The sequence below is a fragment of the Prosthecobacter sp. genome, from assembly GCF_044226605.1.
In the GTDB taxonomy this organism is placed as follows: domain Bacteria; phylum Verrucomicrobiota; class Verrucomicrobiia; order Verrucomicrobiales; family Verrucomicrobiaceae; genus Prosthecobacter.
In genome coordinates this window covers 1-57,671 of record NZ_JBGAGS010000003.1, presented here as the reverse complement: position 1 = coordinate 57,671, position 57,671 = coordinate 1, and the positions used below count along the sequence as shown (strand labels likewise).

General features: G+C 60.3%; 40 protein-coding genes and 1 tRNA gene (1 of these 41 running past the window's edge). 17 read left to right on the top strand and 24 right to left on the bottom strand.

Features of this window, described 5'->3' with window-relative positions; genetic code table 11:
- Positions 1-373: the 5' portion of a response regulator transcription factor gene (locus ACILSO_RS04595; protein WP_395736193.1), read on the bottom strand. It extends 326 nt beyond the left edge of the window; only the first 373 of its 699 coding nucleotides appear in the window; its start codon is at positions 371-373; its stop codon lies off the left edge, out of view.
- A gap of 382 nt (positions 374-755) precedes the next feature.
- Between ACILSO_RS04595 and ACILSO_RS04590 the strand changes: the two genes are divergently transcribed.
- The 3 genes from ACILSO_RS04590 (at position 756) to ACILSO_RS04580 (ending at position 2,193) form a co-directional block, all read left to right on the top strand.
- Positions 756-1,001 (top strand): hypothetical protein, encoded by a 246-nt coding sequence (locus ACILSO_RS04590; protein WP_395736192.1) that lies wholly within the window; start codon positions 756-758, stop codon positions 999-1,001.
- 171 nt (positions 1,002-1,172) lie between these two features.
- On the top strand, positions 1,173-2,030 hold the full coding sequence (locus ACILSO_RS04585) for a UDP-2,3-diacylglucosamine diphosphatase (RefSeq protein ID WP_395736191.1): 858 nt from the start codon (positions 1,173-1,175) through the stop codon (positions 2,028-2,030).
- Between the two features lie 7 nt (positions 2,031-2,037).
- Entirely contained in the window at positions 2,038-2,193 is a 156-nt protein-coding gene (locus tag ACILSO_RS04580) for a hypothetical protein (protein WP_395736190.1), read from the top strand.
- 158 nt (positions 2,194-2,351) lie between these two features.
- On the opposite strand, the gene ACILSO_RS04575 is transcribed toward ACILSO_RS04580, so the two are convergent.
- Complete coding sequence (locus ACILSO_RS04575) at positions 2,352-3,395, bottom strand: helix-turn-helix transcriptional regulator (RefSeq protein ID WP_395736189.1); 1,044 nt, start codon at positions 3,393-3,395, stop codon at positions 2,352-2,354.
- Here ACILSO_RS04575 and ACILSO_RS04570 point away from each other — a divergent pair.
- Complete coding sequence (locus ACILSO_RS04570) at positions 3,361-3,885, top strand: hypothetical protein (RefSeq protein WP_395736188.1); 525 nt, start codon at positions 3,361-3,363, stop codon at positions 3,883-3,885. The two genes, ACILSO_RS04575 and ACILSO_RS04570, sit on opposite strands and share 35 nt — an antisense overlap.
- A 196-nt stretch (positions 3,886-4,081) precedes the next feature.
- Complete coding sequence (locus ACILSO_RS04565; protein WP_395736187.1) at positions 4,082-4,411, top strand: hypothetical protein; 330 nt, start codon at positions 4,082-4,084, stop codon at positions 4,409-4,411.
- A gap of 170 nt (positions 4,412-4,581) precedes the next feature.
- On the opposite strand, the gene ACILSO_RS04560 is transcribed toward ACILSO_RS04565, so the two are convergent.
- Positions 4,582-5,232, bottom strand: a complete 651-nt coding sequence (locus tag ACILSO_RS04560; protein WP_395736186.1) for an RNA polymerase sigma factor — start codon at positions 5,230-5,232, stop codon at positions 4,582-4,584.
- A 546-nt stretch (positions 5,233-5,778) separates the two neighbouring features.
- Here ACILSO_RS04560 and ACILSO_RS04555 point away from each other — a divergent pair.
- Positions 5,779-5,851 (top strand) — tRNA-Ala (locus ACILSO_RS04555).
- Positions 5,852-6,123: 272 nt separating this feature from the next.
- Here ACILSO_RS04555 and ACILSO_RS04550 read toward each other — a convergent pair.
- Entirely contained in the window at positions 6,124-6,306 is a 183-nt protein-coding gene (locus ACILSO_RS04550) for a hypothetical protein (RefSeq protein ID WP_395736185.1), read from the bottom strand.
- Between the two features lie 150 nt (positions 6,307-6,456).
- Between ACILSO_RS04550 and ACILSO_RS04545 the strand changes: the two genes are divergently transcribed.
- A complete protein-coding gene (locus ACILSO_RS04545; protein WP_395736184.1) occupies positions 6,457-8,964 on the top strand; it encodes a hypothetical protein in 2,508 nt (835 codons plus the stop codon).
- Between the two features lie 113 nt (positions 8,965-9,077).
- Here the strand turns inward: ACILSO_RS04545 and ACILSO_RS04540 are convergent, their stop codons facing one another.
- Entirely contained in the window at positions 9,078-9,956 is an 879-nt protein-coding gene (locus ACILSO_RS04540) for a PRC-barrel domain-containing protein (RefSeq protein ID WP_395736183.1), read from the bottom strand.
- Positions 9,957-10,452: 496 nt separating this feature from the next.
- On the opposite strand from ACILSO_RS04540, the gene ACILSO_RS04535 reads away from it, so the two are divergent.
- A complete protein-coding gene (locus tag ACILSO_RS04535) occupies positions 10,453-12,300 on the top strand; it encodes a DUF1592 domain-containing protein (RefSeq protein WP_395736182.1) in 1,848 nt (615 codons plus the stop codon).
- A 50-nt stretch (positions 12,301-12,350) separates the two neighbouring features.
- Here the strand turns inward: ACILSO_RS04535 and ACILSO_RS04530 are convergent, their stop codons facing one another.
- Positions 12,351-12,815 (bottom strand): hypothetical protein, encoded by a 465-nt coding sequence (locus ACILSO_RS04530; protein ID WP_395736181.1) that lies wholly within the window; start codon positions 12,813-12,815, stop codon positions 12,351-12,353.
- Between the two features lie 136 nt (positions 12,816-12,951).
- Between ACILSO_RS04530 and ACILSO_RS04525 the strand changes: the two genes are divergently transcribed.
- Positions 12,952-14,364: a DUF1552 domain-containing protein gene (locus tag ACILSO_RS04525; protein WP_395736180.1), complete on the top strand. Its 1,413-nt coding sequence runs from the start codon at positions 12,952-12,954 to the stop codon at positions 14,362-14,364.
- 131 nt (positions 14,365-14,495) lie between these two features.
- Complete coding sequence (locus ACILSO_RS04520; RefSeq protein ID WP_395736179.1) at positions 14,496-14,942, top strand: hypothetical protein; 447 nt, start codon at positions 14,496-14,498, stop codon at positions 14,940-14,942.
- Between the two features lie 65 nt (positions 14,943-15,007).
- Here ACILSO_RS04520 and ACILSO_RS04515 read toward each other — a convergent pair whose 3' ends face one another.
- Positions 15,008-28,885, bottom strand: coding sequence for a beta strand repeat-containing protein (locus ACILSO_RS04515; protein WP_395736178.1), 13,878 nt, complete (start codon positions 28,883-28,885; stop codon positions 15,008-15,010).
- A 675-nt stretch (positions 28,886-29,560) separates the two neighbouring features.
- Between ACILSO_RS04515 and ACILSO_RS04510 the strand changes: the two genes are divergently transcribed.
- Both ACILSO_RS04510 and ACILSO_RS04505 read left to right on the top strand, forming a co-directional pair.
- On the top strand, positions 29,561-30,232 hold the full coding sequence (locus tag ACILSO_RS04510; protein WP_395736177.1) for a response regulator: 672 nt from the start codon (positions 29,561-29,563) through the stop codon (positions 30,230-30,232).
- A 169-nt stretch (positions 30,233-30,401) separates the two neighbouring features.
- Positions 30,402-30,827: a hypothetical protein gene (locus ACILSO_RS04505; protein ID WP_395736176.1), complete on the top strand. Its 426-nt coding sequence runs from the start codon at positions 30,402-30,404 to the stop codon at positions 30,825-30,827.
- Between the two features lie 50 nt (positions 30,828-30,877).
- On the opposite strand, the gene ACILSO_RS04500 is transcribed toward ACILSO_RS04505, so the two are convergent.
- Positions 30,878-32,914 carry a transglycosylase domain-containing protein gene (locus ACILSO_RS04500; RefSeq protein ID WP_395736175.1) on the bottom strand — a complete coding sequence of 679 codons (2,037 nt, stop codon included), beginning with the start codon at positions 32,912-32,914 and terminating at the stop codon, positions 30,878-30,880.
- Between the two features lie 24 nt (positions 32,915-32,938).
- Positions 32,939-34,810: a peptidoglycan D,D-transpeptidase FtsI family protein gene (locus tag ACILSO_RS04495; RefSeq protein WP_395736174.1), complete on the bottom strand. Its 1,872-nt coding sequence runs from the start codon at positions 34,808-34,810 to the stop codon at positions 32,939-32,941.
- Between the two features lie 369 nt (positions 34,811-35,179).
- On the opposite strand from ACILSO_RS04495, the gene ACILSO_RS04490 reads away from it, so the two are divergent.
- On the top strand, positions 35,180-36,049 hold the full coding sequence (locus tag ACILSO_RS04490; RefSeq protein WP_395736173.1) for an SDR family oxidoreductase: 870 nt from the start codon (positions 35,180-35,182) through the stop codon (positions 36,047-36,049).
- A 28-nt stretch (positions 36,050-36,077) separates the two neighbouring features.
- Here ACILSO_RS04490 and ACILSO_RS04485 read toward each other — a convergent pair whose 3' ends face one another.
- From ACILSO_RS04485 to ACILSO_RS04450, 8 genes are all read right to left on the bottom strand, one after another.
- Positions 36,078-37,286, bottom strand: coding sequence for an aminotransferase class I/II-fold pyridoxal phosphate-dependent enzyme (locus ACILSO_RS04485; RefSeq protein WP_395736172.1), 1,209 nt, complete (start codon positions 37,284-37,286; stop codon positions 36,078-36,080).
- Between the two features lie 122 nt (positions 37,287-37,408).
- Entirely contained in the window at positions 37,409-38,953 is a 1,545-nt protein-coding gene (locus ACILSO_RS04480; RefSeq protein ID WP_395736171.1) for a hypothetical protein, read from the bottom strand.
- 6 nt (positions 38,954-38,959) lie between these two features.
- Positions 38,960-39,979 carry a hypothetical protein gene (locus ACILSO_RS04475; RefSeq protein ID WP_395736170.1) on the bottom strand — a complete coding sequence of 340 codons (1,020 nt, stop codon included), beginning with the start codon at positions 39,977-39,979 and terminating at the stop codon, positions 38,960-38,962.
- A 33-nt stretch (positions 39,980-40,012) separates the two neighbouring features.
- The gene (locus ACILSO_RS04470) at positions 40,013-41,431 is read right to left on the bottom strand and encodes a MotA/TolQ/ExbB proton channel family protein (protein WP_395736169.1); all 1,419 of its coding nucleotides are present in this window, start codon (positions 41,429-41,431) and stop codon (positions 40,013-40,015) included.
- 180 nt (positions 41,432-41,611) lie between these two features.
- Positions 41,612-42,457, bottom strand: a complete 846-nt coding sequence (gene ftsY / locus ACILSO_RS04465; RefSeq protein WP_395736168.1) for a signal recognition particle-docking protein FtsY — start codon at positions 42,455-42,457, stop codon at positions 41,612-41,614.
- 7 nt (positions 42,458-42,464) lie between these two features.
- On the bottom strand, positions 42,465-42,905 hold the full coding sequence (nusB, locus tag ACILSO_RS04460; RefSeq protein WP_395736167.1) for a transcription antitermination factor NusB: 441 nt from the start codon (positions 42,903-42,905) through the stop codon (positions 42,465-42,467).
- A gap of 4 nt (positions 42,906-42,909) precedes the next feature.
- A complete protein-coding gene (gene ribH / locus ACILSO_RS04455) occupies positions 42,910-43,413 on the bottom strand; it encodes a 6,7-dimethyl-8-ribityllumazine synthase (protein WP_395736166.1) in 504 nt (167 codons plus the stop codon).
- Positions 43,414-43,415: 2 nt separating this feature from the next.
- Positions 43,416-44,630: a bifunctional 3,4-dihydroxy-2-butanone-4-phosphate synthase/GTP cyclohydrolase II gene (locus ACILSO_RS04450; RefSeq protein ID WP_395736165.1), complete on the bottom strand. Its 1,215-nt coding sequence runs from the start codon at positions 44,628-44,630 to the stop codon at positions 43,416-43,418.
- A 133-nt stretch (positions 44,631-44,763) separates the two neighbouring features.
- Here ACILSO_RS04450 and hprK point away from each other — a divergent pair, with 133 nt between their 5' ends.
- Both hprK and ACILSO_RS04440 read left to right on the top strand, forming a co-directional pair.
- Positions 44,764-45,732 carry an HPr(Ser) kinase/phosphatase gene (gene hprK / locus ACILSO_RS04445; protein ID WP_395736164.1) on the top strand — a complete coding sequence of 323 codons (969 nt, stop codon included), beginning with the start codon at positions 44,764-44,766 and terminating at the stop codon, positions 45,730-45,732.
- Positions 45,733-45,756: 24 nt separating this feature from the next.
- Positions 45,757-46,029, top strand: coding sequence for an HPr family phosphocarrier protein (locus ACILSO_RS04440; RefSeq protein WP_395734000.1), 273 nt, complete (start codon positions 45,757-45,759; stop codon positions 46,027-46,029).
- Between the two features lie 91 nt (positions 46,030-46,120).
- Here ACILSO_RS04440 and ACILSO_RS04435 read toward each other — a convergent pair whose 3' ends face one another.
- The 7 genes from ACILSO_RS04435 to ACILSO_RS04405 all read right to left on the bottom strand — a co-directional run bounded on the left by ACILSO_RS04435 (position 46,121) and on the right by ACILSO_RS04405 (position 55,337).
- Entirely contained in the window at positions 46,121-46,399 is a 279-nt protein-coding gene (locus tag ACILSO_RS04435) for a hypothetical protein (protein ID WP_395736163.1), read from the bottom strand.
- Positions 46,400-46,495: 96 nt separating this feature from the next.
- Positions 46,496-46,888: a 30S ribosomal protein S9 gene (gene rpsI, locus ACILSO_RS04430; protein ID WP_395736162.1), complete on the bottom strand. Its 393-nt coding sequence runs from the start codon at positions 46,886-46,888 to the stop codon at positions 46,496-46,498.
- A 24-nt stretch (positions 46,889-46,912) separates the two neighbouring features.
- Positions 46,913-47,344, bottom strand: a complete 432-nt coding sequence (rplM, locus tag ACILSO_RS04425) for a 50S ribosomal protein L13 (RefSeq protein WP_395736161.1) — start codon at positions 47,342-47,344, stop codon at positions 46,913-46,915.
- A gap of 123 nt (positions 47,345-47,467) precedes the next feature.
- Positions 47,468-48,472 (bottom strand): HEAT repeat domain-containing protein, encoded by a 1,005-nt coding sequence (locus ACILSO_RS04420; RefSeq protein ID WP_395736160.1) that lies wholly within the window; start codon positions 48,470-48,472, stop codon positions 47,468-47,470.
- Positions 48,473-48,507: 35 nt separating this feature from the next.
- The gene (locus ACILSO_RS04415; protein WP_395736159.1) at positions 48,508-50,892 is read right to left on the bottom strand and encodes a choice-of-anchor D domain-containing protein; all 2,385 of its coding nucleotides are present in this window, start codon (positions 50,890-50,892) and stop codon (positions 48,508-48,510) included.
- A gap of 114 nt (positions 50,893-51,006) precedes the next feature.
- On the bottom strand, positions 51,007-51,867 hold the full coding sequence (locus tag ACILSO_RS04410) for an alpha/beta hydrolase (RefSeq protein ID WP_395736158.1): 861 nt from the start codon (positions 51,865-51,867) through the stop codon (positions 51,007-51,009).
- Between the two features lie 305 nt (positions 51,868-52,172).
- Entirely contained in the window at positions 52,173-55,337 is a 3,165-nt protein-coding gene (locus ACILSO_RS04405) for an SNF2-related protein (RefSeq protein WP_395736157.1), read from the bottom strand.
- 52 nt (positions 55,338-55,389) lie between these two features.
- Here ACILSO_RS04405 and ACILSO_RS04400 point away from each other — a divergent pair, with 52 nt between their 5' ends.
- Entirely contained in the window at positions 55,390-56,214 is an 825-nt protein-coding gene (locus ACILSO_RS04400; protein ID WP_395736156.1) for a ParA family protein, read from the top strand.
- A gap of 108 nt (positions 56,215-56,322) precedes the next feature.
- The gene (locus tag ACILSO_RS04395; RefSeq protein ID WP_395736155.1) at positions 56,323-57,366 is read left to right on the top strand and encodes a PA0069 family radical SAM protein; all 1,044 of its coding nucleotides are present in this window, start codon (positions 56,323-56,325) and stop codon (positions 57,364-57,366) included.
- Positions 57,367-57,671 lie beyond the last annotated feature (305 nt).

Sequence of the window (57,671 nt, the reverse complement as noted above, 5' to 3'; positions counted from 1 at the left end):
CCTTCTGGGATCGGCGCAGAACGGCACCAATACGGAGCATGAGCTCGCGCGGACTGAAGGGCTTGGTGAGATAGTCGTCCGCCCCGCTCTCCAGACCGGCGATGCGGTCATTCGTCTGCGCACGCGCGGTGAGCATGATGACGGGAATGTGGCGCGTGCGCGTGTCCGCGCGCAGCCGGCGGTGCACCTGCACGCCGTCGATTCCCGGCAGCATGATGTCCAGCACGATGAGATCCGGAGCTCCCTTCACGGCCATGGGCAGCACCTCAAGGCCATTGCCTGCGGACTCGACTTCGTGGCCTTCGCGTTGCAGATGAAGGCTCACAAGATCGACAATGTCCTTCTCGTCATCGACAACTAGGATTTTGCTCATGTGTGGGTGACGGGATTGTGACGACAGGAATGAAGCGCTGCCAAAGACAAGCGTGTTACGATCTCGTCGCACAGCATGTGGCGGATGAGCATGTGACGATTTTGTTGCTGTCCTGGTGCAAGAGATCCTACCGGAACAGCGGCGTAAGCCGGTCGTGTAATCCCGAGGGCGGTAAAACTCTGCATCACTGTCGTTTAAGACACTACAAGACAGGCAGCCGGCTTGTTGCAGAATCGAAAGGACTGAAGTGAACCGAAGAAGCGCAGGTGACGGGGATGCCGCAAAGGCTAAATCAAAACGCAGACCGAGTGAATTCAGGCGCAACAGTATTGTGACGACTTCCCGTTTGTTTGCCCCTGCTTCATCATCTCAAAATGAGATCATGTTCAGGTCCCGAAAAAAGCACGACGAACTCCGCAGCTATCTGGAATGGCAGAGGCAGACGCGTTTCATCCGGAGGCACGGGGGACCGATTGTAGCGCTGGCGCTGTTTGCGACGTGCCTGTGGTTTGTGTGGCGTGCGTGCCACAGTCGTGAAGCGGCACCAGAGCGCAGCAGCCGCGTCGAAGAAAACCAGGCACATGACATCGACCGCTACCTGCAGGCGACCAAAATGCCAAAGTGGTAGGAGCAGTGCGGCAGAAATGGATTTCTCCACGGATGCCCCCCAGTGACGAAAAGGTTTCACTCGTCGCCTTTCATCCATCAGGCACCAAGGCGATGCCTGTGACAGGGCCGTTACTATTCACAGCCACTTTCGTTTTGATGGCTGTGAGAACCCCTCGTCGCTCCCACTCCTATGAAAACCAAACTACGCATTAAGACCTTGTTCATGTCCGATGTCCACCTCGGCATGGCGGATTCGAAGGCCGTGCAGGCGGCGCATCTGATCCGCCACTGCAAGTGTGAGAAATTGGTGCTGAACGGCGACATCATCGATGTATGGGCGCTGAGAGGCTCCGGACGCTGGACGCAGGAGCATACGCACTTTGTGCGAACCGTGCTGAAGAAGATGGAAAAGGAAGGCACGGAGGTGATCTACCTGAGGGGCAACCATGACGACATTCTTGAAAAGATTCTGCCGTTCAAGCTGGCGGGCCTTTCGCTGGTGGACGAGCACATCCATGAGTCTCCGCATGGGCGCTACCTGGTGGTGCATGGGGACGGCTTTGACCATGTGACGACAAACCACGTGTGGCTGGCAAAGGTGGGAGCGGTGGGCTACGAGGTGCTGCTGCGCCTGAACCGTGCATACAACGCCTATCTGCGCTGGCGAAACAAGGAGGCGTTTTCCCTCAGCCGCTGGGTGAAGATGAAGGTGAAAAACGTGGTGAGCTTTGTAGGCCGCTATGAGGAGCAGCTGCAAAAGCTGGCGAAGTGGAAAAACTGCCACGGCATCATCTGCGGGCACATCCATACGCCGGCGGACAAGATGATTGAGAACGTGCACTACCTCAATTCCGGCGACTGGGTGGAAAGCATGACAGTCATCGTGGAACACCTCGACCGCACCTTTGAAGTCCTCACCTACCACGACTTCTGCCGCCTGACGGGACGCAAGCCGAAGGGCGATGCGCCAAGCATGAACATGAGCGAAGTCAGTGAGGCGCAGCCCTTGGCCCTCCCTGCGCAACGGAAGGAATTGGTGGAGATGTGAGGGGCTGATGTATCAAGACCCTGCACGGTTATGGCTGACTGCTTTCAACTACCCGCCGGGTATCATCGTCCACAGCGTCATCAATGCCTTCATCTCCGGCAGTCTCATCAGCATCATTGAGGCGCCGGAAATGCAGGCGAGATTCGCTGTGCTGGCGGTCTAAAGCAGAGAATGAACCTTTATCCGCTTCCAACGCAGGAGGCCCGGAGGGTTTGGTGGTGTAGAGCGACGTTTTCATGAGCCAAGAAATACTCGCTGACGACGCCAGACAACCTGATCTGGTCCTAGGTTCAGAGGTCAGGGAATGCCGGAGGGCGAATTTTACTCCACCATTCCAGCCACTTCCTGCTGCACTCGTCTTTTCAGTTCCTGCGGGCCCAGAACCCGAGCCTTGCTGCCCCAGCTCAGAATCCAACGTGTGATTTCTTCAAGGCCGGAGAGAGTGGCTTGGAATTCGATGAGACTGCCGTCCGCCTTGAGCTTCTCAATGGTCTGGGAGGGGTGCCACTGACGCTCTGCGACGACACGGGCGGCGTAGCCTTCAAAGCGAATACACACATCGTGGCTGCGAGCCGCACCCTCTGCATAACTCCAGACGCCAAAGCCGCCACCGAGATGGTCGTGGGCGTTGAAGGCGGGATTGCGTGTGAATTTGGACTTGAGCATCTCCAGCCGGGAGATGCGCTGCAAGGCGAAAGTGCGCATGGCCTGGCGCGCGGGATCGTGGGCGATCAAATACCAGCCGTGCTCGATCTGGCCGACGTGGTAGGGCTGCACCGTGCGGGTTTCGGGCTGTGAGCCGGTAAGCTTGTGATAATCAAAGGAGACTTCGCGAGTGGCGCGGATGGAATCCAGCAAATCTCCAAACAGCGTGACGTCAGCAGCGAGCACGCCGGCGGCTTTGACGGAGAAGGCGTCATCGAGTTCATGCCACTGGATGGACACCTCGCCGGGGCAGGCCTCGGCGATCTTGCTGAAGCTGTCGGAGAGCATGCGCTCCAACCGCGTGCCACGCAGAGGCTCCAGTGCGCGCCGTGCGAGGAAGAGCGCCACGAGATCGGTGCGCGACAGATGCAGAATGGGAAATTCGGTGACCGGCCGGGTGTTGTAGTAGCCGTGTTTTACGGGGTGGTATTCCAGCGGCAGATCCAGCTGATCGCGCATGAAGGTGATGTCCCGCTGAATGGTCTTCGGTGTGACTTCAATCTCCCGCGCGAGCGTGGTGCAGTTCGGATGGCGCCCGGTGCGGATGATCTTGTGGATCTCCATGACACGCCAGATGGCGGGGCGGCTGACGCCGGAGCGCGACGCCGCAGGGGAGGATGAAGCTTTGGCTGCGGAGGAATGGCGGGCGGCGGCGGGCATTGGCGCGCAGAATATTGAAAAAAGACGCACTGTCACCCCGCGAATGTCCCACCCCCGGTGGCAGGATCACGCCGCAGAAAGAAAACGAATCGAACGCGGAACCTTGAACCATGATCCAAAACCTATGAATGGAGCAAACACGATGAGCAGAGAGCAGTGGCGGGATTTCAGACTTTCCACACGAAATGCCGGCTACTGGCATGGAGTGCGCGAAGGCGGCCCCTCGGCCAACCGCAGAAGGCCTTTGCATCAGCGGCTGCTGTGGCGGCTCAGCAGGCAGATCCCGTTGGATGAGCTTTCGCTCAGCTCCCCCTTGGTCGCACTGAGCGCCCTTTGCCTGACCGGCATGGCGTTCGCACTTTTGCTTGGATTTTACCTGATGGCGCTGGTTTTTGGCGGCACCATGCTGGGCAGTCTTGCCTGTCATTTCCGCAGACATGCGGAGCCGCGGGTAAGGACCACCTTCGAGCGCCAACGACCGCGAGAATAACCGGGCCCTGCCCCTCCTTGGCAGGCGCATTTTTTCTGTCGCTGTGCCTCATGCGTGAGTTCCTGGTTACAAGATGCTCCCAGCCAAAAAAAGGGCGGGCGCGAATACAGGGATGGGCGCGCTGCTTCCACTCCGGGAGAGTTCCTTCCTGGAGAACGCAGCTGCCAAATCCATCCCCAAAAAACCTACTCCCCTCATGAAAACTGCACCCGATATTCACATTCCCGACAGCATTTCCAGATCCGTCGCCCAGGTGGAAAACTGTGTCCGCAAAAACCCGGGCGGCGCCATGCTGGTGGCCGCAGGCATCGGCGTGGTGGCCATGCTGCTGACGCGCGCCTTGCAGCCACCGCCGCCGCCGCGCAGCCGTGCCCAGCGCCTGCTGGAAGACATTCAGGAACGATTGAATCATCTTGTCGAGCAAGGCAGCGAGGCACTATCCCATGGTATGGAATCAGTCGAGGACCTGCATCTGGAACGCAAGCTGGACAAGATCGCACGGAGTTTGAAAAACCTCTTCCATTAATTCTGTCCGTTGAAGCGCTCAAGGCGGCGCAGTTTCATCTCCACATGTGGGAGGCAGAAATCTGTGTCCGCCTGAACTTTTCGCCGAATGCAAAAGCTCTGTGTCGGAGTGCGTCATGGAAAACCTTTTTCCGTGAGGACGCAGCAGCCGACGCATGCTTTTCTGAAGCTTCAAGCAGCCTGGAGGGTGTGGATGGCATTGCGGGTGCGGAAGACCTGGCGCAGCTTTTTCAATCCAAGCTCCATCCGTGTTTTGACGGTACCCAGCGGGGTATGCGTGGCCTCCGCGACTTCGCGCTGGCTCATGCCTTGCAGGAAGGCCAGTTCGATCACTTCCTTCTGCGCCTGTGGCAGCAGGGTCAGGTGCTGGGTGAGCACGCGTCCCATGTCCGCCTGTTCACACTCAGAAGCCGTGCCCTGGGTAAACGTTTCAGACTGCTGGATGGCGCCCTCCATCCGGTCCTTCGCACGGCTGTAGGCCATGGAGCGGCGCACGTGATCGATTGCCCGGCGCTTGGCCAGAGTCATGAGCCACGCCATGGGGCGGCCCTTGGCAGGCGAGTAATGGGACGACTGCCTCCACAGTTCGAGGAAGCACTCCTGCAGCACGTCTTCAGCACTCGCGTCATCGCTGACGGTGCGCATAATGGCGGACTTCAGCAGGCGGCGGTAACGCAGGATCATTGTTTCCAATGCAACGGCATCGCCCTGCTGAATGGCGGCCATGAGTTCTTCGTCCTGAGGCTGCTGTGCCTCGGATGTTTGAGCAGCAGTGGTGGCGGAGGAGGAGAGTTCGGAGGAGGATGTGGTGTATGTGTTCATGATGGGCAAGAGATAGAAAAGCAAGCCCACTCGCTCAACCTGACTGCACCCTGCCCACCGGCTCAGGGGATGCCTGAGGCGAAACTTCTCTCATCAGGGTTGCCCATTGTGCCCCCAGGTCACCTGAACGCCTGCCGCAGGATGAGCGTTCGCAGCGAACACGAAGGCCCCTTTGTTCGGTAAACGTAGAGACACATTCCGGAACGTTAGAGCGGTCCAATTTGCCACTGCATCGACAAAAACTTTTGGCACGTGTCGAATCATTCAAGAAACTTGAGAACTACTTTTGAATCGAGCCCCCTCTCCGAAAATCGCAGGAATGGCGGAAAGCCCCGAACAGGGAAAGACGGAACCTCGGCCTGCTAACGGGAAGGAACGGGTGTCAGCGTAAAAGAAGGAGTGCCACGGGGTGACAAATCAGCTTGCCGGAATGCAGCACCACCGCATAATGGGGGTCGTTCGAAGATTCGTTACGGGCGCGTGAATATGCAGTCTATCCTCGGGTGGCTGCAGGAGATCGGCCCGGCGTTTCCTCGGCAATACGTTGGGGCTATAGCTCAGTTGGTAGAGCGTCTCGTTCGCAATGAGAAGGTCAGGGGTTCGAATCCCCTTAGCTCCACGGTTTCAATTTCCCAAGCTGCTTCATTTGGGGAGGTGGGCGGCTCCTGGCTTACAAAGGCAGAGCGCCAATCAAATGCTGAAGGCCAGGCGCACCTTCTTATTCGGTGCTAAAAGCTTTAAAAATCGCCGGCACCGGCTTCGTTACTACGGGCCTGGACGAATAGAAAGCACATGCTTCCAGCGCACGGGCAGCCGGAAAACAAACACGCATGATCTCCTCGGTGGGTGCCTGCCGAGTGGCCAGGGAGCAGGGCAGCGATCTGCCCGTGCTTACTTCTTCTTGGCTTTGGAAGCGGGCTTGGCGCTGGACTGTTCGCGGGCCTGATCCGCCTCCACCTGTTTGGCAACAGCGCGCTCGACGTAGTTGGCAAAGCTGCGGTCATCGAGCTCGGCGTACTTTTTGGCAAGCTTGGCGATGCGGGGATCGATGGTAATGCTGGTATTGATTTTCATGGTGTAATAGACTGTGGTATTTTGAGACAGTTTGCAACGCGTATTTGACCTCCGGGGGATGGGGAGGAAGGCGGAGGATGCGATCAGGGACAAGTCCTATTCGAGGGTTAGGACTCGACAAAGTGCGACGGAAGCAGGTATTTTGACTGAATGAAACATGCATATCTCGCGCAGATGGTGATGGGAATCCTCCTCATGACGGGCGGAGTCCGGCTTGGGCTGGCTCAAGTGCCCGAGAAGCAGAAGGAGGAGGCGATGGTGACGCGGGAGTATGCAACGCCGCTGAACTTCCTGACGTCTGCGAACGCGGGCCTGGACAAGAACTACCCCTACAAGCGTAAGACGGTGAGGGAGGCTCTGGAAAGCTGGGGCCTGCCATTTCCGGCGGGGGCGGAGGCCTCTTTCGACTTGGGAAGGAACCGGCTGGTGGTACGCAACACGGCGGAAAATTTGGAGGTCGTGGATTTCGTGGTGCAGGAGCGCAAGGCGGAGGCCCCCGTGAGCGTGGTATGCCATCTCACTGTAATTGAGGGGCCGGGAAAGTTGATGCGCGAGATGAATGCGGCGGCAGCGCGGAAGATGAACGCGGTGAAGGAACTGGAGGTGTTGCTCGCAAAGGGGAGCGAGGAGGGGAGCCGGGTGAGGGTGGTGGGAGATGCCTGGCTGGAGGCGCGGCCGGGGGCGCGGGCGCGAACAGAAACGGTGCATGAGCTGCGACGGGCGGACGTCGTGAGCCTGGACGAACAGGGCCGAGCTGTGCCAGAAATGGGGACGGAAATGCAGCCGGTGGGGCTGAGGCTTGAACTGGAAGCGCACGCGGGAGCCATGAGCGAGGAGATAAGGCTGACCACAGCGCTTGATCTTTTCCCCGCCACGCCGGAAACGCGCGGTATGAGCGTGTCCCACGCGAAAAGCGGCAGCGCGGTGGAGATTCCTGTGACGGACGTGCGCCATGTTCACTTCGAGTCCAAACTGTTTCTGTTTAATGGAGACACGAAGATCCTCGGAATGGCGCAGCCGGGAGGCAAGGCGGGCGGCGAAGATTTGGTGTGGATGGCGTTCATCACCACACGCGGCCGTGCGGTTGAATCTCTACCCGATTCTCGTGCAGCCGCAGAGAAACAGCCACCCATCGGCAAGAAGGCTACAGAGGTGAAACAGAAGACGGACACCGAGGAGGGAGAGGCAAGAGATGAGCTGGACTACTTCCCGGCACGGCTCATGACGAGTTTTTTCACGCTGCATACGGTGCAGGCACCGGGGCCGCTGCTGCGCGTGCTGGCACAGAAAGCTGCCGGGGAGGGAGATCACGCGGAGATGTGGAGGGAGATTGAAAAAGCGGTGGCACGCGGGGAGGCGTTTTTCGTGGACAGTCATGCGCTGGAGTCGAAATCCGGGGTGAAGGCGGAGGTGCAGGCGGCGCGGGAGTGGAAACATGTCGCGAGCTTTTTGCCGGATGCCAAAGGGCGGGCGGAGATCGAGTTTGAAACGCGGCCGGTGGGATCGCTGCTGTCTCTTGAACCGGAAATCAGCGATGACCTGCACAGCTTGAGGGTCGAGGTGGACTACGAACTGCACACAGCGCCGCCAGCGATGCGCCGGGAGATGTTTCACGATGCAACGGCGAAGCAGCTATTTGAAATGAGCCTGCCGGAATTCCACACGGCCCATGTGGTGACGGGGATGACGATGGCCAGCGGTGGCACACGGCTGCTGGCGTTGGGGAAGCCACCAGGGCGCGGGGATGCGGATGTGCTGTGGGCTTCCTTTCTGCACGGAATGGTGGTGCGGCAGCAAGTGTGGGAGAATCGACCGCCCGAGAAGGTGAAAAAGACAAGCCCGATGCCGGAGGAGAATGAATGGATCTCGAGAGTGTACCTGGTGCCGCCGGATTTTCTGAGCAGCGGGAAAACGGCCAGGCAGATGCTGGAGGAGGCGGGCATCCCGTTTCCTGAAGGAGCCAAAGCCGAATATAATGCGAAGACGAACAGGCTGATCGTGCGCAACCAACGCAACCACATGGAGCTGGCGGAGGCCTTCCTGGGGCCGTGCGGCCTCAGGAGTTTGCCACGCTCACTGGTTTTCACCACACATGTCATCGAGGGGCCGGGGAACTTGATCCGTAGTGCGATGAGGGAGGCGGCGGGGCGTTGCGATCACCGGCTGCAGATGGACAGGTTGATGGCATTCGGCGAGGTGAAGCAGGTCGGAACATCTCGGATCGAGACCACTCCCGGAATCAAGGCCATGACCGTGGATGCGCTGGAGCACAAGGCGCTGGCTGAACTGAGCATGGATGAGCAGGGCCGGATGGCGGTGGTGCAGGAGATGCGGCAGGCGGGCTTTATGATGACATTGGAAGGAAATCTCACGGAAGACCGGAGTCTCGTGGATGTGGTGGCCACGGCCGAATTTCATACATCGCTGCCGCAGGAGCTGCGTGAAACCCTTGTCGATCCAAAGGGGCACCGGCTGGAGTTTCCGTTCACACATTACCATGCGGCGAAGGTGACTACGACTCTGCTGATGCCGGACGGAGCAGCGCAACTGCTGGGGGTGTGGAAACCAACGGGGAAGCCAGAGTTTGAGAGGAGCGACATCCTTCAGGCGGTGTTCATTAGCTGCGACGTGCTGCCTGAGGTTGTGCCCCAAAAGTGAACAAAACACTCGGAATGCGAGGCAACGAAGCTACAAAAAACCACGCCCTGGGGCAGGGCGTGGCTGAGGGAGGAAAAAGGCTTTAAAACGAGCCAGAGCGAACCATTCGCGTTTTAGCGAGCGGAAGCGACTTTGACAGTCTTCGCGGGAACTTTCAGGATGGGGGAGCGCTCCTCGACGAAGTTTGTGGGTCCACCGTCCCTGTTGCTCCAACGCAGATGCGGCTGGCGAAGGAGTTCAGGAAAAGTCTCATTGAGAACAAGGCCGGTGTAGGTGCTGTTGTAGCTCAGCGCTTTGAGAGGCAGAATGTGGTAGTTGCTGTCGTCCATGCTGTTTGATTCATCAACGACCTGGACAATACGACCTGCGCGCAAGTTCAACAACAGAAGGCCAACCTCTCCAAGGTATTTGCCCTGGGGATTTTTGATCTGCATCATTTCAATGGCCTCGGTGGTCTGCACGTAGCCCAGGCGTGGTCCGGAGGACTTTCCACCATGAGCGAACCACGGAACCACACCAAAATAACGGCTGGCCGCCACGATGCGATCCTGCTGGCCATAAGTGGCCGAATCTCTGCGGCTGATCGTCGGTGCGGCATTGAATCGTGCTGGGGTCACATTGAGTCGCGCCACCTCATGAAAATCATCATAGGTGATGGCCTGAGGAGGGACCGGGGTGAGGCGTTCGTTAAATCCAAACAGACCCGCCTTCGAGCCTACGAGGACTTCGACCATGCGGGAGTTGGCGAGGTCCACGGTGATGGCCTTGATCCTTCCGAGCTTTTCATCCTGGGCATTGCGTACTTCGACGCCGATCATTTCTGCAAACCGAACAGTAGGACCGTCCACTTCGCCGGTGGCGCGGAGGATGGGGGATTTCTTCCCCTGAAGGGAGGAGACGCGGGTGGGCCGCGATGGAGTGGCGCCTTGCGCTTGGAAAGCGCATGACACAGTCAGGATGAAGCTGACAAGACAGGTGTAGCTAAGTTTCATAATGAGTGGTTTTTTAGCTGCACCACTGGCTAGCACTGACATTGATCTGCCGGTGACTCTCCCTATGCAGCTTTAACTTCAAATCGAAGTGGCACAGCATTTTGGATGTGAGCTTGTAGCACCGACTTTTTCGAACTGGCACAAGACTGGAGTAAGAATACAACTCCGATATTTGGAGGCATCCAAGAGAACCATCTGGAGCGATTTCTTTACCCGGCAGAAAGGCAGACAATCATGAGTCGTGGAAACTCGTGCAATGAACGGACGGGTTTGAAGGAAAGCGCTCTGGTCGGTATCAAGTGAGGGAAGAAGGATGGTGGCTCGGCACCACTCACATTGGGAGATAAACTAGGCTTCGAACGGGCGTAACTTCACCCCCCTTTTGATGATCACTTTGACGCCCCTCCGATCGTTTGTTTTGTGCTGTGCCCTGGTGTGGACTTGTTCTGGTGCTGCGCAGGAGCAGAAGTCCCCTGCATCGGCTGAGGATATGGCGATGGAAGCGAAGAAAGCCGAGGTAAAAAAAACCTTTCGAGAAAAAGTGGAGCCGTTTGTGAAGAACTACTGCTTCGAGTGCCACGGTGATCGGAAAATGAAGGGCGGGGTGACCTATCATCCCGCGCTGAAAAATCCGAGCGATGCGGCCTACAGCCGGCGTTGGCTGATGGGTCTGGCAACGGTAAACGCACACGACATGCCGCCCGAGGAGGCCGACAAGCAGCCGACAGATCACGAGCGGCAGATGTTCGTGGACTGGGTGGAACAGCTAAAATACCTGAGCCCGAAAGATCCGGGAGCATTCGTGATCCGGCGTCTCACAAAAGCGGAATATGGAAACACTTTGCACGATCTGCTGAGCGTGGATGCGAGCGTGGTAAGCGAACTACCAGACGAGGTAGCTGGCGAGGGCTACATGAACACACTTTCGTCATTGCAAATGGAGCAGTATCTGGGCATAGCAAACGACGCCCTAAAGCGTGTGCTTTCTGCAAAAGATGCGTCTCCGACGGCGGTGGAGAAGCGCTTATTGGGTCCTGCGCCCGCAGCAGGAGGGGATGAGCGGGCAGCGGCGCAGCAGGTGGCACGCGGTCTGGCGCGAAGAGCGTTCCGGCGACCACCATCGGTGGAGGAGCTGGATGTGCTGATGAGTGTGTTTGACCTGGGGCTGCGGAACAAGCTGGGGTACAACGGGGCACTTCGGCTGATGCTAAAGGCGGTGCTGGTTTCTCCACAGTTTCTGTACATTACTCCTGCGAATGAGGTGGCGGCGGGGAGCCAGATTGTGCCGCTGGATGATTACCAGCTGGCCTCGCGTCTGTCTTATCTGCTTTGGTCCACCATGCCGGATGACGAACTGGGGGCGCTGGCGGATGAAGGCAAGCTGCACGAACCCGCGGTGCTGCGGGCGCAGGTGGCGCGGATGCTGAAGGACGCGCGGTCGCGGGCGCTGTTTGACGGCTTTGGCGCGCAGTGGCTGGGGCTGGGGGATCTGGCCGACAAGACCTTTGATACCACGAAATTTCCGCAGATGACACCCGCCCTGCGCACGGCGATGTACGACGAGGGACGGTTGTTTTTCGAAAGCATCGTGCAAGAAAACCGCAGCGTGGTGAGCTTTGTGCAGAGTGACTACACCTTCCTAAATGAGACACTGGCGGCGATCTATGGCATGGAACACACAGTGAAGGGCGCGCAAATGCGGAAGGTGAAACTGACGGATGCCAATCGAGGTGGGATTTTGGGCATGCCGGGGATTTTGGCGACGACTTCGTTTCCGAATCGAACCAGCCCGGTGAAGCGCGGGGTGTGGGTGCTGGAGCAGGTACTGGGGCAGCATGTGCCCCCTGCCCCGCCGAATGTGCCGACGCTGGAAAAGCAGGACAAAAAGAAGATCGCGAACCTGACGCTGCGGCAGCGCACGGAGCTTCATCGGACAAATGTGGTGTGCGCCAACTGCCACAAGATCCTGGACCCGATCGGCTTCGGGCTGGAGAACTTCGATGCGATCGGCCGCTGGAGAAACGCGGATGAAACCGGCGGCGCGATCGATGCGGCGGGCGAACTGCCGGGCGGAAAGCGCTTCTCCGCACCGAAAGAGCTGAAGGGCATCATCGCCGCACGCTCTGATGAGCTCGCGCGGAATCTGACGGAGAAGCTGCTTGCGTATGCGCTGTGCCGGCAGCTTGAGGGCTATGATGAGATCGTGGTGGATGGTCTGATGAACGACATCCAAAAGAATGGTTACCGGATGCAGAGTGTGATCACAGCGGTGGTCACGAGCTATCCGTTTATGAACCGGCGGGTGGTGGAGACGGTCGGAGGCGGAGCCAGTGGCAAGAAGTGACTCACCGTCATCCGGGCGTCAGGCTGCCGCGCCCGGAAATTAAATGGCAGCTAATCATAGAAAACGGGCCCGTCCCGCTGCTCGAAGTTTATCTTGTTGAAGAAAGGATTGAAGTTTACGCCGATGAAGAAACCTCGGGAGGGGGTTGGGTAGTAATTTTGGGAGGCCATACTGCCGTCTTTGCAGCGCACTTTGACGGCTATTTGAGTGCAGGGGCCGGTAGCAGGCAGCGTCCTGGCAAGCCCCATGGAAGCGTCAGATGTGACCACGCCTTTGAAGTGCGGACGACCATTGATCAAGACTTCCACTTTGGACTGTTCAAAGCCATGCTCGAGGGCGATCGAAAAGGATGCAGGCGGAGTTCGGTGTGAGCATGAAGTGATGAGCACGCAGGTGGTGATGGCTGAGAAGGTAGCCAGGGCGGTACGGATCCAGTTTTTGGAAGGCCTGCATGTTGCGTGAGTGGCATTTTTCACCCGGCCAATCTCACTTGTGCCGCGCGGCGTAGCAAGCATGGGCGAGTGCTTTCTCCTCATGCCAGAGGGGTGGGTGCCAGCGTGCGATGGGCTGAGCGGGTGGCACGATCTCTGCACAAAATGCCAGACCTGGCGCGTAGTTTACAGAAGTCATCTGCCGCCTGCTTTTTTATCCATGAATCTCTTTTCTCTGAACCACAAACATCTCATCGACCGGCGCACCTGCCTTCGTGGCATCGGCGCATCTCTGGCGCTGCCGCTGCTGGAGACGATGGGGTGGGCTGAGGCGGTGAAGGGAAAAGCAGCTGTAAAGCCGCCGGTGAGGCTGGGTTTTATGTACATGCCGCATGGGGTGATCATGGACCAGTTCTGGCCGGCTTCTCCTGAGAGCTTTCTGAAGTCGCCGCCCCCAGCACTGGAATCTCTGAGGCCGGTGCTGGACCAGTGTTTGCTGATGAAGGGGATCTCGGGAATACCGATAGCGCCATTCAATGGGGCGCCTCATGCGCTGGAGCTTTCGACGTGGCTGACGGCGCAGTTGCCGAATGCGCGCCAGAGGAACCGGATCAACATCGCAATCTCGGCGGATCAGATCGCGGCGAATTATGTGGGGGCGCTGACAGCGCTGCCTTCGCTGGAACTGGCGACGATGCCGCAGACGCACAAGGAGAATCAGGAAGGTCTGAACGAGGGCTACTACTCGCACTGCAGTTTTAGATCAGCGACACAGGCGGTGCCCGCTGAGATCAATCCGCGCAGTGTGCTGAACCGCTTGTTTAATCAGAATGCAATGGGCAGCGGGAAGGCGGGGGACTCGAAAACAAATGCGCTGGACCAGAGCATGCTGGATCTGGTGATCGGCGGTGCCAAGGATCTGCGGCGCAAGCTGCCGCAGGATGATCAGCACAAGCTGGATGAGTATCTGGACAGCGTGCGCGCGGTGGAGCGGCGGATCGCGGCGATTGAGTTCCGGCAAAAAGAGGCGGCACTGGAGAAGGCGGGCGTAAGCAGCAGCAAGCGAAAGGCGAGTGATTCACCGCCGATCGAGATCAAAATTCCGGAAGGAGACAAGCGCAGTGAATACATGCAGGTGATGTGCGACCTGAATGTGCTGGCTTTTCAAACCGACACGACGCGTGTGAGCACGTATATTGGTTCGACCCCAAACGGAGTGTCTTATCCAGAGCTGGGCTTCAAGGACGAGCACCATTCGCAGACGCACCACAACAACCAGGCGGACAAAGTGGGAAAAGTGGCGGCGATCACGGCATTCAACATTTCGCAGTTTGCCTACATGGTGAAGAAGATGGCCAGCCTGCGCGAGGGCGACGGGACACTGCTGGACAACTGCATCATGATGTGGGGTTCGGGACTGGAGGACGGGAACAAGCACACGCGAGAAAACCTGCCCTTCATCATCGCGGGAAAGGGCGGCGGCTCGATCCGTACGGGGCGCTTCCTGGCGGAAACGAAGGGGAACCAGGGCGATCTGCTGACAACTCTGCTGGCCTGCGCGGGAGTGCCGTTGGACAGGCCAATCGGGATCGCCACCAAGCAGATCGAGGAGATGAAGGCAAGAGGGGCTTAGGAATGGGAGCGCTGTCACGCTGCAACCTGTCTGCGCTTAAAGCTTTCAGGTGGTTCCAGCGGGCACCAGCCCTATCGAGCGGATAAGGGTTCGTGATTGAAGGGAGTGGATGCCAGGGTAAGGTGCACGACATGAGACCGATGCTTTTTTCTGCCAGGACCGGACTGCGTGTGGTCGTGGGGCTGCTGGGTTTGCTGCTTTGCAGCTGCATGCAGGGCCAGGCGGAGACGGGATCCTCGTTTCGCAAGGGAGTGCAGCGGGATGCGTGGAAAACGCAGGCGGCCTATTCGCAGGCGGTGCTTGCCCACAGGGACACGCTGCAGAAGGAAATCCCGAGCGCCTACTGGGCTCCGCGAATTGAGCAGCTTCGCCCGCTGAAGGTGTATACACACCGGAGAAACCTTGTCGTGGTGCAAAGCGTGCGGGACGGGATGGAGCACGGCCGGTATGTCTATCTGCCCATCTCACCCTACAAGCCACGAACCTCGTGGTTTCCGAAGACAGGAGTGGATGGCTATGTCTTTCGAGAGACAGTTGTGTGGGATGAGTATGATTACACGCGCCCGCTCGGTTACTAAACGGTGCGGAGAAGGCGCCAGCAGGGCCGCGGGTGAGATACGCCAAAGACTAAGCACTGCTGGAGCTAGGCGGTTCTACGGCGACGCATCACGAAGCCGAAGAGGCCAAACAGGAACAGCCATGCACGGCCGGGTTCCGGTGCTGCCACGATGATGCCGTAGCGGGTGAAGGCGGAAGTATCCCAGCCCAGGCTGCCGCCAATGGCAGACAGATCGAGATCAGTGGCCACACTGAAGGCGCCAGCAAGAGACGCAGCGTCCGCTCCGGTCAGCGTGGTCCAGTCCAGCAGATTGAAGACATCGCCGTACGTAGGGGCGGAGTAGGTGTTAAACGACACACTCACTTCATGCGCGGCATGGCCGAGCGTGAGAGTGCCGCCAACATTAAGATAATCGTATTTGTTGGAGCCGGAGACGAGGGCGGCATTCCATGTGCTGACTGACGATGCATTGGCGGGATCATTGAGGAAATCCAGTGCCGTGGCTCCGGGATGAGACTGCAGGTAGGCATCGTAGCCGCTTGAGGAACCAGAAAGAGTCGGACTGTCGATCTGAAGCTGAATCTGGCCGCCTGCGTCTACTGTGAGGTTGCCACCGATATTGAGACCGCTGTTGGTAAGCATGCCCAAAGCAGTGCCATCCCCAGGCAAAAGAACGGCGCCGCTGGCAATGGTGGTGGTGGAGGCCGCTCCGCCAACGATCCCTGTACCGGCCAATGCTGCTCCCGCGCTCACATTGACAGCCCCTGAGCCGGCACCAACACTTGCCGTCGCAAAGGTGCTGTTCGTTCCGACCTGAAGTGTGCCGGCGCTGACCGTGGTGGTGCCACTGAAGACGCTGGTGCTGGTGACGGTCATGGTTCCCGCTCCGCTCTTGGTCAGGCCGCCGGCCCCCGCAGAATTCGGCTGGTCCATGAGAACCCCGGAAACCAGCAGGTCTGAGCCAGCGTCGCCTGTGGCATCAGCGACATTGAACGACGTATTAGCTGACAGATGATATCCGCCGTAAGTAGTGCCGCCTGCCGCGGGGCCAGAGATGGTGGAGGCCATCGTGCCGCTGACGGTCACGCTCCCCTGGAGCGAGTACATCTGGGCCTGCGAGCTTCCGCTGCCCTTTACGCCGGTCAGAGTGCCTCCCTTAAGCTGAACCGGACCGAGGGTGTTAAATTCACCCGTGGAATCATTGGTCACAGTACCTCCCGCATTGATCACGAGAGTGGCTGCGACGGTGCTGGTGCTGCCGCCAAAGGAATCGCTGCTGCTGAACTGAAGCGTCCCGCCGTTGTTGACGCTGATGGTGCGAGCCACCTGCATGTTGCCCAGTGCACTGCTGGCCGGGTTCACCGAGTTATTGCTGAGATTTGCCACCAACGTACCGGCATCGATGTCAATGTTGCCGGTGAAACTGTTTGCGCCAAGGAGGGCGATGGTGCCGGTGCCGGTTTTGTCAATGCCGACGCCGGTGCCAGTGATGATGCCATTCACCTGTCCGCCAAAAGTCCCGGTTTCATCAAACACTCTTTCGCCAGAACCAGCGAGAGTGATGCCGCCGTAGATGATGCCGAAGTTCCGCAGAGTGCCGTTGGTGAAGGTGAAGGTGTTGAGCACGGCGGTGGCCGAGCCGATGTTGTGAACAGACGAGCCGCCGCCGCTCATGTCGAGCAATGCGGTGGCACCATTGAGAGTGAGGGTTGCGGTGGTGGCGTTGCCGCCCCCTTTGGTAATGTCCGCGTTGGCGCTGAGGGTGCCGCTGCCGGTAATGTTGATCGTACCGTTGGCTGAGCCCGTCGTAGCGGAGTTGGTGGCCAGCACCATGCTGCCACCGGTCTTTACCGTGAAGGTGCCACCACCGATGTTGAGAGTTCCAGTGCCCGCGCCGGTGCCTGCAGTGCCAGACTTGAGTCCGAGGGAGGTGTTCAGAGCACTGACTGTGCCTGCATCGAAAGACAGAGTGCCGACAGCACCACCGCTCGAAGCGTTATTACCGTTGCCGAGCTGGAGAGTGCCAGCCTGGATGTTGACGACATGGCCGGTCACATCGAAGACCACAGTATCAATCGCAGCGGTGCCGGTGCCATTGTTGCTGGCAATTGTGATGTTGGATGTCGATGCGCCGCCGGCGGTGCCTGCAATTGTAAGCGTGCCCGGACTGCCTGAGGTGTGGGAGGCGAAGCCGACGTTGGAGCTCACCTTGCCAAATCCAAGATTGATGGTCGAGGCGTTGATGACGTTTGTCCCGCTTCCAAACTGCAGCAGGCTCGTACCATTGCCATTGTTGCCTCCGCTGAGGCCCACCTGCAGGGTGGTGGCGGTGATGGTGTTGGCGGTGTTGGAGAGCAGCACGGTGCCGTTTCCCGTGGTGGAACTGCCCACGCCCACGTTGAAGGTGGTGACGGCAGCCGTGAAGTTCAGCACATTCGTGACGTCCAAAGTGGCCTGGCTGTAATAGGCGGCATTGGTCGCCGCCTGGTTCACGCTGATGTTGACGGTGGTGGCCCCGCTGATGGCAAAAGTGCCGGCGCCGCTGACGGTGAGGTTTGAGTTTGTGGCTGTCGTGCCGCCAGCGGCATCATACCCCATGGTCAGCGTGCCTGTGGTCAGCGTCTGGCCGCTGCCAATGGAGATCGTGTTGGCGGCGACAGCATTGCTCGTGACGAGGATGGTGGAAAGAGTCTGTGAGAAGGCGTTCAATTGAAGTGCGCCCACATTGGCTGACGCTGCGGTGCCAAAGGTCAGCTGATTGGTTGTCTTGATGGTGTTGGTCGCTCCAATGATGAGAGTGCCGCTGGTGAGAGTGGTGGTGCCGGTGTAGGTGTTTGCGCCGCTCAGGGTGGAGATGCCATTGCCTTTGAAGGTGACGCCATTGGTGCCTGAATTATACGGAATGATGGCTCCGCTGATGATGAGGTCAGGAGCTCCAGACGCGACCGCACCGGTTCCACGATTGACCTGAAAAACGGCAAGGGCCTGGGTGCTGATGCTGGCGCTGATGATGGCGGCATTTCCTGCAGCGTCCGAGGTGGCGATGACCGATGTGGCGTTGTTAAGAGAGAAGGCACCGCCATTGGCATCTCCGAGTGAAGTGCCCGAGAGCGATCCACCCGTCATCGTTACGGTATTGATCAGCGTATCCCGCTTGCCGGAGGCATTATTCTGCACCGTGCCACCATTGATGACCAGGACGTTGCGGCCGGCGGTGTAGCCGAGGGTGTCGTTGTTCGTCAAATCGAGCACGGCACCGGCATTGACCGTGATGGTCGGAGAACTCATGGCACCCAGGGAGCTATTGGCGCCTGTGACAGTCAAGGTGCCTGCGTTGATAGTGGTGTTGCCCGAATACGTGTTGATGCCGGTGAGCGTGAGCTTCCCTGCCCCGTTCTTGGTAAGCGTGCCTCCGGGGCTGGTCAGCGCGGTGGCAAAGGTCACATTCTGACCGTTGGTGTCGATGGCAACCAGATTGCCGGAAGCGGAGCTCAAGCGCGCCGAATAGTCGCTCTGATTGGCGGCAGTGTACTGAAGAATGCCGCCGTCAAAAGAGATAACGCCTCCATTGCCCAGCGGACCAACACCAGAGCCTTCGGCGACACCGAGTACGACAGTGCCCCCGTTGATGGAGGTGGCGCCGGTATAGGTGTTCTGGCCCAGCAGCGTCAGAGTGCCGGCGCCGGTTTTTGTCAGGGCCGAGCTGCCGGAGATGCCCACGCTGCCGCCCGCATTCTGGAAGGTGTAGTTGACCGCGGTATTGTTCACCGTCACGTTGCCTGGCTGCACTCCTCCGGCGGCCACTGTCACAGTGGCATTGGTGACATTGCCTCCTGAGATCACATTCAGATCCTGGAAGGTGACGGCGGAGCCTTCGGAATAATCAACTGCTGCAGGAGAAAGGTCGGCGAAGTTGTTGTTGCCACCCGAGACTGGTGACCACACCGAATTGGCAGCACCGGCGCCGTTCGTTTGCCCGGTCCAGCTCAAGTTTCCGACACCTGCACCGACCACCAGCTGCTCGATCCCCGCCACGCTGGCTAGGTTCAGCTGATAACTCAGCATGCCCACGGTCAAGGAAGTGCTGGTCGTGCCGTTGTCGAATTTGAAAAGTGTGTTGCCCGCCGCGATGCCGGGGGCGGTCAGGAACGCATAGGTACCAGGCGTCAGGGAAGTGCCCAGTGCCGAGACGGAGATGGTGTTGGTGCCGGAGATGACGGAGGCCACGGAGTTGCCGGAGACGATCAATTGATCGACCCCCGCACTGCTAAGGTCGAGATTGAGATTGGCACTGGCAAGAGTGAGTGCAGCACCCGCAAAGGAGGTATTGGTATTGAGAAGGAAGGTGCCAATGCTGCCATCGACCATGGAAAGCGTGCCGTTGGAGTTGATGGTCAAAGTTGCCCCCAAAGTGCCCGCCCCAGTGGAACCCGCAGAGGTGGTGCCGGTGCCCGGAGTGGGTGCGAAGACAGCGCCATTGGCGACGGTGATGGCCGTATTGCCCAGAGAACCAGTGCTGCTCAGCGCCAGGGTGCCGGCATTGACGGCGGTGCCTCCGGTATAGGTGCTCGCACCACCCAGCGTCCAGGTGCTGCTGTTCTGCTTGGTGAGGCGGGTGTCACCGTTCCCGACGGATACGTAAACGGCGCTGTCGGAGATTACACCATTGATAGCGTTGCCGGCGCTTGTTCCATCGAGAATCAAATTATCCCAATGCGCGGTCGCGTTGGTGAGCTGGCTTGTGATGTTGCCGGTGATTGTCACCGAAGCGGTGGTAGGATTCAGGGTGGTGTTGGCACCGGTGGACCCTGCCAGAGCGAGGCTGCTGTAGCTCTGCCGGTAACCGTTGGAACCGGTGAAATTAAACGTGGTGGCGAGAGCATTGGCAGCGGTGCCGTTGTTCAGCGCCCCCAGGGCCACTGTGCTGCCGGTGGTGGCACCACCATTGCTGCCCACGTCGATGGTCACGACGCCAGCGGAGGTGACGTTCACGTTGTTTGAAACATGATTGATCGTGGCGGCATCATCCCGAATCTGCAGGAAGGTGCCAGCCGCCTGGGAGATGGAGGTGGAGCCCTGCAAGGCGCTGCTGCCTGCATACTGAAGGGTGCCGGCCGTCAGCGTGGTGGCGCCAGAGTAGCTGCTGCTGCCAATGATCCAAAGCCCTGCGCCAGTCTTCGTGACCCCGGTCAGTGCGCCGGCTCCGGCATTGCTGTCCACGATTCCATTGATGGTGTTGCTGCCAGTGCCTGCACCCGCGATGAGGCTTAGAATCTGGGTGTTCGCTGCGGAGTTGACGCCAGTCATGCCTCCAGTAATGACAAGAGCACCGGTGCCCTCGCTATCAATTGTGAAGCCGGAGGCGGTCGTCGCATTGCCAAAGGTGTAATTGCGGTCCGTTGTGGAACCGCTGCCGGTGTACAGCAGCGTGCCACCGCTGAGGACGAGGTTGGAAGCGGCATTGGATGAGTCGCCAATCGAGCTGGGAGTGCCTCCAGCACTGAGAGAAGACACGGACAAAATGCCTCCATTGATGGTGGTGGAGCCGCTGTAGGAACTTGTGGTTCCGGCCAGTGTCCACGTACCCGAACCATTTTTGATGAGAGAGACCACAGTGCCCGTACCGTCGGGAATCGGAGCCGAAAGGCTGCCCGCCCCGGCCGTGCCCGTGCCCGTGCCTTGCAGAATAAAATTCACGTTACCAAGACCAGGGCTGACGGCGAGCGCACTGGTGGACGTGAGGGTTAAAGTCCCCGCCGTGGTTCCCGAGGCATCAAGGCCCGTGTTGGTCGCCGCGATGGTAAAGCCGCGATCTGTGCTTCCGGCAGCGGTTCCGGTGAAGCTGAGAATGCCTCCATCCAGCAGGAGGTTGGATGCCGCACTGGAGGAAGTGCCGAGGTTGCTCGAAGCTGCGCCACCATTGGTGATGGTGGAGACTGCCAGCACGCCGCCCTTGATGTCCACCGGACCGCCGAAGGTGTTTCCGGTACCGGACATGGTGAGGGTGCCCGTGCCCACCTTTGTCAATCCTCCTGCGCTGCTGTTGGCCGTGGAAAGCGGTGCGGAGGTCACGGTAGCGGCAACGGAGGCCCCACCACCCACGAGGGTGATCGTGGGCGTCTCCCCCGCAGCATAAACACCGGGATCTGTGATCACGATGCCCACCACACTGCCACCGCTGATCAACGCGTAGCCGGATGCAGGCACCCCGGTGGCGGATGCAGGCTTGCTGAAAATAACCGCTGGCGCACCGATGTAGCCTGAACCACCGCTGACCGTGAGGTCATCCTGCGTCACACGGAATCCCGTGGCGCCGAGGAGTGGCATGGCGGCGGGAACGCTGACATTGAACGAATTTGTGTCGATGGTGAGGCCCCCGTTGAAAGACGGCGCACCGCTGACCGCGCTGTTGTTGATGGCACCATAAATCGTATGGATGAAGGTGATGGTGGCAGCAGAAGCCGGCGTCCAGCCACTGGTGAGATTTGCAGTGGCCCGCATGGTGCCGCCCGCATAGTTCCAATATCCGTAGTTGGGCGCCGTGGGCGCCGCCGGCAGACTGACGGCGGTAGTGCTGCTCGTGCTCAGCAAACCCGCCGCCAGATTGACGAAGCCGCTGTTGCCATCGCCATTGCCTGCATTGGAGTTGTTGCCAAATTTCATACCGCCAGCACCGAGCAGAACCTGGGCGCCAGAACCGGCAAGGTTGAGCACGCCGTAACTGCCACCCACAACGGGAGTATCCATGATGAGGCCGAAAGGAACGCTGGTGGTGCTGCCGGTGCGGTCGATTTTGCCCGAGTCCGCGACGGTTGTCTGGCCGAGGCTGTAATTGAGGTACCAGTCTGCCGAGGTTTGGTCCAGGATGCCGGTGCCGCCGATATACACGACTCCTGTCTGCACGCCCGTTCCCGTGCCGTTGGTGGCAGAGGCAGTGCCTTTGTTGGCGAGAGTGAAACGGGCAGTGTCCTTGAAGGTGCCGCCGGTGATGCTGTAGTAGCCATAGGCACTCGTGCCTCCCACCACGTTCTGGTTGCTGGTGCCAGGAGAAATGGTGATGAGGCCGGCGGTCTGATAAAAGCCGGAGGCCGTGCCCGCGACGGATGCGCCAGTCACCGCAAAGAGAGTGCTCGTGCCCGTGCTGTTGTAGTTCACGACACTCGTGTTTCCCGCTGTGGGGGTGAGCGAGAGCTTTGTGGAGGCGGCAAGGCCGGTGAGGCTGCTGGTGCCCGTGAAGTTCAAAGTCCCGGCGCTCACCACAGTGTTGCCCGTGTAGGTCTGAGCTCCGGTCAGGACCAAAGTGCCAGTGTCGGTTTTGGTCAGCAGGCCGGTGGTAACGGCACCAGTGGCACCCGCCAGCGTGAGGGTGGATGAGCCGGCGACGCCGATGGTGGCGGTCGCTCCCGCATTGATGGTAAACGCACGATCGCTGGTGGAGCCGGTGCCATTGTAGAGGAAGGAGCCGCTGATGACGAGATTACCCGCTGCGCTGGAGGACTGGCCGATGCTGCTGGGCAGTCCGCCATTGGCAAGGGTGCTGACACGCAGAGTGCTGCCAGCATTGATGGTGGTGGTGCCGCCATAGGTGCTGCTGGCGCTGGAAAGAATGATGCTCCCTGTGCCGGCAATGTTGAGATTGAAATTACCTCCGCCATCGCCGATCGCGCCGGAGACGGTCAAGGAGTTGGAGGCGTTGTTGGTCCAAGTCTGGCTGGAGCCCAGCACGATCCCGGCACTGATGAGGCTGGCACCCGCGCCTGCATTGAGGGTGATGCCATTGCCCGCCGTGTTACCACTCAGAGCACCAGCATTGATGGTAAGCGTGTTGACGCCAGCCCCGGAGGCAATGGTGGAACCGGCGGTATTGGTCGTACCCGAGCCAGTGAAAAGGAGACTGTTGATGATGAAGTTCTGGTCGAGCGTGGTGCTGAGGTTTGTGGCGTTGTTGGCCGCAAAGGCGACGTTCGACACGCTGCCAGGCAGAGCGTAGGTGTCCGGTGTGCCGATCGCCGCAGCGGACCAGTTCGTGGCGGTGCCGTTGCCACCGGGCTGGTAGGCCCAGCTGCCTGTGTAGGTGCCGTTCCAAAACGCGGTGTTGGGGGTCACCGCAGCGCCGCTGTTGACTGCCACGGTCAGCACCTCGGAACCGGTGGTGCCGCTGAGAGAGAGCTGGTAGAGGGTGCCTCCCACGTTCAGGTTGGAAGATGCGAGGTAGAAGTTGGCATTGTTCAGCGTGCTGCCAGCAGCGTTCGCAGAGATGAGGGTGTAGCTGCCGGGCGTCAGGCTGAGCGCACCTGCGGCGATGGAAATGCTTATGGCATTCAAGCCACTGGACGTGGCCTGGCCGGTTCCCGTGACGTTGTTGAGACGCACATCAATCTGATCGGCCGAGGCAGCGCCGATGTCGAAATTCAGGACCCCGCCGGTAAAGGTCGCAGCATTGCCTGAGAAGGTGGAATTTTGGACAAGGACCAGAGGATTGACAACGCCATCCGCCATGTTCAGCACGCCCCCGGCATTCAGGGTCAGTCTACCCCCTGCCGCAGCGGTCGCCGTGTTGCCTACGGTATAGCCTGACGTTCCGCCCAAGGGAGATAGCATGCCACCGCTGTTGATGACGATCCCGGTGTTTGACATCGTACCTGTGCCACCGCTGCCTTGAGAAAGGATCAAATTACCGCCGTTGACGTTGGTGGCTCCCGTGTAGCTATTGACGCCGGAGACCGTCCATGTGCCGGTGCCTGCTTTGGTGAGCGTCGTGGTGTTTGTCGTGCTGTTTTGCGTAATGGCGCCCGCGATCTCCCCGGTGCCTGTCGTGGAGCCTTGCAAGACAAAGGTCTTCGCTCCGCTGCCGGGCGTGGCGAAATTGGTGCTGAATTTTAGCAACCCGGTGCCGGACTGATCGATCGTGCCACCCGTTGTTGTACCATTCAGGCTGATGATGCGGTCGGTCGTCTCGCCCGTGCCGGTATATTTCAAAATGCCTCCAGTGTTCAGCAGGATGGTGCCATTGGCGGCAGAACTCGGCACGCCAAGGGAGCTGCTTGAGGCGCCGCCGACCACGCTGTTAATCGAAGAGACCTGAAGCGTGCCCGCTCCATTGATCTGCACCTGACCAGTAAAGGTGTTGGCACCCGCCAGGATGACCACTCCTCCTGAGACGGAGTTGAAGTCGATGTTTTGCAGGCTTGAAGCTCCATTGGCAATCACCGCATTGATCGTGAGGGTGACACCTGCGGCTGCGTTGTAGTCAGGACCATTGGAGGCGGCATTGGTGGCACCGAGAAAGATCTTGCCATTGATCGTGCCGGAGCCAGTGGCGACCACCGTCGAAGTGCCCAAATTTGAAAGGCTTAATCCACCTGCGCCGGTGTCCAGAACGCCTCCGCTAATGGTGAGCGTGGTGGCGGTATTGGCACCAGAGAGAGTCACCGTGCCAGCACCCGCCTTGGCAATCGTCAAGGGAGCGGAGCCCGTGCTGGCATTGCCCGCTATGGCGCTGGAGAAATTGATATTTCCTGCACCGGAGAGGGTCAGCGTTTTGGCACCGGTGCCTGTGAAAGTGACAGGGCTGGCGAGGGTGAGCAGTCCAGAGCCCGAATTGTCGATGCCACCACCTCCGGAGACGCCCGAGAGATCGACAACACGGTCCGTCGTTTCACCTGAGCCGATGTAGCTCAAGGTGCCGGTAGTAGCTCCGAAGCCGAGGTGGATGGTGCCGTTGGCCACGGTCACCGGCGCGCCGAGACTGCCTGAGGCAAAGAGCGGAGTGCCACCATTGACGCTGTTGATGATGGAAGCGTTCAAGGTGCCGTTTACGATCGAAGTGGTGCCGGTGTACGTGTTTGCCGTTCCGGTGGTCAACGCGTTGGCGCCGCTTTTCGTGAAATTAAGCACACCCATCGCTCCGCCTGGATCTGATAGGACGAAGGACAAAATCGCCGGATTGGCTGAGGCATTGGTGGTGTCCAAACCGAGCGAGGAACCAGGGGCTAGAACATTGTAGGTACCATTGAGAAGATTGGTAAAATCCGTGGCAGTGATGGAATTGGGACCTCCAAATGGAAGCACCAGCGTGGTTCCCGAGGCGACGATGATCTTCGGACTGGCAAAGGTGCCGAAGGCGGTGGCGGGAGAGGTGGAATAGCCAGGGATCGCAAGTGTGGAGGCGTAATCCAGGATGCCGCCTGTCACGGTGGCAGTTCCGGTATAGCTGTTGGTGCCGGAGAGCACGAGCTGGGTGTTTGCACCGCTTTGCAGAATGTTTGTGACGCCCGAACCAATGCTGGCCGTGATGGTGGTGACACCGCCGCCGGTTCCCGAATTGGTGATGGTGCCCACGCTGCTGATCGCCGTCGTGCTGACGGTGATGCCACCGCTGGAGTTGGCATTGAAGGTCAGGGGCTGGGTGCCGGTGAACCCACCTGAGAACGTCCAGAGACCGGTGCCGGTGGAGGTGAAGGTGTTCAAACCGGCGCTCAGCGGCACGGCTGAGCTGACCGTAAAGGGATTGGCTCCGGCCTGGCTGATGGCACTGATGCCTGAGCCGATGAGACCGGAAAGCGTGACCGTGGAAGTGCTTGTGCCGACGTTGGAGATGGAGCCCGTCTGATTTTGTGCGCCGGAAAGGATGATCGGCGAGCCGCCGCTGCTAGGATTGAGCTGGATCGTGCCGGTGCCCGTTACGGTGCCGCCGAGATTAAGGGTGGCGGTCGCACCATTGGAATTGTTCAACTTGAGAATGGTAGCTGCGGTGGACCCTGCCGCAAAGGTAATGGCACCCGAGGCGTTTTGAAACGCGCCCGAGGTGACCGTGATGTTTGCCGTTCCCGAAGCGGCGGCAATCGTGATGGCGTTTGTCAGCGTGGTGGCGGTGGCACCGCCGAAACCAGCCGTCAAGGTGGCACCTGGGGTGATCGTGATCAAACCCGTCCCAAGCTCGGCTGTCGTGGAAACGTTGGTGGATACGAGAGCCAGGGTTCCGGCCGTGATGTTGATGGGCATGGCGGACTGAATGGGAGCATTGCCGCCAAGCATGCTGAGGGTAAGCGTGCCCGAACCGACCTTCGTCAGGGCATTTGTGCCTGAGATGAGAGGGACATTCGCGGTGGCACCGCCAAGCGTGATGTTGTTGGCGCCGCCAAAGGTCAGATTCCCTGCGGGTGCGATCGTAAGCGTGCCAGCCGTCAGCACGCCCCCGGGTGTAATCGTCAGAGTCCCAGTGGTGGAATCGATCTCACCACCGCCGGCGTTGATGGTGATGCCGCGTGTCATCGTGGCGGTCGATCCCGTATAGACCAGCGTACCGGAAGTGCTCGCCCCGCCAAGAACGATATTGGTCGTTGAATTGCCCAGGCCGCTGGTGGCGCCCGTCGCGGGAGTACCTGCAAAGCTGAGGATGCCGCTCGTGACGGTGGTGGTGCCGGTGTAGGCATTGGCAGCGCTGGTCAGCGTCAGAGTTCCACCACTGTTCTGAACGATGTCAGTGACGGTGGAAGGAATGGCGGCTGTGAGGGTGACGTTGCCTGCGCCAGCACCCGAGTTGGTGATGGTGCCGCTGCTTGTCATGGCCGCAGTGACCGTGATGCCCCCGGTGCTGGTGGCGTTGAAGACAAGGTTGGTGCCACCCGTGACACCACCCGTCAGGGTGAGAAGTCCCGCTCCATTGTTGGTGAAGGTGCTGCCAAACTGCGAGACCAGCCAGGCAGGCGTGAGGGTCAGCGCGCCCGTTCCTGTCAGATTCAGCGAGGTCACTCCGGCTCCGATCGTGGTCAGAGTCGTGGTTCCAGTGCCGGTCCCTGAAGCAGTGATCGCGCCGGTGTTGCTGGTGCTGGCAACGGTGATGCCGCCTGTACCGTTGGTATTAAATACCAGACCGGTGCCGCCAGTGACGCCACCGGAGAGAGTGAGAAGTCCGGACCCACTGTTGGTGATGGTGGCGCCCAGCTGCGACACTGGCCACGCTGGCGTGAGGGTGAGCGGGCTGGCACCTGCCTGGTTAAGTCCGGTGACACCGGCACCCAGTGCACTGATGGTAGTGAGGCCAGTTCCCGAGCCGGCATTCGTCACGGTGCCGCTGTTAGCCACATTTGCCAGAGTCAGACCGCCAGTGCTGGTATTGGAGACATACAGATTGTTGCTGCCACTTACCGCGGTGGCGTTCGTGAAAGAAATGGCAGTGGCGCCCTGGTTGCCAATGGAGAGGATTCCGGTGGTACCCGAACTCAGGACAATGGGATTGGCGTAGGTGCCGTTGGTGTTTGAAACCGCCAGCCGCGCATCAGCACTGCCGGTTGTGTCTCCGAGAGTGATGGTGTTCGCCGAGGAGAAAGGCACCACCGTTCCGCCCAAGTTCAGCGTGCCTGCTTTGACATTGATCGCGCCAGTCAAAGTACCGGCGGTGGTAGGGCTGAGGGTGACGGTTCCAGGCGTGGTCTTGTTCAGGCCAGCGGTGCCACCGAGCGGCGCTGAAACCGTGCCCGACTGCAGATCAAAGGCAGCCGTGCTGGTGAGCACACCGGTGGTGCCGGTGATGCTGCCGTTTCGCAGCACGACGGAAGCCACCGTGTCCGCAAACGTCGCTTCACCAAATGTGCCGCCATTGACCACCAGGGAAGATGCGCTGTTGAGAGCAGCCGCGATGCCCAGGTTCAGGGTGCCGCTGTTGACGGTGGTAGTGCCGGTGTAGGTGTTGGCTTTGGAAAGAGTCAGCGTACCGGTGCCGCTGTAGGTCAGGCTGGAAGCGCCGCCTGCATTGTTCTGGATCACGCTGGTGATGGTGATACCGTTTGTGCCCGTGATGATTTCGAGTTCCCTGCTGGCACCGATGGTAATGGTGGCGGTTCCGATGGTCCATACTCCCGAGCCCGAGTTCATCAGGCCATTGACCGTGAAACTGGTAGCTCCTGGCGCCGTCGTGGCCGCAGCGCCGGTGTAGCGTATGGTATTGGCTGAAACAGTGGCAGCGACCGTTCCCGTTGCTGTGGTCAGATTGTAGTTCACCGAGCCGGTGGTGTCGCTAAGACTTGCAGCGGTGGCGGCGGTGGTGCCACCGGTGTACGCGATGATCTGATTGCTGCCGTTGACGGTTGCATAGCTCAAACCGCTCGTGCCGCTGCCGACGCTGGCCCACGTGCCAAGAATGCCGTTCACATTCGTGTTCGTGGTGGTGGCGATGACGCCGGAGGTGAGAGGGACGACACTGAAATTCAACGAACCGCCCGTGGACTGGGTGATGACTCCCAACGCCGCAGTGAGGGAGGCCGCAGCGTTTTGGGTGAGGGTGACCACCCCGCCTCCCGTCACGCTGGTACCGGCAAACGTCTGGCTGTCTGTGGCACCGCTGACTCCCGACAGTTTGAGAGTACCGCCGTTCAGGACGAGCGGAGAGCTGCTCTGGATGAGATTGGTGGCATTGGTGGTGAAGTCGAGATTCAAAGTGGCACCGTTGCTCAGGGTGGTGCTGCCGGTGTATTGATTGAGGGCGGAAAGGTTCAGCGTACCGGGACCATAGAGCCCAAGCCCGTTCGAACCCGCGACAGCCGCATTGATCGTCGTTGTAACTGCCGACCCCACGAAGAGATTGGAGCCGCTTCCTCCTAGAGTGAGCTGCGCGCCGGTCAGGGAATAACCCGTGGTCAGGAACTGAAGGCTGCCCGTGTTGGCACCTCCGGACGCGAGGGTCACGGTACCTGCCGTTCCGTAAAAGACGGCGGTGTCGGATGTGACGTTGGGCCAGGAACCGTCCGTATTGTTCAAAGCGTTGTACCAAAGCAAAGACGCGGCGTCCCATGTTCCCGTGCCGCCCAGATTGGTGCCCAGCACGGCGTTGTTGCCGCTGACGCTGCCATCAGAATCCCAGTAAAAAGTGGCCGCATTCAGGGGGCGGGAGAGAATAAACAGCGCCCCAAGCGAAAGAAAACAGACGACCAAACGCAACCGTGAGAAGAGATTTTGTGTCATTGAATTAAGCGAAATTGTGATGCGAAGGGGCATCCAAGGGAGAGAAATTCATTCATGGTCGCCGCCAAACTCAGCCCCTGGTGAGCGTGCGGGCGGAGGAGTAGTACCGATAAAGAGATGGTTCAAGCTTAGGTAGTGTCGGATTCAGAACTTTTGTTCAGAAATCCCACTCAAGAATCTAGCCTATTGCCATCCGAATATTTCTACTCTTTAAAGAGGTTCCGGTTTGACGAAATTATGTCGCCAGCTGTTATTAAGTAATACAGAATCTAAAATAAGTTAAAATCTTACTTTGTTTTAGAAATAACATATAGATTTGAACACCGATATAAAGAATCAACAAGCACCCAACGTTCAATGTCTTTAGCCGTCTGTTCTTGAGATGGGACGACGTTTATTTAAGAGTGAAAGCTTCGTTTCACCTGAGGTAGAATTTCAGAAATGCTCTGAGGCGCTGGATGGTGGCACTTGGATCTTTCATCTCACCTTTGCCCTCCCCATGCCCGCTTCCCACTACGATCCGCCGAGCTCCCTGAAACGGGAGGACGGGCGGCGATGAGGGGGCGTGAAGCGCAACTCTATGCGGCTCAAAGAGCACCCTGCACTTTCCCCAAAATCGATAAGATCGCACCCTATGGGTGAAACGTATTACTCAAACCCCACTCTGCCGCACCCATGAACGAAGCCCAATCCACTCAGACCATCCGCTTGGCGATCGTCGACGACCACACCATGATGCGAGAAGGCCTGAGCCTCTTTATCGAGAGTACGGGGGACATGCGTTGCGTATGGACGGCGCAAAATGCGGCAGAGGCGGTAAGCAATGTCGAGCGTGACACACCGGACGTGCTGATCGTGGATATCTCCCTCCCTGACCGTTCGGGGCTGGAACTGATCAAGGATCTGCACCTGCTCCGGCCTGCAATGCCCGTGCTTGCCGTGTCCATGCACGACGAAAAGCTTTATGCTCAGCGTGCCTTGAAATCGGGTGCCAAAGGGTACGTGATGAAAAATGCCCCGCAAAAGCAGCTGGCTCAGGCTATTCGCCGGGTGGCGAGCGGCGGGATCGCTCTCAGTGAAGAGATGTCCGAGGAGGTGCTCAAGGCGTTTTCCTCCGGTGGCAGTGCGAGCAGCAAAGGGGTGGTGGCGGATCTGACTGACCGTGAGTTTGAAGTGTTTCAAATGATCGGCAACGGCCAGAGCACCAACCAGATTGCCGAAGCCATGAAGCTCAGCACCAAAACGGTGGACGTGCACAAGATGAACATCCGCAACAAGCTGAACTTGAAGGACGGCAGCGAACTGACGTTTTTTGCCTTTCGCTGGATGCAGGACAAGCAGGCGTGAAGACTCCCCATGCCCAGAGTGGGGCTGCGAGAGGTTTTTTTCAGAGGACCATCCGGCCGGGGGCAGACTCGCCGCCGAACTGTCTTAAACCGCCCAAACTTTGCAGGGGCGGCGCTCTGATCTGCGTTTAGCTTTTAGACGATCCATGAATTTTGATCCACGACGCCTTATGAAAACAAATTGTTTGTTCGTTTGCGGTCTGGTGGCGGCCTTGGGGCTGACCTCCTGTGATATCAACCACCTCTACACCACCACACGGGCCACCAGTGGCAGCTTCAAGCCCTACCTTCCACCGAGCGCCGGCCCGATCTACACCCCGCTGAGTCGCCCGTACAGAAACAGTTCGTATCTCGTGGAGCAGGACGTGTCCTACGCACGCCTTCCCTCGGTACGGGGGGCATCGCATTACGTGTGCTATGATTCGGTGCAGCCGCAGCCAATTCCTCTGCCGCAGAAGGTGAAGACCTGGCGGTATACTTCACGTTATCCGACTGAATGGGGCGCCCCGATCTGGGTGACCACCTACAGGCCAGCCCGCAAAGCCTCCCCTGCCCCGGTCCCCGTCGCTGGGGAAAGCTATGCGCCACCCCGTTAGTCCTGCTCAACGAGCGAAGGAGCAGGAGCTGAGGGGAGGAAAGTTTTGCGCTATCTCCTTGCCTCTGCCTTGGGGACTGGCAGCGCCTTAGGTACGGCTTCTGGTGCACTGACACTTTGATAGGGATCCTTTCCCACCACAACGCCTGCCACAGGGGTGACGGGAACGATGCGGGACTCGGCATCCACAGGAAGAGCGCGCAGAGCTGTGCCGAGGAACTGACCGACGCCCGGTTTGACGTCCCAACCTTTCGGTTTGCCCTCCGTCACCATTTGAAACACGGCAGCCCAGAGGGGCAAAGCGGCGGTGGCGGCCGTGGTCTTGGGGCTGATGAGGGCGTCTTTGTCGTGGCCGATCCAGACGAGACAGGTCACGGAGCGGTCGAAGCCGACAAACCAGGCATCCGTGCGGTCGTAGGTGATGCCGCCAAATCCGGCGATGCTTTTGTTGGCAAGCCCATGATCCAGAAGGGGCTTGCGGTATTCGGGACGCTCCATGCTGGAGACCAGGGTGTCCCGCACATGACCGGCCGCGGCGGGGGCGAAAACCTCCGCACTGCGGACAGTGGGCGCTAGCAGGAGATGCGGCGCCGAGCACATGCGGCCGTCATTGGCCAGGGCGGTGAACGCACGGGCCACCTCGATGAGGCGCAGCGGTGTCTGTCCCAGGGTGAAGGCAGCTTCGGTGCGCAATGGAGTGGTAAAATTGCAGCGGTTCAGCGCGGCGCGGAGAGGGTCCAGCCCCACCTGATAGCTGAGGCGCACCGTGGCAGCGGTACGGCCTTCGAGAAGTGCCTGCATCGGCGTGATGGTGCCCCCGGTATAAGTCACAGGCTCGCCATCCGCTCCCCACTCGCCAAGAGTTCCCACCAGGCCGCCGATCATGGCCTGCCGGTTGTCCAGCGGACCATCAATCTGCGCTGCGTCTGTGAGGTCCGGCTGCGTGGTGAGGGCGGCGGCATACACGAGCGGAAGAAAGGCGGTGCCGGGTGGGCGGACGCCATCGAGCGCACGATTGAATGGACTGGTGGTGAAATCCCGCCCGCCCTGCATGGCGAGGATGGCACCGCTGCGATTGTCCAGCACGATCACCGCTCCCTGCATCGTGCCTTTGTCTTCCGCTGGAAGGTCCTCCAGGTGTTTTCGCACCATGCTATCCAGCTGGTGCTGCCATTTCAGGCGCAGCGTCATGGTCATTTCCGGCGGATTGCCGGGCCGGAGGCCGAGGCGCTGAAACTCCGCACGCGCGGCAGCCAGCATGTACCCGGTGCGCACGCGAGTCTTGTCATGGCGCACGGTCAGCGGCAGGGCTTTGGCAGCGGTGGCCTCCGCCTCGGTGAGGCTGCCCGTCTCCACCATGCGCTGCAGGGTGAGATCCCGCTTCTGCTTGGCCAGGGCAGGCTGGGTGATCGGAGAATAGGCCACCGGGGCCTTGATGATGCCGGCGAGTGTGGCCGCCTCCACGAGACTGATGTCTTTGACGTCCTTCCCAAAATAACAGCGCGCCGCCGCACCCACGCCGCTGCAGCCGGTGCCGAGATAGATCCGGTTCATGTAATCGGTGAGAATCTGCTCCTTGCTGCGCTCGCGCTCGATGCGCATGGCCAGGAAGATCTCCGTGATCTTTCGTTCATAGTTGCGCCCTTGAAGGCCAAAGGCATTGCGGGCGAGCTGCTGAGTAATGGTGCTGCCGCCCTGCCGGATGCCTCGCGAGTTAAAGTTCTTCACGGCCGCACGGGTAAGGCCGATGAAGTCATATCCGGGGTGGGAATAAAACCGGGCGTCTTCCGTGGCGATGATGGCCTGGACCAGAGAAATGGGAACATCCTCAAGGGTGATGAGCTCTCGCTCAATCTCGCTGGCGCTGCCAACCAGCTCCCCTTTGGCGTCCACGATGACCGTCTCATTCTGGCCACGCTTGAGCGCGCTCATATCATAGCCGGCTGCCACGATGGTGTAATGATGCCAGAAGAAAGCCAGTGCGATCGCCCCGATGGCGCAGATCACCACGCCCAGTCCGAGCACTCCACGCAGCCACCTGGGCAGACGCCGATAGCGGGAGCGGATGGTGTAGTACAGGCCGAACATGGAGAACAGGAGCGATGTGAGGGGTTAACGGAACAGGCGCTGGAAGAATCCCTCCACAGGAGTGCCTCCATACCGCGTTGGCGGCGCGGGGCGGGGTTCACCGTAGTAATAGCCGGAGGCCATCGGCTCAGTCAGAGGATCGTTCTCCTGGTCGACACGGGTGTTTTCATACTTCACGCCGTGGGCTGCAGGCTTGGCCTCGATGTCACGCAGGACTTTGGTGATGACCGGCGCCGCAGTGCCGCCCCCGGAGAGACCGCCTTCACCCGCATTTCCTTCGATCATGACGGCAAACGCCAGGGGCGGATTGGTATCAACAAAGCCCGCAAACCAGACCACGTTGGCCTTGGCGCCGCGCAGCACCCACTGGGCGGTGCCGGTTTTTCCATACACGGCGATCTTCTTGAGGCGGGCGGCTTTGCCTGTGCCGTTCACGTGGTTGACCACGCTGTACATGGCATTGCGCACCGTCTCAAGATCGGTCTGGCTCACGGGCATGATGGTCTCGCGGCAGGGCATGGCAGCATCGCCGATGTGGCCGCTCTGGGATTGCGTGTGCATCACCAGCCGTGGCCGAGGGCGGCACGTGCCATTGGCCAGGGTGGACATGGCCATGGCGACCTGCAGCGGAGAGGCCTCGGTGACCCCCTGCCCGATCGAGAGATTGGCGAGATCTCCGTTGGAAGGCGCGCTGCGTGGCAAAGAACCGGCCGAGGTCTTCAGCGGCAGCACGGGCGCGATGCCAAATCCAAACTCACGCGCCATGTAAAGAATGGGCATGTCCCGCGTCATCATGGCGGACTGGTAGAAGTAGGTGTTGCAGGACCGGATGAGCGCGGCACGAGCATTGAAAAAGCCGTAGTCATCCTTGGACCAGTTGTCGAACTCACGCCCGTCGATCATGAGCGTGGGACCGCATTCAAATTCGCGCTGGGCGTCCACGGTGCCGGCGCGCAGCCCTGCCAGGACGACAAAGGGTTTGAAGACGGAGCCGGGCGGGTAGGTGGCCTGCACAGCGCGGTCAAACAACGGACCTTCGATGTCCTGGGAAAGCTTGGTAAAGGCCTCGCTCGAGATGCCTCCAGCAAAGGCATTTGGATCGAAGCGCGGATGGCTGGCCATGGCACGGATGTCTCCGGTGCTGGAGTCCACGATGACCATGGCGCAGCGGTGGCCGCAATGATCCAGCGCATTCTCAGCGCAGCGCTGGGTTTCCAGATTGAGCGTGGTGACCACATCCCGCCCTGCCTGCGGCGGAACAAAGACCTGTTCGTAGGCAATCGTGCCCGCATCCGTCATCATCAGGCAAAGCGTGCCGTCCGTGCCGGTGAGCTGCTTGTGATACGCGGCCTCCAGTCCCACCGCTCCGCGCGTGCGCTGCCAGAGCGGCTCCCCACGCTGCACTTGTCCCACGGGCGGAGCACCATCCGCTGAGACGTAACCCAGCAAATGCGCTGCCATGTTTCCCTGGGGATAAAAGCGTTCATATTCCGCGCGCGCGCTGGCGTGAGGATGCTTCTGGGCATCAATGGTGAGTTCCTGCTTCACCGCATCGCTGACCGTCACAGGCAGTTCCCGGCGGCTTTCATAATGCCGTTTCAGTACGTCCGCATCCGGCATGCGCGCGGCAGGAAAATCATGCTGGCAGGCGGCGATCTCCTTCTCCAGCCAGGCCGTGAAGGTTTCGAGGGAGCCGCGCTGGTCCGCCGGAACGGTCAATTGCAGCCGGTGCACGACGGAATTCTGCGCCAGGGGCCGACCTTTGCGGTCAAGGATCTGCCCCCGTGGTGCCGGGATGGCGAAGTAGAAAGGCTTCACATCCGTGCGCGTTCCTGTTCCCGGGACAAAGGCTGGCGTCGGGCGTTCGTCCCCGTGCACGGGAAATGCGGCGATCATGAGGCCCACTGGAAGTATGAAGTGAAGCCGATGACGAGGCGTGAGGAGGGAGTCAGCAACAGCGCGCCAAAGGGCGCGAGCGGGGGCAGGGATGGCTGTCGGTGAAGAGGAAATCACAGTCACAAATGCTAGGAAAACTCTGCCAGGGACAATAACGCGCCACCAAGGCTGACTCCAACTTTATATCGTCCCGGCAGCGACTTTGGACGTGGCAGAACGCAAACCATTCAAGAATAGACGGGCGGAATCTGTTGAACACCAGGATGCCACGTCTGCAGAGGTGCGGCCACCGCAACAAACCCGCAACCGCTGCTCGACAAAGGAGGGGGGTGTCGAATACTCACACCGCCCCGAACGTTCTCCCACTCCATGCCAGCCTCACGCACCGCCCCGCCACGCAATGTCCTGATCACGGGTGCCTCGACCGGCATCGGTGCCGCGTGCGCCCGGATGCTGGCAGAGCGCGGATGGCGCGTCTTTGCCGGCGTGCGGCGGGAAAAGGACGGGCAGGCGCTGGTGGCAAGCGCGAAGGGACTAATCGTCCCAGTCATTCTAGATGTGACGAATCGTGAACAGCTCCAAAAAGTCGTGCAGGAAGTCAGCGCCGCAACCGGTGCCGATGGTCTTCAAGGAGTGGTAAACAACGCCGGCATCGCACTGGCCGGCCCGCTGGAGTTCATGCCGCTGGAGGCCTTTGAAAAGCAGTTTCAGATCAACGTGCTGGGCCTGATCGCCGTGACCCAGGCCTTCATGCCGCTGATCCGGGCCAGCCGCGGGCGCATTATTTTGACGGGGTCCAATTCCGGCTTCATGTGCGAGCCGTTCCTCGCAGGCTACGGAGCGACAAAGCATGCACTGGAGGCCATCGCGGATTCTCTGCGCATCGAGCTGCGCCCATGGGGCATCGAGGTCGCGCTGATCCAGCCGGGTGCGATCAAAACGCCCATCTGGAGCAAGTCCCGCGAAGCAGCCGAGCAGCTTTTTGTGGGCATGCCTCCGCAATGCGAGGAGCTGTATGCGGAGCCGATCGCCGCATTGCGCAAGATGGTGGAAAAGATCCCTTCCATGGCGATTCCGCCTGAGCGTGTGGCCAAAGCGGTGACGCATGCGCTGGAATCCCGCAGGCCGCGCACGCGCTACCCGGTGGGGCTCGATTCCATGCTCGGATCCGTGCTGGTACGGCTGGTGCCCGACCGGCTGAGGGACTGGCTGATCCGGAAGTTTATGGGTCTGAAATAAAACCTGGGCGCAAGGAAACCGGGCAGCCTCAGATGATGCCGAGCTCCTTGCCCACCTTCTCGAATTTTTCGAGGGCACGGTCGATCTGCGCAAAGGTATGCGTGGCCATGAGGCTGACGCGGATCAATTCTTCCCCCGGGGGAACGGCCGGCGGAATGACGGGATTGACGAAGATGCCTTCATCCTGCAAACGGCGGCAGAAGGTGAAGGTTCGGAGGGTCTCATTGACGTAAACTGGAAGGATGGGGGTCTCGGTGGCGCCGAGCTTGAATCCGAGGGAAAGCAGACCCTGCTTCATGCGTGCGGTGTTGTCCCAGAGCTGCACCATGCGCTCGGGCTCGGCGATCATGATGCGCAGCGCGGCGAGAGCGGCAGCCACGTTGGCGGGGCTCATGCTGGCGCTGAAGACAAGCGGGCGGGAGTGGTGCTTGAGGTAGTCAATCGTGTCCAGATCACCCGCAATGAATCCACCAAGACTCGCGAGCGATTTGCTGAAGGTGCCCATGATAAGATGAACATCATCGACCAGACCGAAGTGCGAGGCGGTGCCGGAGCCATGTTCTCCCAGAACGCCGATGCTGTGGGCATCGTCCACCATCACGGCGGCATTGTACTGCTTGGCGAGTTTGACCACCTCGGGCAGCTTGATGATGTCCCCTTCCATGCTGAAGACGCCATCCACGATGATGATCTTCGGAGACTCCGCCGGCAGGTGGGCCAGACGGCGCGCCAGGGAGGTCATGTCATTGTGGGAAAAGAGGAAGGTCTTGCCCGGAGACATCTGGCAGCCGGCACCGAGGCTGGCGTGATTGGCGCGATCCGCCAGGATGCAATCCTCACGCCCCACAATGGCGCTGATGACGCCGAGATTAACCTGAAAGCCGGTGCTATAAAGCAGCACGGCCTGCTTCTTCATGAGCTGCGCCAGTTCCTCCTCCAGCTGCACATGAATGTCGAGCGTGCCATTGAGGAAGCGGGAGCCCGCACAGCCGGCACCGTACTTTTGCACCGCCTGGCAGATGGCCTCCTTGATGCGCGGGTCATTGGTGAGGCCGAGATAGCTGTTGGAGCCCAGCATGAGCACCTGCTGGCCGTTGATGATGACTTCCGTGTCCTGCGCAGAGGCGATCTCGCGAAAGTAGGGGTAGATGCCTGCGGCGCGTACCGGCTCCAGAGCGGTGAATTTACGGACCTTGTCGAACAATGGGAGGGAACTGGACGGAGAAGCGGAGGGCATCGGAGCGCAATGGAAGTTCCGAAGGTGCCACTGGATCGCCGACTGTCCACGGCCACCTGAGAAAGAATGGATTAAGGCGTGTTGGACATCACGCCGAGTCGGCGAAACGCCTACTCTGCACATCAATCCAAGGTGCGCTTCGGTGGCGCGATGGTCACAGGAACCGTGCCTCCAGGAGCGGCGGCACGCGGCGGCGTGGGAGCCAGCCGCTGCACTTCATAGCCGGTGAGATTGACGGTGAGGTCCAGCTTGGCAAGGAACTCCCAGGTGGCCGGCACTCCCACTTCATCAGCGATCCTGCGGGCTTCCAGATACGCTTCGAAAGCGTCCGGCATGACTTGGAAGATGGCAACGCCGCTGGGGTCAGCCTTGATGTCGCGCATGAGGCGGATGTAGGCGGAGTTCGGCTGCTTCATGGACTCCACCGTTTCTCCGCCGCCACCTTTGGGAGTGAGGGCAAGCTGCACATACGGGAGGGTGGGCAGGGTCTTGGGCTCAAAGCCATAAGAGCCTGTCGTGAGAGGGCTGGAAGCAGCACGTTGCAGCAGAGCGACGATGCGCGCGGAATCATAGATGGTGCGTGCCTTGCTCACATTTTCGATGCCTTTGACCTTGGACAGATCGTGGAAATAGCCCAGCACATCCTTCGGCGTGGCCTTGACCTCCTGAGTGATGGAGCCCCAAGAGAAAGTGATTTTTCCGCCTGCCGCGGTCGCTTTGATGACAGGCACGGCGGGGTCGCGCGAGGGATCCAGCTTCACCCAGGGAGCAACATCGCCCTTGGTCGCGGCTACGATGGCTTCCGCCACGGCAGTCATGGTCTGGCGGGTGGGGATGGAGATGTCTGCGATGGCGCTGAGCAGCTGCTTGCTGGGCTGAATGCCACCGGCCACGAGGGCTTTGTAGGCTCCCGCCACGTATTCCATCTGCATGCGATTGACCAGCGGTGCGATGTCCGGCCAGGCCTTCTGTGCATTGGCAGGCGACCCCAGAATGCCTTCGAGCAGCTTGGCAAAAGGTGTGTACTCCACCTTTTCAAATTCAAGCTTCGACTTCACCTTCTCCATGCCGTCGAGAATGGGCTGGAGAAACTTGGCTTGGTTGAAGGTCAGCACCCCCTGCTTGGCAACGAGGATGCGCGTCTCGTTCGGCTTTTCCGGATACGGGTGCGGATTGGGCAGACGGACGTAGGTGGCGGGCAGCGGCTGAAAGACGGGCGTCTTGTCGAGCAGTGACTTCAGGCGCTCGACTTCCGCGAGCATCTTTTCCGTCTCCGCCTTGCTCATCTCCCGGTCTTTTTTCCGCTGATCCAGCTGCTTTTTGAAAGCCTCCAGATCCATGAGCTTGATCTTTGTCTGCGTGTCGGCGGTGTCGACGGTCTTGAGCTCTTCAATGACTCGTTTGAGTTCGACCTCCGCCTTTTTCAAATCCTCCTCCAGCTTCTCGGGATCGACTTTTTCGGGCAGCACTTTGACCTGCTCCTTGATCTGCTGAAGCTCCTCCGGGGTGACGGGTGGCAGATCAGAGAGAACTTTTTTCACCGCACTGGCCGCGCTCAGGCCGACCATGACGAGCACGATGATCAACACGCCGACCACATTGGTCATCGTGTCCATCAAGGCGACGAACGGCAGTTCCTGCTCTTCGTGGGGTTTGCGTTTTGCCATGGTGCGTCAGGCAGGTTTCTTCGGGGGTGGAGTCGCGGCCGGGGGAGCCGGCGGAGGCACAGTCTTTGGCGGCACTGCCGGAGCAGGCGGAGCTCCCGGCGCGGATTTGGTTGCGGGTGCAGGCTTGGTAGCCGGGGCTGGCTTTGCAGCGGGAGGAGCCAGCGCAGCGGCAGGCGGCGGCGGAATGGTGCCGCGATATTTCGCAAAGGTCGCGAGGTCGAGAATGCCACGCCCTGGGATGGGCAGCTTGCCCACACGCACCTTATAGTCATTCTCGGCACGGCCGGCGCCGTTGTTGAAGGCAGCCTGGCCGTCATCACGGATGAGGAAGAGCACGAGAGACTTGGGATTTTTGGCCACTTCGGTGAGGAAGTGATTGTAAACGGGATCCGCCACCACCACGGCTGCGGTGGCGCTGAGGCGGTAGTCGTCTTCCCCCCAGGCGCCGAGGATTTTCAAAGCGCCTGCGGTGGCCTCAACGAAAAAGACCTTCGTGTCCGCGGCCATGCCGCTGCCGGAAGGCTGCACCACCACCGGGGGCGCTCTCCGCTCCGGCGGCACGTCGCGTTTTTTGAGCTCTTCCATGAGCGCGGCGATCTCTTTTTTGCTCTCCGCCTGCTGTTGCTTCATGCCATCGAGTTCCAGCAGCAGGTCGTCCAGCTCCTTCTGCATCTGCTGGCTGATCTTGAGGTTTTCCTCCTGGGTTTCCTTGGAGGTGGCGAGCAGTTTGCGCAGCTTCACAAAGCGCTGCTCCTTTTCCTCAATCTGCTTCTGCAGTTCTTCCAGGGAGGCAATCTTCTCCTTGAGCGCGACCGACTGAGTGTTGCGCTCCACAATTTCCTGACGCAGGCGCTTGGCCTCCTGCGCCGACTGCAGGTCTTCTTGCGTGCGACCTTCCGCCTGCTGCGTCTGGGACACGCACAGCACGACGATGATCAGAATCAGCACGCCGATCAACGAGCAGAGAATGTCCAGAAACGGGACCAGGAGGATCTCGTCTTTGGCAGCATGTCGGCGCTTTGCCATGGTCGATGTTCAGAGGTTAAAACAGAGGGACAACTACTCTTTGCTAAACCAGCCCTTCTTCTTCACCTGGTGAATCAAGATCTGCTTGCCACCGAGTTCTGAGAGGAGGCTGTTCAAAGACTGGATGCCGCTGGCCAGCGCACGTGTGTAGTCGGTGGTGGTTTTGACGCTGTCCTTGACCGAATTGGTGAGCTCTTCCCGCATGCGGTTCAGGGTCATGGCAAACTCGGAGTCCACCCGCTGCTGATGCGCGGCGGCGCGTTTGTCGAGGTTGTCCGCCTGCTCCTTGACCTGCTTGGAGAGGGCATTGAGATCCACGAGGAATTCTTTCTGCGCATTGGCCACGGCTTTCACCAGCGTGTCCATGATGCCGCCTGTGTCCCCGCCGGCGACGCCGCCGCCGTCGTTGAGGCGCGGCAGCAGCACTTCATTGCAAAAGGAGTCGATGTCATTGAGGCAGTCATCCTCAGACTTCATCATCGCATTGAGCGGGAAGTTCAGCGTCATGGCCAGCACAAGACCGAGCAGCGTGGCGTCGAAGGCGGTGCCGAGACCGCCGGTCACCTTGCCGAGCGTGCCCGTCACCTGCTTGATGTCCGTCATGTTGGTGAAGTCCATGCCGCCGATGGCGTGGGACAGACCAATGACGGTGCCGATGAACCCCAGGATGGGGATGGCCCAAAGGAACGCCTTGAGCAGCGAGTAGCTGCCGCCGATGCGCATGCTGTCGATGTCCGACTGGCTGGAGAGCATGTTCGTCACGTCGCCAGTGTTCTGCTTCACTTCAAACAACTCCAGGGCCTTGCGCATGCGGTTGACCATCATGCTGTCTCGCAGGCTGTGGGGCAGCTTGTAGAGGTGGTCGATGAAATGACCGACGTTGTCGCGATTGATCTCAGCGCCGAGGTCCCAGGGCAGCACATCCAGGAGGAGGGCTTTGCGCTGATGGCCGAGCTTGCGCAGCTTCAAGTAGAGGATGGACATGGCCCACGTGAAGAACAGCGTGTTCATGAAGCTCACCAGCATGTGCTTGAAGAACAGCGAGGCGATGAACTGCATCGTCGTGTAAGTAGCCGGTGAAGCCCCGTCAGGCGCCTGGAAGGGATAGAGAATGCCGACCCACAGCACGAAGAAACCGAAGCCCATGCCGAAGCTCAGCAGGGCGTTGGGATTGGTGGGGTCGATCTCCTCCCAGCCGCCGCGTTCACCGCGCGAGTTGGAGGTCGAGGCGGGCGCCTGGGGAGGCGCCGTGGTACCATGCTCGTATTCCGCACCGAAGGCGTCGTTCTCAGCAGGCGCCATCCCGCTGGGGGTGGGCAGTCCCGAGGGAGAGGGCAGGCCTGAGGGCGCAGGGAGTGTGGCGGCAATGTTTGCCGGAATGCTCAGCTTGGTGTCGCAGCCGGGACAGCGTACAATTTTCCCGGCCATTTCCGGCTCGGCTTTGAGCTGCATGTCGCATGAGGGGCATTTGAACGTCACGGGTGAATTCCTCCAGAGTGTGTATTGAAACGGGGTGGCTAGTACCTAGCGGAAGCCATACTCCTTCGACAATATAATTCTTGGGGTGAAACTCACATCAGCCACAAAGGTACCAATGAATCATTCAAAGGTACCATTTTTGCCCCTTTTGGATCACAGCAGTTCCTCGACGAAACGCTTGGAATCAAAGGGCTGGAAGTCTTCGACACGCTCTCCCAGACCGATGAAGCGGGCGGGCACGCCAAGCTCCTGCTGGATCGCCACAAGCACACCGCCCTTGCCACTACCATCCAGCTTGGTGACAATGACACCGGTCAAGGGAATGATCTTATGGAACTCACGCGCCTGCTGCAGCGCATTGGAGCCAGTGGTGGCATCGCAGACCAGCAGCACCTCATGCGGCGAGGTGGGATCTTTGCGGCCGAGGATGCGGTGAATTTTCTTGAGCTCCTCCATCAGGTTGTGCTTCGTGTGGAGACGCCCGGCGGTGTCGCAGATGAGGAAATCCGACTGCGTCTTGACCGCCTTTTCGTAGCCCTCAAAGCACACGGAGGCGGGATCGCCATTGGGCGGCCCTTTGACGAGAGGGATTTTCAAGCGCTCGGCCCAGACCGTAAGCTGCTCCACGGCAGCCGCACGGAAGGTGTCCGCTGCGGCGAGCACCACCTTGTGCCCGCGCTGATGGAGGATGTGGGCAAGCTTGGCGGTGCTGGTGGTCTTGCCTGTGCCGTTCACTCCCACGATGAGGAGCACCTTGGGCTTGCCAGGAATCGGCTCCAAAGAGGTCACGTTGTCTGGCAAAATCTTGCGCACGTGCTCACGCGCCACCTGCACGATGTCCGCGCCGTGGAGCGTGCGCTGGCGGGATTTCAGGTCTGCCACGATCTGCAGGGCCAGTTTCGGACCGAGATCGCCAGAGATGAGCATGGCTTCCAGTTCATCCCAATCGATGTCGGGCTTGGTGAAGCGCTGGATGAGGGATTTGAAAAAACCGGCCATCGGAAAATCAGGAGGCTTGAGGAGCTGGAGCCGAAGCTCCGGGTTTGCGGAGGGACTTCGCCAGCTTGTCGAGCACGCCGTTGACGAAGGAGCCGGACTCGCCCGCGCTGAGGGCTTTGGCGATGTCGATGGCCTCGTTGAGAATGACGGGCGTGGGCACTTCCGGGCAGTACAGCAGCTCAAACGAGGCCACACGCAGCACGTTGCGGTCCACGGCAGCAAGGCGCTCAAAGCTAAAATTCTCCAGCAGCTTCGCGATTCCGGAGTCGATCTGCTCCTGGTGCGCGAGCACGCCTTTGATCAGGTTTTCGGCAAAAGCACGGGTCGAGGTTTTGGCGCTGTGCAGCGTCCAGAAAACCTCGGCGTCTTCAGGCTTGGACTGCCCCTGGAGATCACGGGCAAAGAGGAATTGAATGGCGGCCTCGCGGCCTTCGCGGCGTCGTCCCATGATGTTAGGCTTGGTCAATGGGTTCGCCAGCAAAGCTGGCCTTCATCTTGCCAAACAGATTGATCATTTTGACGCAAGTCTGCGCGGCTTCCGTGCCGCGATTGATGGTGGCGCCCAGGCAGCGCTCCTCCGCCTGCTCCTCCGTGCTGACGAGCAGCACTTCATGGATCACGGGGATGCAGTGGCGCACCGCCATCTGCTGCAGCGCATCCGTCACCGAAGCGCCGACCAGGTCCGCATGCTCGGTGGAACCGCGGATGATGACGCCCAGCGTGATCACCGCATCAGGCGCGCTGCCACGCAGCACATGCTCCACGCAGACGGGAATCTCAAAGGCGCCGGGCACGCGGTAGACATCCACCGAAGCATTGGGCGCGATGACCTCGATTTCTTCCCTGGCGGCGTTGAGCAGGCCCTGCACAAACTGGTTGTTATACAATGAGGCGACGATCGCGATGCTGATCGGCTCCTGGGTGGGACGTGGACGGCTGGATGCGTAATTGGACATGATTAAAGCTTGTGGCCCATCTTCTTTTTCTTGGTTTCGAGGTACTTGGCGTTCTCGGGATGAGGAGGAGATTTGACGGGGACTTGTTCGATGATTTCGAGCTTGTGGCCTTCGAGGCCGACAACCTTGCGCGGGTTGTTGGTCATGAGCAGGATCTTGCGCACACCGAGATCGGAGATGATCTGCGCGCCGATGCCATAGTCGCGCAGGTCCATGGGGAAGCCGAGCTTCAGATTGGCCTCCACCGTGTCAAAGCCCTGCTCCTGGAGCTTGTAGGCCATGATCTTGCCGTGCAGGCCGATGCCACGGCCTTCGTGGCCGCGCATGTAGATGATGATTCCCTTCCCTGCGGTCTGGATGTGCTTCATCGCCGCATGAAGCTGGCTGCCGCAGTCGCAGCGGCGGGAGCCAAACACATCGCCGGTGAGACACTCGCTGTGCACGCGCACGAGCACGGGGTCGTCTGGCGTGATGTCTCCCATGACGAGGGCCACGTGATGCACGCCGTCCAGGCTGCTCTTGTAGAGGTGCAGCTTGAAGGTGCCGAAGTCCGTGGGCATGTCCACGACCTCGATCTTTTCCACCAGCTTCTCGCTAAGGCGGCGATGCGCGATGAGATCGGCGATGCTGCACATCTTGAGGCCGTGCTTCTTGGCAAACTTCTTCAGGTGCGGAAGGCGCGCCATGGTGCCGTCCGGATTCATGATCTCGATGAGGACGCCGGCCTCACGCAGTCCGGCGAGGCGGGCCAGATCGACAGCGGCCTCGGTATGGCCGGCGCGGCGGAGCACGCCGCCGGGCTTGGCCACGAGCGGATTGATGTGGCCGGGCTGCACCAGGTCCTCGGGCTTGGTCTTGGCATCGGCCAGCAGGCGGATGGTGCGGGTGCGGTCAGCGGCGCTGATGCCCGTGCTGATGCCTTTGGCGGCATCCACCGTCACCGTGAAGTCGGTGCGGAAGGCTTCGCGGTTCTCGGGCACCATGCTGGGAAGATTGAGGTGCTCGGCGATCTCGAGTGAGACGGGCACGCAAAGCATGCCGCCGCCCTGACGCACCATGAAGTTCACCATCTCCGGGGTGATCTTTTCAGCGGCGCAAATCAGGTCGCCTTCATTTTCGCGATCTTCGTCATCGGTGACAATGACCATGCGACCAGCGCGAATGTCTGCGAGTACAGACTCCACGGAGTCGAAAACGGATTCCTTTTTGCGGGGCATGAGAGAAGTGGAAAAGAGCCGGTGCCGCGGGGTGCGGCGTCTGGGGTGGATGACTTAGCCGGTTGGGGACTGTTTTCCAGTGCGAGTTGGTTTTTCGTTGCCGTCGGAGAGAAGCATCGCGTAAAGTCGGTCCATGCCGCCTCCGACCAAAGTCAAACGCCCGCCCTCGGTGTCGGTGGGGGAGTTTTTCAGTCTGAATGAAAAATCGCTGAGGCTCAAACTGGTGGGATCGGACGCTGGCTTCGCACGCAAGATCAGCGAACCCTCCGTGAACCGCCCAGGTCTGGCACTGTCTGGGTTTTTCACCTACTTTGCCTACAAGCGCGTGCAGGTCATCGGCAATTCGGAGCACTCCTTTCTTCAGGGCCTGGACCCCAAGCTGCGGGCGGCGCGCTTCAGCCAGCTCTGCTCCTGGGACATTCCTTGCATAGTTGTGGCACGCGGACACCGCATTGAAGACGATCTCATTCAGATCGCCAACAGCGCCGGCATCTCGGTGTTCCAGACGAGCATGATGACCATGAAATTCCTCAATGCAGCCACCATCAAGCTGGAGTGGGCCTTTGCCCCCACCCTGCTGGTGCATGGCTGCCTGGTGGACGTGCAGGGTCTCGGCGTGCTGATCCAGGGAGACAGCGGCTGCGGCAAGAGCGAAAGTGTGATCGGCCTGCTGCAGCGCGGCGCCAGCCTGGTGGCGGATGACGCCGTGCGCCTCCGGCTGATCGAAGACCGGGAAATCGTCGGCTCCGCCCCGGAGATCACCCGCGGGATGATCGAGATCCGCGGCCTGGGGATTCTGAACGTGGCAGCGCTGTTCGGAGTGAGTGCTGTGCGCCTCAGCAAACGGCTGGATTTGATCGTGGAACTCGTACGCGGCGCGAAAACGGAAGACCTGGAGCGGGTGGGCGTCAACACAGACACCCGTGACATCATGGGGCTGAAGGTTGGACGAGTTCAGCTGCCGGTGGAGCCCGGCCGGGATGTGGCCGGCCTGATCGTGCTGGCCGCCATCAACTTTAAATTGCGCACCTTTGGCTACAACAGCGCCGTAGAGTTTGACCAAAGGTTGTTGAAAAAAATGACGGATGATCAATTAGGTTAAGTGCAGCCGCCCTCCCCTCCCCACATGAGCATTCAAAAAGAGCTAACGATCCGCAACAAAATGGGCATGCACGCACGCCCTGCGGCGCAGTTCGTCAAGCGTGCCAGCAAATATCAGTGCGATGTCTGGGTGGAGAAAGACGACGAACCGGTGAACGGCAAAAGCATCATGGGCCTCATGATGCTGGCCGCCGGTCGTGGCGAGACGATCAAAATCATCGCCGATGGCAATGATGCCGAGGCCGCCGTGGCCGACCTCGAAGAGCTGGTGACGTCAGGGTTTGGGGATGCCGAATGAATATGATTTACGATTTTTGATTTATGATTTGGGAAACCCGCACTCGAGAAGCAGCTGGGCCATCTGAGAAATCATAAATAAAACCGCTCCGCTACTTCTTCGTCTCCGCCTTCTTCGCCTCTTCCGCCTTCCCTGCCGAAACCCGGATCTCCGTCGTCTCTTCCTCCTTCGGCGGCGGCGGCTCTTTCAGAAGCTGCAGCATCATCGTTCCAATGATGTAGATCAGCCCGCCGCCAATCCCGGCGCCGATGGCGATGAATCGGCGCTGCCAGGTGTGCTCGCGGTCTATGGCATACCAGAAGCGCATGCAGAATAGGATCCAGATGATGCTGGCGACGAGAACGAGAATATGACCTGAGGGCATGGACATGGGTCGGAGTGTGGAGCGGATTCGGACTGCCAGCGACAGAAAAAACAAAACCCCGCACACGGCGGGGCTTTGCACACATCGAGCTGTAACAGAGGATTAACGCTTGGAGAACTGGAAGCGTTTGCGGGCGCCTGGGCGGCCGGGCTTCTTACGTTCCTTGGCGCGGGAGTCACGGGTGAGCAGACCGTTCTGCTTCAACACGCCGCGAAGCTCTGGATTCACGCCGATAAGGGCGCGGGCAATGCCGAGGCGGACTGCGCCGACCTGGCCGGTGCTGCCACCGCCGCTGGCGTTCACCTTGAAATCATAGGTCTGACGGGAATTGGTCAGGGCCAGGGGGAAAAGGATCTGGTTCTGCAGGGCGACGGTCGGGAAGTATTCTTCGAAGTCGCGTCCGTTGACGGTGATGCTTCCGGCTCCTTCAGTGATGAAGACGCGGGCGATGGCGGTCTTGCGGCGGCCGGTGGCGGTTTTGAGAGGCTTGCTCATGCTAAGGGTGACGATGGGAAAAAATTAAGCGACGGAGAAGGGCTTTGGATTCTGCGCCTCATGCGGATGCTCGGCACCTGCATAGATCTTGAGCTTGCCCAGGACGGAGCGGCCAAGGCGGTTGTGCGGGACCATGCCCTTCACAGCGCGCTCGACGAGAAGCTGAGGACGGCGGGCGCGCACGCGCTCGACATTTTCGATCTTCTGATTGCCGACGTAGCCAGCCTTCGAGGTGTAAATCTTCTGGGTTTCCTTTTTGCCGGTAAGTTTGACTTCGGCGGCATTCAGCACGACCACGAAATCACCGGTGTCAACGTGCGGGGTGAAAGTGGGCTTGGTCTTGCCGCGCAGGAGATTGGCGGCTGCGACTGCGACGTCTCCAAGAACCTGGTTCTTGGCGTCGATGACCCACCATGTGGGATTGTGCTCCTGGGCTTTTGCTGAAAACGTCTTCATTGAATTCTGTGTACGAAAATCTTCCGAGAGGGGAAGAAGGGGGCCGCGATGGTAAAAGGAATGGCGGGGGTGTCAAGGTCAAAACCGAGTTATTCACAATGAAAAATCATTCCGCATCCTGAATCAATTCGCCGACGTCTGTTTGAGCCCCTGCATGGCCTGGCTCAAAGAGGCCACTATGTCCGCCGGAAGTCCAGGTGTGGCGCTGTGCTGCGCCAGCCAGCCTGCCGCCTGCGGATTGGAGACGTTTTGCAGCGCGGTGAGCACGGCCTGGCGGTAGTCGGGGTTCGTGTCTCCCACCCGAAATGCGGCGCCCAGCACACCATCCAGCGCTTCCGGCGTGCCGATGCGTGCGAGAGACTGGACCGCGGCGTACTGCAAGGGCAGTTCAGGAGCATCGCGCACGAGGTCACTCAAGGAACCGATGGCAGAGGGATTGCTAATGCCTCCCAGGGCGGAGAGCACGCTCTGCGGCTGCTCAGGAATACTCGGCGGCTCGCGATACAGCTCCGTGAGAAACTGCACGGTGTCATCGGTGGCCAGACGTGAAACCACGCCCGAAATCCCGCTGCGCACTGTGGCATCCGAAACCACCGAAAGCGAGGACGTCAGCGTTTCCAGACCAAGGCTGCTCTGCACTGCATCAAGCTGACTCAACACCGCCGCCCGCTCCTGCGGCGAGGTGATTTTCACCAGCGAGAGCACGAGTTGATTCACCGCCTCGCTGCTGCCCAAGCGCACCAGAGCGGCAGACAGCACTGTTTTGGCAGGCACGCCCTTTGCACTGCGCAGTGCAGCGCCGAGATCGTCCACCGCCCCTTCCCCGAGCTTGCTCAGGCCCTCCACCAGCCCTTGAAATTCTGACTCGGTGGCCGTTTCTGCTTTTTGAATGGCCCCACTGATGAGACGGAAGGCCGCCGAGTCCGCCTTGGGACTTTCCTCGGGCGGCACTGCGGGTGCAGGAGCCTCTTCAACAGTCTTCTTGGATTCGCTCTGTTTCGCCACCTGCTTCACAGGCTGCGGCTCCAAGACCACCCTCTGCGGCACCAGCTTCCAAAACAGCATGACCACGATCACGGCCACGGCGGCGGTGATGATCTCCTGCTGACGCTGACTGAGTTTGATCACGCTGGTGATACGTTGCACCGAGGCGGGCAGTTTGGCTACTGGCTGGTTCCGGTGAGAACTGCGTTGTAGGAGCCCGCGCTCGGATTCGGACTGGTGAAGGCGATCGCTGAAATGAAGCTGGTGGCTGCCACGGAGGGATTGAACTGCACCTGCACCACGCTCGACTGTCCTGGTGCCAGAGTCATGGACTGCACACTGAGAATCTTGAAGGCCGGCGGACGGTAGCTCCACTTGCCACCGGTCTTCGTCGCGGTCTGATTGCTCAGGCTCACATTAAATTGAAGCTGGCCCGAGCCCGTGTTGGTGACGGTGAAGGTGTTTACCACGGGCACACCCACGGTCGTCACGCCGTAGCTGGCGATGCCACCGGAAGCCACATTGCCACCCGAGAAAGCGACGGAAATGCGGCCCGAGTTGGGGTTCGGATTGATATGGCCGGTCAGGTTGATGCGGTAGGGCGCACCGGGCGTGACGTTGTTATAGATCAGCAGCTGCGCGGCCTTGTCCCCCAGCGTGAAGGCGTTCAGGCTGATCTGTACATTGGCCGACTTCCCCGCGGCGATGGTCGTGGGCAGCGCACCCACGAGACGGAAATCCAGCGCCTGCGCGGCCACAGTGGCGTTATTGGCGATGACGCCGCACAGCGCGGCAAAATCATTGGCATTGAAGCCAGCAACCGAAGGCAGGCTGGAAGCCGTGGCGGAGGGAGCAATGAGCCAGCCGGTCAGCTTGAGGTCGGACTTGCCCGCATTGGCAATCGTGATGGTCTGCGAGGCGGGAACACCCACAACGGTGTCTCCAAACGCCAGCGTGCCGCCCGAAGCGATGGCCGTGGAGCCGGAGCTGACGGCGATCTGTGCTGTGGAGCCGGAGACCACCCCCGTGAGCGCTACCGTGAAGGGATTCTGCGTGCTGTCATTGCTGCCCACCACCAAATTGGCGGCGGCCGCACCCACGACGTTTGTTTTCATGCCCACACGCACCGTCGTGGAACCACCGGCAGGTATGCGTGCCGTGGGTGGCGTGACGATGGCGAAACCCGGCGTGTTGGATACGACCGCGGAGGCGCCCACGGAGCTCTGCAGAGAGACGGAGACCACGAGGTCGGAGTTGCCCACATTGGCCAGTACGAAGTCCTGCGTCACCACCGCAGCGCCTTGCGTGGCGGTGCCAAAGTCAACCGTAGTGCCATTGGCCAGGCTGGTCGCCCCCTGACTGACGGCAAGCAAAGGCGGGGGCAGCACCGGGCTGCTGTAAATAGTGAGAGCAGGGATGAGAGTGGAGGCTGCGGGAGATCCCAGCCCCGTCACCAGATCATACGCTGTCGTGGCGAGGAAGCCGCCGTTGGATCCTGCGGTGATGTCGCGAAAATCTGCCGCATAGCTCGTGGCAGCCACCGTATAGATCGCGGCGCCAGGCGTCTGCAGCGCCTTGGCCCGGGAGCTGTTCACCAAGGCTGACAGGGCGGCCCACTGCGGCGCGCCGGCACTGGTGCCGCCCACGGTGATCCAGCCGCTCGTGCCAGCGTAGTTGCTGATGTAAACCGGGAAGCCTGTGGCAGGATCGGCGGCATAGCTCACGTCCGGAATGCTGCGGTTCACGCTCGTCTGCCAGCCGTTTTGGTAGCCGGGCCGCGTTTCAAAAAGGCTCACGCCACCGCCGCTTCCAGACCAGCCGGTCTCAGACAGCACGTTGCCACTCGCGTCCAGATTCAGCGTGGTGCCCCCAACGCTGATGACGTAAGGAGAGGCCGCCGGCCAGGAAGTGCCTGCGCCACTGTCGCCCGATGCCGCGAAGAAACTCACGCCGGGGACATTGAAATGGTAATCAAACCCGGTCTGCCCGGCGAACTCACCACTGCCCCAGCTCATGGACACCTGGGAGGCGCCCTGACTCACGGCATAATCAACCGCGCTGAGCAGGTTGGTCATCGAGGCGGTCTTGGCGATCACAACGAGGATTTTGGCTCCGGGAGCGATGGCGTGCGCCCATTCCACATCCAGCGAGGTTTCCAAAGCCCAGCCGCTGCTGGCCGCCGGGGCGCCCTGCGGATACGCCACAGTAATGCTGGCGGCAGGCAGGCCAAAGGCTGTGCAAAAAGTAGCCACATCCTGCTGCAAGGTGGGGCTGCCGTAGGCATCCACGATCGCGATGGTCTGTCCGGTGCCGTCTCCGATGATCTTGTCAAAGCCATAGGCCTTGCGCACCTGGGCAGGAGAATAACCGACCGCACCGCCCGTGGCGCTCGGCCTGGCCGTGTTGCGCATGCCACCATGCGTCCAGATGGGATTCCTCGCGCTGACCGGATCCGTCAGACGGGTGTCCCCGCGCCGCGCAAAGCTCTGGGCACCAGCCGAAGAAGCTGCGCCAAGCGAGAGAAGGACGGTCAGTGAAAGTGCGAAAAACGACTGCTTTTGCATGGGGCTCAATAAATCAAGAATGGCTGATCGCCGATTTCTGCGCGTAATCCACCATTCAAACAGAAGGGGTCGAAAATGTCACGCCAATTCTTGAGCCCCATGTAGGCGTTACTCCTACTTCCGCCACAGCCACTTCATCGCCTCGGGGAAAATGCTCGCGCCCTGCTTGCTGTTGTGCGCGCCGTCGCCAAACGTGAAGGTGTAGTCGTACTTCTGGTAGGCCAGCGCCTTGGCCATCTGCTGATTCGCCAGCGGCCAGTTGCCGAAGGGGTTGTCGAGATCGGTGGCACCATCCTGCAGGTAGACGCGCAGCGGCTTGCGCTCGGTGAGGCGGATGATGGAAGGATAGACATGACCGCCCGCCAGATCCACATAGCTGCCGATGGTGGAGAAGACTTTGCGGAACTTGTCCGGCCGCTCCCAGGCCACGGTGAAGGCGCAGATAGCGCCGCTGCTGGCTCCGGCGATGGCCCAGCCCTCGGGGTTCTCGGTCAGCTTGTAGTCTTTCTGAACCTGAGGGATGATCTCCTCCAGCAGGAAGCGCGCATAAGTGTCTCCCAGCGTGTTGTACTCCTTGCCCCGGTTGTTGTTCTTCCAGGCGCTTTGCGGCTTCGTCTCCCCGCTGTGGCCGGGATTGATGAAGATGGCAACCGTGGGCGGCATGTCCCCGCTGGCGATGAGATTATCAAACACCACCGGCACCCGCCACGCGCCTTTCAGTCCCACGTAGTCGTGTCCATCCTGAAACACCATGAGGTTCGCGGCCTGCTCGGCCTTGTATTGTGCCGGCACGTAGATCCACCAGTCGCGCTTGGTACCGGGGTAGATCTTCGACTCGTGCTCCGGCATCTGCGTGACCTTTCCCTTCGGCACGTCCGCCTTTTCCTGTGAGAGCGGGCCGAGCTTGTAGTCGTCCACCGCAAGGGCGGAGAGGGAGAGGGAAAAAAGGAGCGGCAGGAGATGGCGGGACTTCATGGTGAGTGGAGGAAAGCGAAGTACGCTGGAAAGGTCAAGAATTCCTCGGGGCAGTTCGCTCTGGTTCGCCCTCTCCCCGCCCCTTCCATACCCCTGCAACAAGATTTACTTCAGAGAGAGGGTTGGGGTGAGGGGGCAGCAATACCATTCGTCAGCACGGGCGTAGGACTTCCCCACACCCAGCCTCTCCCAAAAGGAGATCTGGGGATTACCTTTGTGCTCGCACGATAATGATGAGTCAGGTAGTTCGCTTCAGCTTTACTCGACCACTTCCAGACCGGAACGAGCTAAAGCTCCTGACTACTTTACTGAATCAACTCCTCCAAATCCCCCTCCGTCAATCCCTCCATCATCGGGGCTTGGTCATTGAGTGCAGCCTCCACAAGCCCACGCTTCTGTGCCTGGAGTTTGAGGATGCGCTCCTCCACGGTGCCGCGGATGGCGAGGCGGTAGGCGTTCACGACTTTCTGCTGGCCGATGCGGTGGGCGCGGTCGATGGCCTGGGATTCCACGGCGGGGTTCCACCAGGGATCGGCGAGGATGACGTTGTCGGCGGCGGTGAGGTTGAGGCCGTAACCGCCGGCCTTGAGGCTGATGAGGAAGATGCGGCAGGCGGGGTCTTTCTGGAAGCGCGCGACCTGCTCGGAGCGGTCCTGGCTGCTGCCGTCGAGGTAGGCGTGGTCGAGCTTCTCGGTCTTGAGGTGGTCGCGCATGAGGCGCAGGAACTGCACGAACTGGCTGAAGACGAGCAGCTTGCCGCCGGATTCCAGGACGGACTCGATCTGGCCGAGCAGCGCGGGCCATTTGCCGGAGAGGTCTTCCTGGTCGAGGCCCTTGAGCGCGTCTGGCTGCACGCCGGTCAGGCGGAGGTCGCAGCAGACCTGGCGCAGGCGCAGCAGGACGGTGAACATGGTCATCTTGGCCCCGCCCTGGCCGGAGCGTTTGCGGGCGGCTTTGATCTCCTCGCGGCCCTCTTCCAAAATTCGGCGGTAGAACTCCGTCTGCGCCGCGCTGGGGGTGCACCACAGCACCTGCTCGATCTTTTCCGGCAGGTCCTTGAGCACCTGGCGCTTGGTGCGGCGGAGGAAGAAGGGCTGCGTCAGTTTCTGCAGGCGCTGGGCGGCGGCGCGGCCCGCAGGCAGGTCCAAACCGGACTGGATGGGGCTTTCGAAGCGCTCTTTGAAGGAACTCTGGTTCCCCAAATACCCCGGCAGGGTGAACTGGAAGATGGACCACAAATCGCGCACACCGTTTTCCAAAGGCGTGCCGGTGAGGGCGATCCGACCCGCCGAATTCAGGCTGCGGAGGGTCTTGGCGGCGTCGGTGGCGGGGTTTTTGATGAAGCTGGCTTCATCCAAAAGAATCAAACCAAACTTGATGCTTTGGTAGTGTTTAATATCTCTGATGATCAATTGATAAGAGGTCAATATCACATCATGAGCGGGGATGGTACCGAGGGCTTTTTCGCGCCCCGCGCCCTGGATTTGCAGGACCTTTAGGCTGGGGGCGAAGCGCTCGAATTCGGCCTGCCAGTTCCCTAGCAGGGACTTCGGGCAGACCACCATCACCGGGCCGCTCTGGTCCCCTTTGCGCTGCTTGATAAACAACGCAAGGGCAATGCTTTGCACCGTTTTGCCCAGGCCCATCTCATCGGCCAGAATGCCGCCACGGCCCCGCAAGATGCGCGAGGTCATCCAGCAGACGCCCTCCATTTGATAAGGGCGCAGCATGCCCGCGAGGTCGCCGATCTCGGCATACACTTCTTCATTTGTAACGGTAATATCGTTAGTTGAATCGGCAACCGCATCGCCAAAGTAGGCGGCATGGGCACCGTGGACGCGAGCACCATGGGGGGTGAGTTCCAGCGGCACATCCCGCAGCGATTCCTCCAAATCATCCACAGCGGCGATATCGAGGATGTAGCGCTTCCCGTTCGCTCCCTGGACCGATCTCTGGCCGGAGCGCACCAGCCGGAGCACCTCAGTACGCGGCAGGCGGAAGCCATCGGAGGATTCGTAGGCCAGCTCCATGCTGAGCCAGTCGCCGCCGCCACCCGCCTGCCCGGCAGCCGGGACGAACTTCGTTTTGGGCGCGATGCGCTGGATACCCCGAGTGACGGAACGCCAGCGCTCGCCTTCCACGATGGTCGCCAGCTCCTGGAGCAGCCGCAGTTCGGAGGCGTAGAAGCGCAGGACGTTCTCGCTGCCTTGCAGCCGCCAGACCTGCCCCTCGGGCTTGAATCCGAGACTCTGCATTCGCCGCAAAAGGCGGGCTTCACCCTCTATGTTTCTGGCGTAAAATAAAAAGGCATTTGACTCATCTTGAATGGGAAAAAGATTCGCAGGCGCTTCATTGTAGCTCACCGGCCAGCGGTGAGAAATGTAACGGGCGGATAGTTTCGCATCGACCACCTGCAATGACCCGTCCAGGTGCACTTCGAAGGTGCACGGCACCGGCGTTACGTGGAATTTCTCCAGGCCTGCCCCTCGGAGTTCTAGCTGGAAGCACTCGCCGAGGGCCTCCCCCTGCTCTGCCAGCCAACGTAACGGCTTGGTAACGCTTGAGCGGCTCAGTTCTCCCGCCAGAGCGGTCAGGGCGGGGGTGTCTGAAAGGTGGCGGAAGAGGGAGGAGGTCTCCTGGCAGATCCACCATGGTCCCATGACGTGGCGCTGGTGGCCGCCCTCCAGCCTGAGGCGGACGCTCTGGGCATCCGCCGACTCCACGACCAGCGGCAGCCGCACCTGCTGCGGGGCGACGTGCAGCGCCCGCTCCTGCCCGTTTGGCTTGCCCACAAAAACGCGAGGGTGATCCCCCAGCGTCTGTAGAAAGGTGTTCAGGCTCTCGCCCCGCAGAGAGATCGGCAGGCTCTGCGGCTGCTTGATTCCCTGCCCGGCCAGCCAGGCCGCGAAGAGGGACGTTTCGCCCTCGCCCCCGCTTGGCTCATACTTTACGAAGACGCCAAACGGCTCCCTCACCTGCCCCTGGAGGAGGGGTTCCGGGAGGTAAAGGGAGTAGCGGCCGGGTATTTTGAGCGGGTCTGATCTGAGTATTGTAGTACCGGCTTTAGCCGGTCCGGGAGCGCCGCCAGCAGCTGCCCCTCCAGAACCTGTTGAAGCAGGACGCAGACCTCCAGAGCCGGCTGAAGCCGGTACTACATTACCCAGATTCCCGGAGCGGGGCTTGGAGGCACCGCTTTGCTCCCGCACATGCGCCAGGGCCACGGCGAGGGCGTGCTCGCACATCATGCCGCTGCGGCGGGCGTGGGGGCAGGTGCAGAGGTTTTCCACGTCCGAGGAGGTGCGGATGCGCAGGCCGGTGGTGAATTTCATCTTTCCCGACCCCGCCGTGCCCCGGATCAGGCCGTCGCTGCTGCTGGTGACGACGGCCAAACCGGCGTCCACCAGGGAGCGGGCGGACTTCATCACGGCCCAGCCGCCAATTTCTCCGAGCCATTTCTCTGTGATTTCCATTTCGTGCTGGCGTCTCCCATGGTTTATCTGCAAAGTCCAGCGCCAAGTACCTATGAGGATTGTCGCCATTTCCAACCAGAAAGGCGGTGTCGGTAAAACGACGACCGCTTTGAACCTCGCCGCATGTCTCACCCAGCGCGGCGTACGGGTGTTGCTGGTCGATCTCGACCCCCAGGCCAACGCCACCAGCGGCCTCGGCCTGGCCCAGGAAGACGGCGGCAGCCTGTACTCCGCGCTGGTGGAGGGCACGGACCCGCGTCTGGCCATCCGCAGCACACGCCTGCCAAACCTTTCCATCATCCGCTCCCACCAGGAGCTGGCGGGTTGTGAAATCGAGCTGGCGCAGACTGGCAACCATCTGGCCCGCCTGAAGGAGGTGCTGGCCCCGCTGCGCGACTCCGGCCACTTTGACTACGCCATTCTGGACACCCCGCCCTCCCTCGGCGTGCTCATGACGGGCGCCCTGGCGGCGGCAGACGAGCTGCTGGTGCCGATTCAGTGCGAGTATTTCGGCCTCGAAGGTCTGTCCAAGATCGTCAACGTCGTGCAGCAGATCCGCGACTGCGGGGCCAACCCGAACCTGCTGCTGGAAGGCATCGTCATGACCATGTACGACAGCCGTGCCAATCTGGCGAACCAGGTGGTGAACGACGTGCGCAACTACTTCGCCGAGACCTGCTACCAGACGCTGATCCCGCGCACCGTGCGCCTGGGCGAAGCGCCCAGCTTTGGCAAAAGCATCATCGAATACGAACCCTCCGGTCGCGGCGCGCAGGCGTATCGTGCGCTGGCGGATGAGTTCCTGGCACGCCGTGCAGCAGTGGGCGGGTCGGCGGTGGCTGCGGCTCAGGCGGCATCGCCGGTGGCGGCGGCGTAATCCGTTTTCCAAGATCCTGCAGGCACCGGTTGCTTTCGCGCCTCGCGAAGCGTAGAACGGTCTATGCCTGTTCATTCGCACAGCGAAGGAGATCACACCCCACCGGGCGTGAAAGGCATCCATGGGCGGGGGGCCGGACACAACCCCGACCAGCGCTTTGCCGAGCTGCATGTGGACTACGATGCCGGCGAAGCGCCGGAGAAGGTGGCCACGAAGTTTCTGCGGGACGATTCCTCCTCCATCATCACCCGCAACACCAGCCCGGACCTGCCCTTTGAGGCCAGCCTGAACCCCTACCGTGGCTGCGAGCACGGCTGCGCTTATTGCTACGCCCGTCCCACGCATGAATACCTGGGCTTTTCCGCCGGGGTGGATTTCGAGTCGCGCATCATGGTCAAGGAAAACGCCCCTGCCCTGCTGCGTGCGGAGCTGATGAAGCCCAGCTACAAGCCGGTGCGCCTCTCCATCAGCGGCGTGACGGACTGCTACCAGCCCATTGAGAAAAAGCTGCGCATCACCCGCGGCTGCCTGGAGGTGCTGGCGGAGTGCCGGCATCCGGTGGTGTTAATCACCAAGAACCATCTCATCACGCGGGATGTGGATCTGCTGGCCGAACTGGCGCGGCATCATGCGACGGCGGTTTATATCTCCATCACCACGCTGGACTCTGAGCTGGCGCGCAAGCTGGAGCCGCGCGCCTCTTCGCCCAAGATGCGGCTGGAGGCCATTCGCACGCTGCATGAGGCCGGAGTGCCCGTGGGCGTGTCCACCGCGCCGATCATCCCCGGCCTGAACGACTCGGAGATCCCCGCTCTCATTGAGGCCGCACGCAGCGCCGGGGCGCAATTCGCGGGCTACACGCTCGTGCGCCTGCCCTTTGCCGTGAAGGACGTCTTCCGCGCCTGGCTGGACCAACACTACCCCGGCATGCGCGACAAGATCCTCAGCCGCATCGAGGAGACTCAGGGCAAGACGATGTCCCATGGCGAATTTGGCAAACGCCTCAAAGGCATCGGTGTGTGGTCTGAGCAAACTGCCGCGCTTTTCAAGGTGTCAATCACCCGCGCCGGCATGCTGCACCGGAGGCCGGAGGTGAACGCGGAGGCCTTTCGCAGGCCCAAGGATCCCGGCGGGCAAATGGAGCTGTTTTGAGAGCGTTGGAAACTCCGCCGACCCTCCCCTGCCCCGGCCCCAGTGGAGGGCTGGGATTTGGTGCCAAGGTGCCAAATTCAACTCAGTGGGGCTCCAGTGCCAAATGGCCCTATTTTGGCACCTTGGCACCAACCTACGCCTAGAGCATATTAAAAAATACTATATCCACAAGAGGCAAACCAACCCATGGCGTTTTTGGCCGTGATTTTTGAGAACGCCATGGTGATGGCTTCATCAAGCTGCGCGGGCGTGCGTGCCTCCGCGCTGCGCAACAGCCCCTTGATCTTGCTCCACATCTTCTCAAT

What these genes read in the sequence shown, in the direction of transcription:
- ACILSO_RS04590 (WP_395736192.1), top strand. Translation starts at nt 756, where the DNA reads ATGTTCAGGTCCCGAAAAAAGCACGACGAACTCCGCAGCTATCTGGAA.
- ACILSO_RS04585 (WP_395736191.1), top strand. Translation starts at nt 1,173, where the DNA reads ATGAAAACCAAACTACGCATTAAGACCTTGTTCATGTCCGATGTCCAC.
- ACILSO_RS04580 (WP_395736190.1), top strand. Translation starts at nt 2,038, where the DNA reads ATGTATCAAGACCCTGCACGGTTATGGCTGACTGCTTTCAACTACCCG.
- ACILSO_RS04575 (WP_395736189.1), bottom strand. Translation starts at nt 3,395, where the DNA reads ATGCCCGCCGCCGCCCGCCATTCCTCCGCAGCCAAAGCTTCATCCTCC.
- ACILSO_RS04565 (WP_395736187.1), top strand. Translation starts at nt 4,082, where the DNA reads ATGAAAACTGCACCCGATATTCACATTCCCGACAGCATTTCCAGATCC.
- ACILSO_RS04560 (WP_395736186.1), bottom strand. Translation starts at nt 5,232, where the DNA reads ATGAACACATACACCACATCCTCCTCCGAACTCTCCTCCTCCGCCACC.
- ACILSO_RS04550 (WP_395736185.1), bottom strand. Translation starts at nt 6,306, where the DNA reads ATGAAAATCAATACCAGCATTACCATCGATCCCCGCATCGCCAAGCTT.
- ACILSO_RS04545 (WP_395736184.1), top strand. Translation starts at nt 6,457, where the DNA reads ATGAAACATGCATATCTCGCGCAGATGGTGATGGGAATCCTCCTCATG.
- ACILSO_RS04540 (WP_395736183.1), bottom strand. Translation starts at nt 9,956, where the DNA reads ATGAAACTTAGCTACACCTGTCTTGTCAGCTTCATCCTGACTGTGTCA.
- ACILSO_RS04535 (WP_395736182.1), top strand. Translation starts at nt 10,453, where the DNA reads ATGGAAGCGAAGAAAGCCGAGGTAAAAAAAACCTTTCGAGAAAAAGTG.
- ACILSO_RS04530 (WP_395736181.1), bottom strand. Translation starts at nt 12,815, where the DNA reads ATGCTTGCTACGCCGCGCGGCACAAGTGAGATTGGCCGGGTGAAAAAT.
- ACILSO_RS04525 (WP_395736180.1), top strand. Translation starts at nt 12,952, where the DNA reads ATGAATCTCTTTTCTCTGAACCACAAACATCTCATCGACCGGCGCACC.
- ACILSO_RS04520 (WP_395736179.1), top strand. Translation starts at nt 14,496, where the DNA reads ATGAGACCGATGCTTTTTTCTGCCAGGACCGGACTGCGTGTGGTCGTG.
- ACILSO_RS04515 (WP_395736178.1), bottom strand. Translation starts at nt 28,885, where the DNA reads ATGACACAAAATCTCTTCTCACGGTTGCGTTTGGTCGTCTGTTTTCTT.
- ACILSO_RS04510 (WP_395736177.1), top strand. Translation starts at nt 29,561, where the DNA reads ATGAACGAAGCCCAATCCACTCAGACCATCCGCTTGGCGATCGTCGAC.
- ACILSO_RS04505 (WP_395736176.1), top strand. Translation starts at nt 30,402, where the DNA reads ATGAAAACAAATTGTTTGTTCGTTTGCGGTCTGGTGGCGGCCTTGGGG.
- ACILSO_RS04500 (WP_395736175.1), bottom strand. Translation starts at nt 32,914, where the DNA reads ATGTTCGGCCTGTACTACACCATCCGCTCCCGCTATCGGCGTCTGCCC.
- ACILSO_RS04495 (WP_395736174.1), bottom strand. Translation starts at nt 34,810, where the DNA reads ATGATCGCCGCATTTCCCGTGCACGGGGACGAACGCCCGACGCCAGCC.
- ACILSO_RS04490 (WP_395736173.1), top strand. Translation starts at nt 35,180, where the DNA reads ATGCCAGCCTCACGCACCGCCCCGCCACGCAATGTCCTGATCACGGGT.
- ACILSO_RS04485 (WP_395736172.1), bottom strand. Translation starts at nt 37,286, where the DNA reads ATGCCCTCCGCTTCTCCGTCCAGTTCCCTCCCATTGTTCGACAAGGTC.
- ACILSO_RS04480 (WP_395736171.1), bottom strand. Translation starts at nt 38,953, where the DNA reads ATGGCAAAACGCAAACCCCACGAAGAGCAGGAACTGCCGTTCGTCGCC.
- ACILSO_RS04475 (WP_395736170.1), bottom strand. Translation starts at nt 39,979, where the DNA reads ATGGCAAAGCGCCGACATGCTGCCAAAGACGAGATCCTCCTGGTCCCG.
- ACILSO_RS04470 (WP_395736169.1), bottom strand. Translation starts at nt 41,431, where the DNA reads ATGCAGCTCAAAGCCGAGCCGGAAATGGCCGGGAAAATTGTACGCTGT.
- ftsY (WP_395736168.1), bottom strand. Translation starts at nt 42,457, where the DNA reads ATGGCCGGTTTTTTCAAATCCCTCATCCAGCGCTTCACCAAGCCCGAC.
- nusB (WP_395736167.1), bottom strand. Translation starts at nt 42,905, where the DNA reads ATGGGACGACGCCGCGAAGGCCGCGAGGCCGCCATTCAATTCCTCTTT.
- ribH (WP_395736166.1), bottom strand. Translation starts at nt 43,413, where the DNA reads ATGTCCAATTACGCATCCAGCCGTCCACGTCCCACCCAGGAGCCGATC.
- ACILSO_RS04450 (WP_395736165.1), bottom strand. Translation starts at nt 44,630, where the DNA reads ATGCCCCGCAAAAAGGAATCCGTTTTCGACTCCGTGGAGTCTGTACTC.
- hprK (WP_395736164.1), top strand. Translation starts at nt 44,764, where the DNA reads ATGCCGCCTCCGACCAAAGTCAAACGCCCGCCCTCGGTGTCGGTGGGG.
- ACILSO_RS04440 (WP_395734000.1), top strand. Translation starts at nt 45,757, where the DNA reads ATGAGCATTCAAAAAGAGCTAACGATCCGCAACAAAATGGGCATGCAC.
- ACILSO_RS04435 (WP_395736163.1), bottom strand. Translation starts at nt 46,399, where the DNA reads ATGTCCATGCCCTCAGGTCATATTCTCGTTCTCGTCGCCAGCATCATC.
- rpsI (WP_395736162.1), bottom strand. Translation starts at nt 46,888, where the DNA reads ATGAGCAAGCCTCTCAAAACCGCCACCGGCCGCCGCAAGACCGCCATC.
- rplM (WP_395736161.1), bottom strand. Translation starts at nt 47,344, where the DNA reads ATGAAGACGTTTTCAGCAAAAGCCCAGGAGCACAATCCCACATGGTGG.
- ACILSO_RS04415 (WP_395736159.1), bottom strand. Translation starts at nt 50,892, where the DNA reads ATGCAAAAGCAGTCGTTTTTCGCACTTTCACTGACCGTCCTTCTCTCG.
- ACILSO_RS04410 (WP_395736158.1), bottom strand. Translation starts at nt 51,867, where the DNA reads ATGAAGTCCCGCCATCTCCTGCCGCTCCTTTTTTCCCTCTCCCTCTCC.
- ACILSO_RS04405 (WP_395736157.1), bottom strand. Translation starts at nt 55,337, where the DNA reads ATGGAAATCACAGAGAAATGGCTCGGAGAAATTGGCGGCTGGGCCGTG.
- ACILSO_RS04400 (WP_395736156.1), top strand. Translation starts at nt 55,390, where the DNA reads ATGAGGATTGTCGCCATTTCCAACCAGAAAGGCGGTGTCGGTAAAACG.